Source organism: Streptomyces griseus, from assembly GCF_001715295.1.
In the GTDB taxonomy this organism is placed as follows: Bacteria; Actinomycetota; Actinomycetes; order Streptomycetales; family Streptomycetaceae; genus Streptomyces; species Streptomyces griseus_G.
This window is the reverse complement of sequence record NZ_MDKB01000003.1, coordinates 1127143-1184813: the sequence shown is the minus strand read 5'-3', so window position 1 is coordinate 1184813 and position 57671 is coordinate 1127143. Positions and strand designations below refer to the sequence as shown.

Sequence of the window (57671 nt, the reverse complement as noted above, 5' to 3'; positions counted from 1 at the left end):
TTCGGCGAGGAAGAGGCCCCGGCCGGGGCGGGCACCCCCACCCGGCTGAGGGTGGTGGCCTTCGGCGCCCGGCTCGAACTGGACGCGGACGAGCTCCGCCGCATCCGGCACAACGTCCTCGGCGGCACCGCGCCCGTCAACCTGCTGCGCCCCCGCGCCCGCAAGCTGCTCCTGGACGCCCTGTGGGGCAAGTCGTCGGGGCGTGGCCGGTACACCGACCCCGAACTCGTCGCGGAGCTGCGCTCCTCGTTCGACGAGGACGTCTCCACCGAGCCCGTGTTCCTGGAGTTCCTGAACGCCTGGTGGCCGGAGCTCACCCCGCGCCGGGTGCTGGCCGCCATGGCCGACGAGCGGCGGCTGGGCCGGTGGGCGCGCCGAATCCTCAACCAGGGCGAGGTGCGCCGCCTCGCCCGCTCGCTGAAGCGGCTGGACGAGGACGGCACGGGGGCCCTCTCCGTGCACGACGTGGCGCTCCTGGACGAACTGCAGACGCTGCTGGGTACCCCGCACCGTCCGAAGAAGAAGCGCGAGCTCGACCCGCTGGACCAGCTCACCGGCCTGGAGGAGCTGATGCCCCGGCGTGAGGAGACGCAGCGGGAGAGGGCGGAACGGCTGGCGGCGGAGCGCACCGAGTACGCGCACGTCATCGTCGACGAGGCACAGGACCTGACACCGATGCAGTGGCGGATGGTCGGCCGCCGGGGCCGGCACGCCACCTGGACGATCGTGGGTGACGCGGCCCAGTCCTCCTGGTCGGACCCGGACGAGGCGTCCGCCGCCCGTGACGAGGCGCTCGGCAGCCGGCCCCGGCGCCACTTCACCCTCACGGTCAACTACCGCAACCCGGCGGAGATCGCCGAGCTCGCGGCGAAGGTGCTGGCCCTGGCCATGCCGGGGATGGAGTCCCCGGCGGCGGTCCGCTCCACGGGGGTGGAGCCGCGCTTCGAGCCGGTGCGGGGCGGGGATCTCGCGGGGACCGTACGCGAGGAGGCGCGCCGGCTCCTCGCGGAGGTGGACGGCACCGTCGGCGTGGTCGTCGCGATGGACCGCCGCGCCGAGGCCCGCGGCTGGCTCGAGGAACTCGGTGAGCGGGTGGTGGCGCTGGGCAGCCTGGAGGCGAAGGGCCTGGAGTACGACGCCACGGTGGTCGTCTCGCCCGCGGAGATCGCGGACGAGTCCCCGGCGGGGCTGCGGGTGCTGTACGTGGCGCTCACCCGTGCGACGCAGCAGCTGACTGTGGTGTCCGGCGAGCGGGACCTGCCGGACGGGAACGGTGTCCCCGACCTGCTGAGGGACTGACGGGCGAGTGGTGGCGAGGGCCCGTCCGGGGGAGCGGCCGGAGGCTCGTCACCGACTCGACGCGTCGTACGGGAATCACTTTTCCGGGGTCTTTGTTAGCCTGGGGGAGGCACCGGCTCGATCCAAGCCCCCGGGCCCAACCTTCGTCGCTACGAGCGACCACTTGCCGCGAGGCGAGCATGGCGGGCCGGTGCTACCTGAGTGAGGAAGACAGACCCGCGTCACCCGAGGGTGGCGCGGGTCTGTTGCGTGGGGGGACACCTGTGGACGGGGTTCCCCGGAAGGGCCCCTTCTCGTATGGTGGAAGAAACTTTCCGAAAAACGGCAGCCATTACCGGCTACCGGCGGGTAGGTGCGACGATTCGGAACGCGCGTACGGGTGAGTCCCACTGCGCGCAGGCAATGAAGCTCAGGAAAGCGAAGGACTGGCCATGGCAACGGCGCCCAGCGTCTCGTACTCGATGACGGTCAGGCTGGAGGTGCCCGCGAGCGGCACAGCGGTCTCCCAGCTCACCACGGCCGTGGAGTCCTCCGGCGGCTCGGTCACCGGCCTCGACGTCACCGCTTCCGGCCACGAGAAGCTGCGGATCGACGTCACCATCGCGGCCTCGTCCACCTCGCACGCGGACGAGATCGTCGAGGGACTGCGCGGGATCGAGGGCGTCGTCCTCGGCAAGGTCTCCGACCGTACCTTCCTGATGCACCTCGGCGGCAAGATCGAGATGGCGTCCAAGCACCCCATCCGCAACCGTGACGACCTCTCGATGATCTACACCCCGGGTGTGGCCCGGGTCTGCATGGCGATCGCCGAGAACCCGGAGGACGCCCGCCGGCTCACCATCAAGCGCAACTCCGTGGCCGTGGTCACGGACGGGTCCGCGGTGCTCGGCCTCGGCAACATCGGCCCCAAGGCCGCCCTCCCCGTCATGGAGGGCAAGGCGGCCCTGTTCAAGCGCTTCGCCGGCATCGACGCCTGGCCGCTCTGCCTGGACACGCAGGACACCGACGCCATCGTCGAGATCGTCAAGGCGATCGCCCCCGGGTTCGCCGGTATCAACCTCGAGGACATCTCGGCCCCCCGCTGCTTCGAGATCGAGGCGCGGCTGCGCGAGGCCCTGGACATCCCCGTCTTCCACGACGACCAGCACGGTACGGCGATCGTGGTCCTGGCCGCGCTGACCAACGCGCTGCGCGTGGTCGGCAAGTCCGTCGGTGACGTGCGGGTCGTCATGTCCGGTGCCGGCGCGGCCGGTACGGCCATCCTGAAGCTCCTCATCGCCGCGGGCGTCAAGCACGCGGTGGTCGCCGACATCCACGGTGTGGTGCACGCGGGCCGCGAGGACCTCGTCTCCGCCGACCCCGACTCGCCGCTGCGCTGGATCGCCGACAACACCAACCCGGAGGGCGTCACCGGCACCCTCAAGGAGGCCGTCGTCGGCGCCGACGTCTTCATCGGTGTCTCCGCCCCCAACGTCCTGAACGGCGACGACGTCGCCGCGATGGCCGAGGGCGCGATCGTGTTCGCGCTCGCGAATCCGGACCCCGAGGTGGACCCGGCGATCGCCAGGGAGACGGCGGCCGTCGTGGCCACGGGCCGTTCCGACTTCCCGAACCAGATCAACAACGTGCTGGTCTTCCCCGGCGTCTTCCGCGGCCTGCTGGACGCCCAGTCCCGCACCGTCAACACGGAGATGATGCTCGCCGCCGCGCGTGCCCTCGCCGGTGTCGTCGCCGAGGACGAGGTCAACGCGAACTACATCATCCCGTCGGTCTTCAACGACAAGGTCGCCGGAGCGGTCGCCGGAGCGGTCCGCGAGGCCGCCAAGGCGGCCGGAGTGGCCGAGGCGGCCCCCGACCCGGCCTGACGTCCGTCACCCGCACTTGACGTCCGTCACGCGGCCTGACGCGCGGTCCGACGTCCGTCACGCGGCCTGACGTCCGTCCGGGGGTGGCCGGCGTCCGCGCACGTCCCCGGCGGGCGCGGACGGGCCTCTGAGGCCCGCCGCGCCGCAGGCGGGCGTTTCGGTGCGCGGCTCCCCGCGACGGTCCGCGAGCGGCGCAGTGGGCCGCTCCGCCCGGGGCGCGGCCGGCCGTGGCACGCCCGCGCAGCGGCCGGTCACGGCCTTCCGGGCCGGTGTCCTGCCTCACGTCCGGGTTCCGTACGGCGCGTCGCGGGTCGCGGCGTCCCAAACGCCCCTTTAGGGTGGGCGGGCAGCGAGCCCCACAGGCCCGGCATCCGCTGCGGACCGCTCCAAGGAGTCGACGGAACGTCACCATGGGCACTCGGTGGCGCTTTTCGTGGGACGTCCGGGGGTTCCGGATTGGCGTTAGCGCCGCAGGTGGGGGCAGGATGCGTATTCGGGCGCGAGGGTCTGACATCAGACCCGGGTCCGGGGACTGTCAGAGGGCCCTGGCAGCATCGGCTTCGATCTCACGCCTCACAGGCAAGAAGAACACGGGAGTAACAACATGAACCGCAGTGAGCTGGTGGCCGCCCTGGCCGACCGTGCCGAGGTGACCCGCAAGGACGCCGACGCCGTTCTGGCCGCCCTCGCCGAGACCGTCGGCGAGATCGTCGCCAAGGGCGACGAGAAGGTCACCATCCCCGGCTTCCTGACCTTCGAGCGCACCCACCGTGCCGCTCGCACCGCTCGTAACCCGCAGACCGGCGACCCGATCAACATCCCGGCCGGCTACAGCGTGAAGGTCTCCGCGGGCTCGAAGCTCAAGGAAGCCGCCAAGGGCAAGTAAGGCCCCCAGGCATCAGTAAGGGCGGCCGTCCTCACCGGACGGCCGCCCTTCGGCGTACCCGGGGGCGGCCGCAAGGGGCCGCACAGCGGCCGGGGCCGTGCGAGGGGGAGCGACGGCCGCCGGGGAGCAGTACCGGCCGCTGTGCGGGCGGTGCTGCGGGCCCGCGGGCGCCTCTGAGGTCCCGGAGCCGCGCACGGCCGTCTCCCGGGCGGGAGAGCCGCCGGACAGCCCGCTGCCCCGGTCCCATGGGCGGGGCCGGGGCAGCGGGCCGGTGCGGGGGCGCGCAATGCTGTGTGCGGCAGCACCGTGCGTACGCCGGAGCGTGTCCGGCGCGGGGTCAGACGAGTGATCCGCCGGGAAGCTCGACCTTGGCGCCGAGCTTCTCCAGTTTGTCCATGAAGTTCTCGTAGCCCCGGTTGATCAGGTCGATGCCGTGCACCCGGGAGGTGCCCTGGGCCGCCAGCGCGGCGATCAGGTACGAGAACCCGCCCCGGAGGTCCGGGATGACCAGGTCGGCGCCCTGGAGCTTCGTGGGCCCGGACACGACCGCGGAGTGCAGGAAGTTCCGCTGGCCGAAGCGGCAGTCGGAGCCCCCGAGGCACTCGCGGTAGAGCTGGATGTGGGCGCCCATCTGGTTGAGCGCCGAGGTGAAGCCGAGCCGGGACTCGTACACCGTCTCGTGGACGATGGAGAGGCCCGCGGCCTGCGTCAGGGCCACCACGAGCGGCTGCTGCCAGTCGGTCTGGAACCCGGGGTGGACGTCCGTCTCCAGGGCGATGGCGTTCAGCGCGCCGCCCGGGTGCCAGAAGCGGATGCCCTCGTCGTCGATCTCGAAGGCACCGCCGACCCGCCGGTAGGTGTTGAGGAAGGTCATCATGGAGCGCTGCTGGGCGCCGCGCACGTAGATGTTGCCCTCGGTCGCCAGCGCTGCGGACGCCCAGGAGGCGGCCTCCAGCCGGTCCGGGATCGCCCGGTGCGTGTACCCGTCGAGCTGGTCGACGCCGGTGATGCGGATGGTCCGGTCGGTGTCCATCGAGATGATCGCGCCCATCTTCTGCAGTACGCAGATGAGGTCCTCGATCTCCGGCTCGACGGCCGCGTTGGACAGCTCGGTGACGCCCTCGGCGAGGACGGCGGTCAGCAGCACCTGCTCGGTGGAGCCGACCGAGGGGTACGGCAGCCTGATCTTCGTACCGCGCAGGCGCTGCGGGGCCTCGAGGTACTGGCCGTCGGCCCGCTTCTCGATGACCGCGCCGAACTGGCGCAGCACCTCGAAGTGGAAGTCGATCGGCCGGCCGCCGATGTCGCAGCCGCCCAGCCCCGGGATGAAGGCGTGGCCCAGGCGGTGCAGCAGAGGGCCGCAGAAGAGGATCGGGATGCGCGACGAACCCGCGTGCGCGTCGATGTCGGCGACGTTCGCGCTCTCGACGTGCGACGGGTCGAGGATGAGTTCACCCGGCTCGTCCCCGGGGCGGACGGTCACGCCGTGCAGCTGCAGCAGTCCCCGCACCACCCGCACATCGCGGATGTCGGGCACGTTGCGGAGCCGGCTCGGCCCGCTGCCGAGCAGCGCGGCGACCATCGCCTTCGGCACCAGGTTCTTGGCGCCTCGGACGCGGATCTCGCCCTCCAGCGGGGTGCCGCCGTGGACAAGCAGGACATCGTCTGTGCCAGTCATGTATCTCGCGTTCCGAAGTGGTCGGGCAGGGGGCCTTCGAAGAGGGTAATGGGCCCCCGCCCCCTTGCCGTAAGTCACGGGGGGTGTACGGACGTCATGGATCCGCCACGACACGCTCTGCTCCGGCCCTCTTGCGGAGGGTCACCGTCCGCACGGCCGGCGCCGGCACACCCCTCCTCGCGCAATCCGTGCGCCCGAACGGCCGCACGGGGGTCCTGAGCTGCGTGCGGGCGCCGGCCGTGACCCGGTGGGCCGGCCCGGTTCCCGCGGAGGGCGGACATGCGGGATCATCTCTGCCATGACCGAGGTGTCCTCGCTCACAGGGCGGCTGCTCGTGGCCACACCCGCCCTGTCGGATCCGAACTTCGACCGTGCCGTGGTGCTGCTCCTCGACCATGACGAGGAGGGCTCGCTCGGCGTCGTCCTGAACCGGCCGACCCCGGTGGGCGTCGGTGACATCCTCGCGTCCTGGGCCGCTCTGACCGGCGAACCCGACGTGGTCTTCCAGGGCGGTCCGGTCTCGCTCGACGCGGCCCTGGGTGTCGCGGTCATCCCCGGGGGCGAGGGCCCTCCGGGGTGGCGCAGGGTGCACGGGGCGATCGGCCTGGTGGACTTGGACGCACCTCCGGAGCTGCTGGCCGCGGCGCTCGGCTCCCTGCGGATCTTCGCCGGTTACGCGGGCTGGGGGCCGGGGCAGCTGGAGACGGAGCTCAAGGACGGCGCCTGGTACGTCGTCGAGTCGGAACCCGGCGATGTGTCGTCGCCGCGCCCGGAGAACCTCTGGCGGGCCGTTCTGCGGCGCCAGCGCAGCGAACTGGCGATGATCGCGACGTATCCGGACGACCCTTCGCTGAACTGATGACCGGAGCTTTCAGTACGCTTGGCAGTTATGAGCACTCTTGAGCCCGAGCGCGGGGCAGGGACGGGCACCCTCGTAGAGCCGACGCCACAGGTGTCGAACGGCGACGGCGACCACGAGCGCTACGCCCATTACGTCCAGAAGGACAAGATCATGGCGAGTGCCCTCGAGGGCACTCCCGTGGTGGCACTGTGCGGCAAGGTCTGGGTCCCGGGGCGCGACCCCAAGAAGTACCCGGTCTGTCCCATGTGCAAGGAGATCTACGAGTCCATGGGCGCCGGAGGCGACAAGGACAAGGGCAAGGGCGGCAAGGACAGCGGCAAGAAGTAGCCGCCCCTGGTGGCACCGTCCGGTCCGTGACCCCCGGGACGCGCAGCGATGCGCGCCCCGGGGGTCTTCGCATGCCCGGGGGCGTCCCACGCTCCGGGCATGCGGACCGAGGGCGCGTGGCGTGCGGCCCGATCCGGGCGGCCGGGCGTTGCACGGGCTGCTCCGGGTGGTCACAGAGTGGTTGAGACCACTTGTCGGGGTGCGGGCGCGCGCTTACTCTCCTGCCAGTTGTGCAGAACGAAACGTGCGTTGCACAGAATGCAACGACTGACCGGTAGGGGTTCCGGATGAAGCTTTCTGCCCGAATTGCCGCCCCGGTGGCGGCTCTTGTGCTGGCCGGCCTCACCGCCACCGCCTGCGCGCCGCAGACCTCCGACACCGGCTCCGCGGCGGACGAGAAGAGTGGGACGCTCCGCGTCTGGCTCTTCCAGGAGGTCGGCAACAAGCCCAAGGAGAAGGTCGTCGACGCCGCGGTCGCCGGCTTCGAGAAGTCCCACAAGGGCGTGGAGGTCGAGGTCGAGTACATACCGGTCGACACCCGGGCCCAGCGCATCAAGGCCGCCTTCAACGACCCCAAGAGCGCCCCCGACCTCGTCGAGTACGGCAACACCGACACGGCCGGCTACGTGAAGGACGGCGGACTCGCCGACGTCGGCAAGGAGTTCGCCGCCTGGGACGAGGCCAAGGACATCGACCCCGCCGCCAAGCAGTCCGTGACGGTCGGCGGCCAGGTGTACGGGGCGCCCCTCTTCGTCGGCGTACGCGCGCTCTACTACCGCACCGACGTCTTCGAGGACCTCGGCATCCGGCCGCCCACGTCCCAGGCCGAACTGATCTCCACCGCCAAGAAGATCCACAAGGAGAAGCCCGGGCTGTACGGGCTCGCGGTCGGCGGCGCGTACACCTACGGCGCGATGCCCTTCATCTGGGCGCACGGCGGCGAACTGGCCGACGAGACCGGGGTGACCTACGAGTCGGCCATCAACAGCGAGAAGGCCCGCGCGGGCATCGAGGCCTACACCTCCCTCTTCGGCGACGACAACTGCCCCGCCGCCAAGTGCGCGGCCATGGGCGGCAACGCGACCGTCACCGCCTTCGCAGCCGGCAAGGCGGCCATGGCGATCGGTGGTGACTTCAGCCACGCGGCCGTCGAGGCGGGTGCCGTGAAGGGCAAGTACGCGGTCGTGCCGCTGCCCGGCGTCGAGAAGGGTTCCATCGCGCCGGCGTTCGCAGGAGGCAACAACATCGGCGTCCTCAGGAGCAGTTCGCACCGCACCCTCGCGGTCGACCTCATGAAGTCGCTGACCGGCAAGAAGACGCAGGCCGAGATGTTCGACGCCATGGGCTTCCTGCCCACCTACACGGACGTACGGGCCGCGGTCGCCGAGAAGGAGCCCTTCGTCGGGCCGTTCGTCGACACGCTCGGCGCGGGCGCCAAGTTCGTCCCGGCGTCCCCGGCCTGGGGTCAGATCGACGCCTCACTGGTCCTGCCCACGATGTTCCAGGAGATCGTCAGCGGCCGTAAGGACGTGGCAGCCGCCTCGGACGACGCGGCGAAGAAGATGGACGCGGCGTTCGCCGACGCGGGCTGACGATGACCGCGAACACGACAGTGCGCAAGGCCCCGGTGTCCGGGGCGGGCGGCGGCACGCAGGCCCGCCCGCCCCGGCGCCGGCCGGCCTCACCCGTACGGCGCTCCGGCTGGACACCCTGGCTCTACCTGCTGCCCGCCCTCGTGCTGCTCGGCGGGCTCCTGGTCTACCCGATCTACCAGCTCGGCCTGATCTCCTTCCTGGAGTACACCCAGGCCCAGGTCAGCGGCGGTGAACCCACCACCTTCCAGGGGTTCGGCAACTACGCGACCCTCTTCCGCGACAGCCAGTTCTGGCAGGTGCTCCTCGCGACCGTGCTGTTCGCCGCGGCCTGCGTGCTCGCCACCCTGTCCGTCGGCTGCGCCCTTGCCGTCCTGCTCACCCGGATCCGGGCCCTGCCCCGGCTCGCCCTCATGATGGCCGCGCTCGGGGCGTGGGCGACCCCGGCGATCACCGGGTCGACCGTCTGGGTCTTCCTCTTCGACCCGGACTTCGGGCCGGTCAACAAGGTGCTGGGCCTCGGGGACTTCTCCTGGACGTACGGGCGCTACAGTGCCTTCGCCCTGGTCCTCCTCGAAGTGCTGTGGTGCTCGTTCCCGTTCGTGATGGTGACCGTGTACGCGGGCATCCGCGCGATCCCCACCGAGGTGCTGGAGGCCGCCTCGCTGGACGGTGCCTCGCAGTGGCGGATCTGGCGGTCGGTCATGGCCCCGATGCTGCGGCCGATCCTGATCGTCGTCACCATCCAGTCGATCATCTGGGACTTCAAGGTCTTCACCCAGATCTACGTCATGACCAACGGCGGCGGCATCGCCGGCCAGAACCTGGTGCTCAACGTGTACGCGTACCAGAAGGCGTTCGCGTCCTCGCAGTACAGCCTCGGATCGGCGATCGGCGTCGTGATGCTGGTGATCCTGCTGGCCGTGACGCTGGTCTACCTGCGCCTGGTGAGGCGCCAGGGGGAGGAACTGTGAGCACGCCGACGACCCGCCCGCGCATCCGGCGGCCCGGACGGCTGGCGGCGGAGGCCGCGGCCTTCCTCATCGCCGCCGCGGTCGCCTTCCCGCTCTACTGGATGGTGCTCTCCGCGCTCAAGCCGGCGGGCGAGATCCAATCCACGCACGCCCGCCCCTGGACGCTGTCCCCGTCCCTCGACTCCTTCCGCCGGGTCTTCGAACAACAGGATTTCGGCCGCTACTTCCTCAACAGCCTGCTCGTCGCCGGGACAGTCGTCCTCGCCTCCGCGCTGATCGCCTTCCTCGCGGCCACGGCCGTCACCCGATTCCGCTTCAGATTCCGCACCACACTGCTGATCATGTTTCTCGTGGCGCAGATGGTGCCGGTCGAGGCGCTCACCATCCCGCTGTTCTTCCTCATGCGGGATTTCGGGCAGCTGAACAGCCTGGGCTCGCTGATCCTGCCCCACCTCGCCTTCTCGCTGCCGTTCGCGATCTGGATGCTGCGCGGATTCGTCAAGGCCGTACCCGAGGCACTGGAGGAGGCCGCCTACATCGACGGGGCGAGCCGCACCCGCTTCCTGTGGCAGATCCTCTTCCCGCTCGTCTTCCCGGGCCTCGTGGCGACCAGCGTGTTCTCCTTCATCTCGACCTGGAACGACTTCCTCTTCGCCAAGTCGTTCCTCATCAGCGACACGTCCCAGTCGACGCTTCCCATGGCCCTCCTGGTGTTCTTCAAACCCGACGAGAACGACTGGGGAGGGATCATGGCCGCCTCGACGGTGATGACCGTTCCCGTGCTCGTCTTCTTCGTACTCGTACAGCGCCGTCTGGTCTCGGGACTCGGCGGAGCGGTAAAGGACTGACATGCACCAGCTGATTCCGGCGCCCGTACGCGCCGAGACCACGGACCGGAGCGCGTTCCTCCTGGACGGGGCCACCACCCTCACGGCGCGGGCCGGTACCGAATCCACCGGGCGCTGGCTGCGCACCACTCTCGGGGCCGCCTTCGGCCTCCCGCTCGTCCCGGGGGGAGAGGGCACCGGCAACACCGTCGACCTGCGGATCGACCCCGCGAGGGAGCCCGAGGGTTACCGTCTGACCGTCACGCCCGGGGGAGGTGTCGAGATCTCCGGAGGGAGCGCCGCCGGCGTCTTCTGGGGAGCCCAGACGCTCCGTCAGCTCCTCGGCCCCGAGGCGTTCCGCCGCGCGCCCGTGGGCCCCGCCGGCCCGCGTGCCGTCCCCCTCCTGGACATCGAGGACGGCCCGCGCTTCGGCTGGCGCGGTCTGATGCTCGACGTGGCACGCCACTTCATGCCCACGGACGACGTCCTGCGCTACCTCGACCTGATGGCGGCCCACAAACTCAACGTCTTCCACTTCCACCTCACCGACGACCAGGGCTGGCGTATCGAGATCAAGCGCCATCCCCGCCTCACGGAGACCGGTGCCTGGCGTGCGCGCACCCGATACGGGCACCGCGCCTCCGATCTCTGGGACGAGACCCCGCACGGCGGTTACTACACCCAGGACGACATCCGCGAAATCGTCGCGTACGCCGCCGAGCGGCATATCCGGGTCGTCCCCGAGATCGACATCCCGGGCCACTCGCAGGCGGCGATCAGCGCATATCCGGAACTCGGCAACACCGACGTCATCGATACCTCCGCGCTTTCGGTCTGGGACACCTGGGGTGTCAATCCGAACGTACTCGCCCCCACCGACAACACCCTCCGGTTCTTCGAAGGCGTCTTCGAGGAGATCCTGGATCTCTTCCCCGCCGACACCTCGCCGTTCATCCATATCGGTGGCGACGAATGCCTCAAGGACCAGTGGAAGCAGTCGCCGGCCGCGCAGGCCCGGATGGCCGGACTCGGCCTCACCGGCGAGGACGAACTGCAGTCCTGGTTCATCCGGCACTTCGACGGCTGGCTCACCGCCCGGGGCCGCAGGCTCATCGGCTGGGACGAGATCCTCGAAGGCGGTCTCGCCGAGGGGGCCGCGGTGTCCTCGTGGCGCGGCTACGCGGGCGGCATCGCCGCCGCCGAGGCCGGACACGACGTCGTCATGTGCCCCGAACAGCAGGTCTATCTGGACCACCGTCAGGACGGCGGCCCGGACGAACCGATGCCCATCGGGTACGTACGCACCCTGGAGGACGTCTACCGCTTCGAACCCGTTCCCCCGGGCCTCTCCGAGGAGGCGGCCGCCCACATCCTCGGCACCCAGGCCAACGTCTGGACCGAGGTCATGCAGAACAGGGCCCGGGTGGACTACCAGGTCTTCCCGCGGCTCGCGGCCTTCGCCGAGGTCGCCTGGTCCCCCCTTCCGGCGCCCGCAGAACGGGACTTCGCCGCGTTCGAGCGCCGCATGGCCGCGCACTACGCCCGGCTCGACGCCCTGGGTGTCGGCTACCGGCCGCCGGGCGGCCCGCTGCCGTGGCAACGGCGGCCGGGCGTCCTGGGTCGCCCGATCGAGGGACCGCCTCCGCACGTCTGAGGAGCCTCCGGGCCCCGTGCCCGCCCACGGGGCCCGGCGCCCGGGCGCGTTCGGTCCGCGTCGGCCACCCCTCGCCCCGGGGGACACGCGAAACGAACAAGTCGTGCGAACGCGCAGAATGATCACAATACGCACACCGTGCGAAGGTGTGCGAAACGTGATGTACCCCCCGCCCAGGGACGGATGTGCCCTTCGTGGACCCTCGCGTCGGTCCGCCCGCAAGATGTGCCAGAGTTGCCACGTCCCGGCCGTGAGCACGTACCGTACGGCGGACAGGCGGGACTACCGGGACACCGGGAAGGGGCAGCTGGGTTGACCACGCACGCACCGCAGGCGATGCAGTCGGTGACGCTCCCGTCCTCGCTCGACGAGGCCGTGGCAGCTCTCGGCGCCATGCCTGCCGCCGTTCCTGTGGCGGGGGGCACCGACCTCATGGCGGCCGTCAACAAGGGCCTCCTGCGGCCCTCCGGGCTGGTCGGCCTGAGCCGGATCAGCGAACTGCGCGGCTGGCACTACCAGGACGGCCACGCGCTCCTCGGAGCCGGCCTCACCCACGCGCGCATGGGGCGGCCCGACTTCGCCGCCCTCATCCCCGCGCTGGCCGCCTCCGCACGCGCGGCCGGCCCACCCCAGATCCGTAACGCCGGGACGCTCGGCGGCAACATCGCCACCGCGGCGCCGACCGGCGACGCCCTGCCGGTGCTGGCGGCCCTGGAGGCCGAGCTGGTCATCGCGGGCCCCGGGGGTGCCCGGCGTGAGATCCCCGTCTCGCACCTGCTGGCCGGTCGCGAGATGCTCGAACCCGCCGAGCTCATCGGCTTCGTCCGCGTGCCGCTGCTGCACGCGCCGCAGGTCTTCCTCAAGGCCACCGGCCGCACCGGCCCCGGGCGCGCCACCGCCTCCGTCGCCATCGTCCTGGACCCGGCACGCCGCGGCGTACGCTGCGCCGTCGGCGCGATCGCCCCCATGCCGCTGCGGCCCCTGGAGGCCGAGCACTGGATCGCCTCCTTGATCGACTGGGACGGCGAACGCGGCCTGGCCCCCGACGCGCTGGCCGCCTTCGGCGAGTACGTCGCGGCGGCCTGCATCCCCGACCAGGCACCACCTGACGACGGGGGAGAAGCACCACCACTGTCTCCCGCCGTACTGCACCTGCGGCGCACGGTCGCCGCGCTCGCCCGACGCGCGCTGGGGAGGGCACTGTCGTGAGCAATGAGGAGAACCCCGGGCAGCAGCACGGGCAGCCCGATCCGTACGGCGGCTGGCGGCCGACCCCGCAGGGCGGCGAGTACGACGCCGAGGCCACCGCCTTCGTCCACCTGCCCCCGGAGGACCTGGCGAACCTCGGCGGTGACCCGCTGGCCGCCCCGGGCCACGGCTACGTCCCGCCGATGATCCTGCCGCTGACTCCGGCGGCAGGCCTGGACCCGGCGGCGACCGGCAGCTGGGTCGTGCAGACGCAGAGCCAGCAGGAGCGGGCCGGCCAGGCCGCGGGCCCGGAGGGCGCACCGGAGGCGGTGCACTGGCCCGACCCGAACAGCGCGCACGAGACGTACCAGCAGTACCGACCGGACACCTCGCAGTACGGGCAGACGTCGTCCACGACCGCCCAGTGGCACTTCCCCGAGGCCGAGGCACCTGCCCCGGCTCCCGAACCCGTACCCGAACCCCTCGGGCACACCGGGCAGTGGACGATCCCGGTCGCGGACGGCGAGCTCCCGGAGGAGTCCGGCGAGTACGCGGCCTCGGCGATGGCGTCGCAGTGGTACGCGGACACGCCCCCGGCCACGCTGCCGGGCGGCGCACCGGCCCCGTGGGCCACCCCTGAGCCGATGCCGGACACGGAACCGGCCGCCGCCCCGGAGCCGGCCGCCACGCCGGACGCTCCGTCGGCGGCTTCCGTCCCCGGACCCGCGAGCCCGCCGGAGCCGGAGGACCCGCAGACGGCCGGGGCCCCGGTGGGCGGCGTCCCCGCGGCCGGGGTACCCGTCGGCGGCGTTCCCGCCGCCGGCGAAGCCCCCGGAGAGGCGCACGACGGCACCCCGGGGCACGCTCCGGACGCCCCGGAGAGCCCGGAGCAGAGCGATGTCCGGGGCGCTCAGGACGCCGCTGCGCACGCCGACGCCGAGTACGCGGAACACGCCGGGTACGCCACGTACGCCGAGCACGCCACGCACGCCGAGCAGGAAGGGGCCGACGGCTCCGAGGAAACCCCGGAGCCACCGGAGGCCCCCGAGCCGCCCGGGGACGCAGAGACGCTCCCCGCGGGCACCGATCCCTTCGCGGACGCCGCTGACGCCGCCCTCCCCGGGGAGGACGGCCCGGACGCGGAGCACGCCACCGCTTCCGCCGACCCCGCCGTCGACGTAACGGACGCAACAGCCGCAGCGGACGCAATAGACCCGACGGACGCGACAGGCGCGACGGACGCGGCGTCCGGTCGGGCCCCCGCCGCGGAGCCGGAACCCGGGCACGCCCCGGCCCCCGTCCCCATGGACGGTCCGAGCGAGCACCCGGCGGCTTCGTACGTCCTGCACGTGAACGGCGTGGACCGCCCCGTCAGCGATGCCTGGATCGGCGAGTCGCTGCTCTACGTCCTCCGCGAGCGCCTGGGCCTCGCCGGGGCCAAGGACGGCTGCTCGCAGGGCGAGTGCGGGGCGTGCAACGTCCAGGTCGACGGCCGCCTCGTCGCCTCCTGCCTCGTCCCCGCGGCCACCACGGCGGGCAGCGAGGTCCGCACGGTCGAGGGCCTGGCGGTGGACGGGGAACCGTCGGACGTCCAGCGGGCCCTCGCCGGGTGCGGTGCCGTGCAGTGCGGCTTCTGCATCCCCGGGATGGCGATGACCGTCCACGACCTGCTGGAGGGCAACCACGCCCCCACCGAACTGGAGACGCGCCAGGCCCTGTGCGGCAACCTCTGCCGCTGCTCCGGCTACCGGGGCGTACTCGACGCCGTACGTGAGGTCGTCGCGGGCCGGGAGGCGACCGCGGAGGCGGCCGCCACGGCCGACGAGGAGCCGCGCATCCCGCACCAGGCGGCCCCCGGAGCGGGCGGCGTCCAGATCCACCCGCACGAGGGAGACGCCCGGTGAACACCGCGTCTCCCGCTTCACCGGTCACTCCCACCACCAGCCGCTGCCGCAGCGGGGCGAACGACAAGGAGGCGGCGTGACCAGCGACGCAGCCACCGCGACCAGCACCACCCGTACGTCACCGCGGCCCGAGGGCACGGGCCCGGGCCCCGACGTCGAGCCGCCCTCGCGCGGCCTGGGCGCTTCCCTCCCCCAGACCGACGCCCGCGCCAAGACCGAGGGCACGTTCCCGTACGCGGCCGACCTCTGGGCCGAGGGGCTGCTGTGGGCCGCGGTGCTCCGCTCCCCGCACGCGCACGCGCGCATCCTCTCGATCGACCCGTCGGCCGCCGCCGCGATGCCCGGCGTCCGCGCGGTCGTCACGCACCAGGACATCCCCGGCGACAGCATGTACGGCAGGAGTGTCGTCGACCGCCCCGTCTTCGCCTCCGACCTCGTCCGTCATCACGGCGAGGCGATCGCCGCCGTCGCCGCCGACCACCCCGACACCGCACGGCTGGCCGCCGCGGCGATCGCGGTGGAGTACGAGGTGCTCGAACCGGTCACCGATCCGGAGAAGGCCTTCGCCGCCGAGCCGCTGCACCCCGACGGCAACCTCATCCGCCACATCCCGCTGCGCTACGGCGACCCCGAGGCCGTGGGCGAGGTCATCGTGGAGGGCCTGTACCGCATCGGCCGTCAGGACCCCGCCCCCATCGGCGCCGAGGCCGGCCTCGCCGTGCCCCGCCCGGACGGCGGCGTCGAGCTGTACACGGCCTCCACGGACCCGCACACCGACCGGGACCTCGCGGCCGCCTGCTTCGGGCTGGACGCCGAGCGCGTCAAGGTCGTCGTGACCGGTGTCCCCGGGGCCACCGGCGACCGGGAGGACCCCGGCTTCCAGATCCCGCTCGGCCTGCTCGCCCTGCGCACCGGCTGCCCGGTGAAGCTGGCCGCCACGCGGGAGGAGTCCTTCCTCGGCCACGCACACCGCCACCCGACCCTGCTGCGCTACCGCCACCACGCGGACACCGAGGGCCGGCTGGTCAAGGTCGAGGCCCAGATCCTCCTCGACGCGGGCGCGTACGCCGACGCGTCCTCCGAGTCCCTCGCCGCCGCCGTGGCCTTCGCCTGCGGCCCCTACGTGGTCCCGCACGCCTTCATCGAGGGCTGGGTGGTCCGTACGAACAACCCCCCCTCCGGCCACGTCCGCGGAGAGGGCGCGATGCAGGTCTGCGCCGCCTACGAGGGCCAGATGGACAAGCTGGCGGCGAAGCTCGGCCTCGATCCGGCCGAACTCCGCCTCCGTAACGCCCTGTCCACGGGCGACATCCTCCCCACCAGTCAGACGGTGACCTGCCCGGCCCCGGTGGCGGAACTCCTCCAGGCCGTACGCGACGTCCCGCTGCCCGCCCTCCCGAAGGACGCCCCGGAGGACGACTGGCTGCTGCCGGGTGGCCCGGAGGGCGCGGGTGAGCCCGGAGCGGTACGCCGAGGCGTCGGTTACGCGCTCGGCATGGTCCACATGCTCGGCGCCGAGGGCGCGGACGAGGTCTCCACGGCCACGGTCCGGGTCCACGACGGCGTCGCCACGGTCATCTGCGCGGCCGTCGAGACCGGTCAGGGGTTCACCACGCTCGCCCGCCAGATCGTCCAGGAGACCCTGGGCATCGAGGAGGTCCACGTCGCGGCGGTGGACACCGACCAGCCTCCCGCGGGCCCGGCGACGCACGGCCGCCACACCTGGGTCTCCGGCGGCGCCGTCGAACGCGCCGCCAAGATGGTCCGCACCCAGCTTCTTCAGCCGCTGGCCCACAAGTTCGGCATGTCCACCGAGCTCCTCCAGATCGCCGACGGCAAGATCACGTCGTACGACGGGGTGCTCTCCACGACGGTCATGGAGGCCATGGACGGCAAGGAACTCTGGGCCACCGCCCAGTGCCGCCCCCACCCGACCGAACCCCTGGACGAATCGGGCCAGGGAGACGCCTTCGTGGGCCTGGCGTTCTGCGCGATCCGCGCGGTGGTCGACGTGGACATCGAGATCGGCTCGGTGCGGGTGGTCGACATGGCGGTCGCCCAGGACGTCGGCCGGGTCCTCAACCCGTCCCAGCTGGCGACCCGTATCGAAGCGGGCGTCACCCAGGGCATCGGTGCCGCCCTCACGGAGAACCTCCGCACGGCCCGCGGCCTGATCCGCCACCCCGACCTCACGGGGTACGCACTCCCGACGGCCCTGGACGCTCCGGACATCCGCATCGTCAAACTGGTCGAGGAACGCGACGTGGTCGCCCCCTTCGGCGCCAAGGCCGCCTCGGCGGTACCCGTGGTCACGTCCCCGGCAGCGGTGGCCGCAGCGGTCCGCGCGGCGACGGGCCGCCCGGTCAACCGCCTCCCGATCCGCCCGCAGGCGGCGGTGGCAACCCCCAGGCCCTGACGTGTGGTCCGCGTTGCACGTGCAAGCCGGGGATGCGGTGTGTCACCGGTGCTGACTACAGTGATGCCAGACGTTGTAGCCAGCCGGATACGGGGAGGGTGCTGTGCTGCCGAGTGAGGCCGGACTTGGGGTGGCGGCGTCGTTCGCGACCATGGGCGCCACGACTGCGGAACTCGCGACGGAACTGTCGTCGTTCACAGCGTTCCGTAACCACATCGACGAGATCCTGCGCGACCTGAAGACGTCACCGGCCGGCCCGGCCAAGCTGGGCGAGGACCCGCTGTCGCGGCCCCAGTTCGGTGGCGGTGAGATGCAGTGGGCGGAAGCGGCCAATCTCTTTCTCTCGTACCAGAAAGTGGTCACCGAGCTGGAGACGCTCTCCAAGTTGCTTTCGGAGTCCATCGAGGGAATGAGCATTGCGGTGCTCGCTTCCCACAAGGGGTACGAGAACCTGGACCTCGATATCCGGCAGCGCATGCTCGCCATCGCGGACAACGCGCAGGAGCACTACGGCGGTGAGTACGACCCGTCGCAGGGCGCGAAGGAGAGTGCTGACGCGCCTGGGGCGGACAAGCCGGCGAAGCCGGCGCCGGGGGCGAGTACCGGTTCGGCCTGAGGCGACGACGATCATCGGTATGACGCGGGGATAGACGGGGGTAGGGATGGATGTCAGGGAATCCGGGCAGGGCACACCGTTCGAGAGCATGAGCCACGAGGCCATGCTGGCGTGGCTGGACAAGGCCAACAGCGGTGCGGTCAAGGGCGCGTCGGATCGTCTGTCGAGTGCTGCCGCAGAGATCAGGAAGGTCGCTACGGAGCTGAGGGACCGTCCGCAGCGGGTTGAGTGGAAGGGCGAAGGGGCGAACGCGTTCCAGACGTGGAGCGCGGATCTGGCCAATGCGACGCTCCGGCTGGGCGACTTCAGTGCGGGCGTGTCCAAGTGGCTGGCGGAGGCGTCGAATGCGATCGCTACCGCTCAGGCATCGATCCCTCGCACACACGGGGATGCCCAGGCGAATCTCGAAGCTGCGCGCATTGCGAGGAACGATCCGGACGCGTCGGTGGTCGCGAGGAAGTCGGCCGAGACGCTGATCGCGACTCAGGAGGCCAACCGCCATGAGGCGGCGGCCCAGATGCGAAGACTGGCTCAGACGTACTCGTTCTCGGCCCAGAAGATGGACGGCCTGGAGAGGCCGGTGTTCCCGCCGCCTCCGGGGGCGATCGTGCCGGAGAGGGCTGACGCCAGGGACTCTTCCGAGCAGGAATACACCCGAGGAGGTGCCTCGGGAGAGGGCGGCAGTTACGCGGCATACAGTTCCTCGGCGAATGGGGCAAGACAGTCCAGCAGCGGTACGCACACGCCGCTTGAGCCAGCGAGCATTCCCTCGAATGTGAGCAGTGTGGTAGCGCGACCGGTGGACATGGAAATTGACGGTGTCGCCACACTTCCGGAGTCCCCGTCGATTCCCGCAGCCAATCCGCAAGGTGCGCCAGTCGTGCCGAGGGGCGACGGCACCCTTCCTCCGGTAGTGGGAGGCATGCCCCCCGGAGTGGGAGCGAACCGGGCACTGACGCCCTCTCTCGGTGGCCCCAAACAAGTAGGTATCGCGCGTCCGAACATGCCTCTTTCCGGGGGAGGACAACCGCCTGGTCAGGCCGTACGACCCCCTCGTGAGGGGATCACCGGGGGCCGTCCGATCGCACAGAACACGGGCCGGCCCACTGGAGGGCTCCCCCGTGGGAATGTCATTGGGAACGAAGGAACCCATGGCGGCCGTGCGTCCATGGGGCACGGCCCAGGTATGGGCGGTGGCGGTGGAGGTCAGAACGGCATCGTCGGGGGTCGTCGTTTGAGCGGTGAGACCGGCGGCGTGGTCGGGAGTCGCCCCCAGCCGCAGGGACGAGCAGGTGCTCGGCCTTTCACGCCAGGAGGGACGGGACTTGTCCGTGGTTCCGGGCCGAGCGAGGGCACCCGTGGCAGCGCTTCGGCCGGGCGTGCTGCGGCGCTTGGCTCGCCCAGGTCCGGCAGGCCTCCCCGTGATGAGAACGGTGAGCGACCGGATTACCTTGTCGAGGACGAGGAGACCTGGCAGCAGGGCAGTCGGCGTATCGTCCCGCCAGTCATCGACTGACCACGCTGCACCGGGCAAAGGAAACCAATGAGTATCAGCATGACGTTCGCCCGCAGTGGCACCGTTGCTTGCGCTGTCCTGGGGATGCTGTTGGTGGGTCAGGTGCCGACGCACGCCGATTCGGTGCGTTCTGACCAGTGGCACCTGGACGTGATGCAGGCCGAAGGCATGTGGACGCTCAGCACGGGGGCAGGGGTCACCGTTGCGGTTATCGACTCCGGCGTGGACGCGTCGAATCCGGATTTGCTCGGCCAGGTACGCAGCGGAGAGGACCTAGCGCCGGAGTCTCCCGGTGACGAGAGCGTTGACTATTCCGGCCATGGGACCGGCATGGCCGGAATCATCGCGGGAACAGGTGAGTCCGGTGGGGGTGACGGCGCTTTCGGTCTTGCTCCGGGGGCTAAAATCCTTCCGATCCGGTTGCGGAATGACACGGGTAAGGTGAATGGGGCTACAGGAAGTAAGAACTTTAATGACGACGTATCGGCCGGTATTCGTTTCGCTGTAGATCACGGCGCCAAGGTGATCAACATTTCCCAAGGGAAAAGTTCCGGTTCGGAGAGGCTGTCCGAGGCTGTCAGGTACGCTCTCAAAAAAGGTTCTCTGGTGTTTGCCGCTGTTGGGAACACTGGTGACGCTGGAAACGCCGTGGAATTCCCGGCTGGGACGCCCGGCGTCGTGGGCGTAGGGGCAGTCGATAGGAATCTGAAGAAGGCCGAATCCTCCCAATACGGAGCTCAGGTCGATCTTTCCGCTCCTGGAGTGGACATGGTTCATGCTTGCGGCGGGAAAACGGGACTCTGCACAACGAGCGGTACCAGCGACGCCTCGGCCGTCGCCTCGGCCTCCGCTGCCCTGATCTGGTCCAAGTATCCGGACTGGACAAACAACCAAGTCCTGCGTGTGCTGCTCAACACCGCTGGTGGCGCCATCAACGGTGAGGAGCGCACCGACTACATCGGTTACGGCATCGTCCGTCCCCGTATCGCGCTCAAGACCCCGGGTGACCCCGGCCCGGCTGACGTGTACCCGCTCCCCGACCTTGCCGCAGCCGAGGCCGCATCGCCGTCGCCGTCCGCCGGGCCGTCCAAGGCCGCCGGTGGAGCGGAGGCGTCGGGCGAGAGCGCGCAGCCGGGCGCCTCGTCGTCCGCGGCCGCTGACGACGGGAGCAGCGGCGCCGGCCTCTGGATCGGGCTGGGCATCGGCGCGGCAGTGCTCGCCGGGGCCGCGGCGGCGTTCGCGGTGGTTCGCTCTCGTCGCCGGAACGAGGCTGCCCCGGCGGCTCCCCCGTATCAGCCTCCCTACGCGACGCAGCAGCCACAGCCCCCGTACCCGCCGTACGCTCCGCCGGCCACGGGTCCCTCCACCGGCCCCGGGGCTACTCCGCCCTTCGATGGCCCGCCCCACCAGGGCGGCTCCGCCGGGTGAACCCGCGTCCTCGGGTGTGCGGGACGCGGTGAACCCGCGTCCTCGGGTGTGCGGGTCGGCGCGGAGCGCACGGTGACGGGGGCGGTGCCGCCGAAGACGCAGCCCCCACTCGGTCTCCCCGGGGGAACGGGTCACCACGGACGTCGACGGGGAGGGTATCCGGGAATCCCCCTGTTTATCCGAATGGTGTCGGAAAGTGGGCGGCTCCCGCGGTCCACAGGTGGAAACCGAACGGCTAGCGTGGGTGTCATTGAAAGCGGAGTCGATGGCTTCGGCGGTATCCGGGAACGAGTACGGGGGAATTCGTGACGTTCGACGCAGAATGGGCGGCTCTTCGGGCGGAATCGACCCAACGGGTCGATATGCGGCTCAACAGCATCCCGGCGGAGGGCGGTGGCGGCGGTACCGGGCCGGTGAACGCCGACCTCGCCGTCAACCAGGACAACCTGGGGGCCATCGGGCATGACGCCTACGCGCTGCGCACCCGGCTGTCGAAGGACGGGGACCATGCCCGGCCCTCCACCTTCGACGCGGCCATCGCGCTGACGAACGGCAACTTCTCCAGCGGTTCCGCACTGCTCAAGGTGCACGATCGCTGGAACACGCACATGAAGACCCTGCTCGACGCCTGCGCACAGATCTCGAATCACCTGGATTACAGCAAGGCGGCGCACGCCAAGGACGACGTGCAGATCGGTGGCGATCTGATATCCGTCTCCAAGCTCAACGAGTACCTGAAGTAGTTTCCGGGGGAGCACAGGAATGCTGACGTACGAGGACATAGTCGACGCCCCGATGGCCAAGCTGAAGACGGCGGCCGACGACTGGGCGACCATGGCGAAGAGCTTGGACCAGCTCGCCGACGACGCCGACGACGGCATGAAGGTCAAGGCGGACAAGGCCGAGTGGGAGGGCGCCAACGCGGGCGTCACCAGGGGCTTCATCGGCAAGACGGCCAAGGAGTTCAAGGACGCCGCCGCCGAGGCCAAGGGCGTCCAGCAGATCCTCGAGGAAGCCCACACGGCCATCAAGAAGGCCAAGGACGACCTGATCGACATCCGGGACCACGAGGGTCCGGCAGCCGGTATCCACGTGGACGCCAAGGGCAAGGTCACCGCGCTGCACCCGGTGGAGGACATCCCTGCGGCTCAGCGTGCGCACGACCCCGACTACCCGGAGATCGCGCGCCAGCAACGGGAGAACATCGCGGCCTGGCAGAAGAAGATCGACCAGATCGTGGAGACCTGCGGCGACACGGACGTCTCCTTCAGGAACTCCCTCGAGGCCAACGTCACCGAGGGCAAGGACTTCAGCGCGCCGAAGTACACGAAGATGGACCAGGAGGAGGCCGCCCGGGCCGCTGCCCTGGCCGCCAAGGGCCGCGACATCTCGCACACCGAACTCCAGGATCTCAACGAGCTGTTGAAGGACAACGGCAAGTCACCGGAGTTCGCGAAGAACTTCTACGAGAAGCTCGGCCCGGAGAAGTCGCTGGCGTTCTTCGGCCAGCTTTCCACGGATACGTACGACTACGGCAAGCTCGACAAGGAACGTCTGAAGGACGTCCAGGAGCTTCAGAAGAACCTGGGCCTCAACCTGGCCACCGCGTCGCACGACAAGGCGTTCGCCGCCGAGTGGGGCCCGGAGCTGCGCAAGCTCGGCACGGAACGGATTCCGCTGGCCAAGTACGATACCGGCGGGCCCTACGGCTACCAGCTGCTCGGCGGAATCATGCGGTACGGGAACTACGACGCGAAGTTCCTGAACCCCATCGCCGAGCATGTGGCGCAGCTGCACCAGAAGGACCCGTACATGTTCGCCGACAACAAGATGGTGAACAGCTCGTTCAAGAACCCGTTCAACCCCTCGGGCGTCAACGGCTCCGGCTACGACCCGACCGTCTCCATGCTGGAAGCCCTCGGCAACAGCCCGGACGCCGCGAAGCACTTCTTCGCCGACCCGCCGACCGCGTACAACGAGGACGGCACGGTCAACACGGGTGTGAAGGCAGACCTCGGCAAGGACAAGGACGGCCAGAAGGTCGAGAACTACCTGGACTTCTTCGGGGACGAGAAGTGGGAGAACTGGGGCGATGTCGACTCGCTCGACGAGAAGGAACTCAAGGCGTCGCTCGACTACATGCCGGACGCCCTCGGGCACGCCCTGGAGGCGGCGACCCTCGGCTATCCGGTCGGCCACCCCGACGCGGGTGTGGTGCGCGACGCCGACAACGCCGCGGTGATGCAGCAGGTCATGGAGAAGTACGGGGCGGACGCGGGGCTCCTCAAGAAGCAGGAGGCCATGGCGGACAGCCTCGGCACCATGGGTGCCGGCTACATCGACGACATCAACTGGGCCCTGGACAAGAACGAATCGAACAGCCCGTTCGCGCCGGGAAAGAATCCGGAAGGTCACCTGGACTTCGCCGACACCCAGGACAAGAACGGGCGGAGCGTCGCCCGGGGCTTCCTCAGCACCCTCGGTCAGCACCCGGATGCGTACGCGACGGTCTCGACGGCGGAGCAGGTCTACACCCGAAGCGTGCTCGAAGGCCAGGTGGGACCCGACGGGAAGATCGACACCGGAGCGGCCAGGAACACCGTCCACGTCGGCGCCGAGGTCCAGGGCATGCTCGACCAGTCCCGGGCCGACCAGGTCGAGGCGACGAACCTCAAGACCCACGAGGACTACGAGAAGGCAGTGGCCAAGCGGTCGGGTTGGATCGAGTTCGGGGCCGCGGCAGGGGTGGCGGCAGGCGTCGCCTTCCTGCCCGCGACGGCGGCTGTGGGCACGGCGGCGGTACTCATCCCGCTGGCGACGGACACCGCCAGCGGCGCTCTGGAACAGGTCATCGGACAAGTGGTCGGCGACATCTCCGACAACTCGGTGGACGAGCACAAGGAGAAGGTGGAAGAACTCACCCGTGAGGAGAAGACCAAGGTCTATTCCGCGGGTGAAAGCATGGCCGAATCGCCTATGGAGGAGTTCATGCGGCAGAACGGCGTGACATCGGACAGCGATTTCGGGCAGGACCTGAAGGAATCCATGAGGGTCGGCTACACGACGGGCAACCAGCGTGAGAACCAGCAGGGCAACGATCCGGAAACCGGCTGAGGCCGGGGACGGCCGATGACACAGAAGGATGCTGATGGTGATCAGTCGTAGAGGCGTACCGGGCGGGCTCCTCGGTGCGGCCGTGGCCGGTTCGCTGGTCTTCGGGGCCGCCGGCTGCTCGGACGACGAGAAGGACTACGCGGCAGAGGCCCGTGAACGGTCCGTGCCCGCCACGGAACTGTGCGGCGGGCACGCGGTCTCCGCCGCGGCGGGCAAGGGGCTGGAGACGATCACCGGCTCGCCCAGGTTCGAGGCGTCGGGCAAGGAGTACACGGTCGCCCGAGCGGCCCAGGCGTTGAGCGAGAGTTTCACGTCGTCCGCCGACGGGCGGGGGGACGTCTGCCGGATCTACACCCCGGTGGGAACAGCGGACTTCGAGCTGCGGATCACCTGGCGTCTGTCCGGCAGCGCTCCGGGAGGTGCCGCGGCTCCGAAGTTCACCGCCCTGAAGATGGGCGAGGGCGCCGGAACCGCGCCCGACGGCGCTTTCGTCGGCTTCGCCTGCAGCAGCCGGGAACTGACCGGTCCCACGCCTGCCCACATCGGCATCGAAGTCGAGCGCGGGGGGATGCCCGAGGAACCGGAGGGCGATACCGCGAGGTTGAAGGACGCCTACGCGACCGTCGCCCATTCCGTTTCCCTGGCCATGGCGAAGCAACTCGGCTGCGAGGACGACGGAGGGCTCGAGGCTCAGCCTTCTCTGGACCCCGCGTGACCCGCTGACCGGACACGCGTGCTGCCTGCGGTTCCGTAGCACGGGATAGGTACCACCGGAGACGGGATAGGTACCACCGGAGAAGCCCGCGGGCCGTCCCGACATTCCCGGAGGAGGCGCGACGACAGCTACGGCACCTCGCCGCATTGCGGAAACGTCCACATACATCCCGTACGTGGGCGCCCTGGGCCGCGCGAGGCACGGCGTCCGACGCCGCACGCCGATCAACCGGGAATTGCGGGACAACCCTCGCCGGCCCGGCGTTGCAGTCGACCGGGCCGTCGGCTGCGTGGTCGAGAAGCAGGACCTCTCGCGGGGTCCGGACGCAGGTCGCGGCGAAGAGCCGGCCACCGACGACGGGCGCGGGGCCGGAGGCGCAGTCGCCGCCGGGCTCGGCGTGACGCTGTACGTGGTACGCGCACGCCGGGCCTGGGGAGACGCGTGCTCGCACGGCAACGGCCGCCCCCATGCCGGGGACGGCCGTTGCCGCTCAGGGCCGCCGCTGACTCCGCATGGGCGACCGGGGACCGATGGAGGCCGTGACCGGATTCGAACCGGTGTCACTCGAGTTGCAGTCGAGCCCCTGACCACTCGGGCACACGGCCATGTGTGTCGTTCCCTCTGCCGACGACCGTACGGGCCCCGCGCCGCGCCGCTCAAGGGTGGCGGGCGTCCCGCAACACGACTGCCATGCGGCGTTCACGCCCGGGTCTGCGGGCCTACGACCAAGGCCCGATCCGGACTCCCTCCACCGACAGGGTCCACCTGCCCTTTCGGCCCTTACTCTGGGGTCCATGAGTGTCCTGGAACCGCGTGACGCAGAGGTCACGGCCCCTCTCGAAGACAGCGCAGCCGACATACCGCCCACCGAGGGCGTGCTGGGGCGTACGTACCGGGCGCTCAGCATCGGCATCGTCTCCGTCGTGCTGCTGATCGCCTTCGAGGCGACCGCCGTCGGGACGGCGATGCCCGTGGCGGCCCGCGAACTGCACGGCATCCCGCTCTACGCGTTCGCGTTCTCCGCGTACTTCACCACCAGCCTCTTCGCCATGGTGCTGTCCGGGCAGTGGGCCGACCGGCGCGGGCCGCTCGCTCCGCTCGCCACCGGGATCGGGGCCTTCGGGGCCGGGCTGCTCGTCTCCGGTACGGCGGGCAGCATGGTGATGTTCATCCTGGGACGGGCCGTCCAGGGCATCGGCGGGGGCCTCGTGATCGTGGCGCTGTACGTCGTCATCAGCAGGGCCTACCCGGAGCGGATCAGGCCCTCGATCATGGCCGCGTTCTCGGCGGCCTGGATCGTCCCGTCCGTCGTCGGACCGCTCGCCGCCGGAACGGTGACCGAGCACCTCGGGTGGCGCTGGGTCTTCGTGGGCATCCCGGCGCTCATCCTTCTGCCGCTCGGCCTCGCCCTGCCCGCGATCCGGCGGATGGCGGCCGGGCCGGCGGACGCGGTGGCGGGGACCAAGCCGTACGACCGGCGGCGCATCAGGCTGGCCCTGGGCATCTCGCTGGGCGCGGGGCTCCTGCAGTACGCCGGGCAGGAACTGCGCTGGCTCTCGCTGCTGCCCGCCCTGGTCGGCACGGCACTCCTCGTACCGGCCGTGCTCGGCCTGATGCCCCGGGGGACGGTGCGGGCCGCGCGCGGGCTGCCCGCGGTGATCCTGTTGCGCGGGATCTCGGCCGGTTCGTTCATCGCGGCCGAGTCGTTCGTCCCGCTGATGCTGGTGACCCAGCGGGGGCTGTCCCCCACGATGGCGGGGTTCTCGCTCGCGGCAGGCGGCCTGACGTGGGCGCTCGGTTCGTACGTGCTCGCCCGGCCGCGCCTGGAGCGGCATCGTGAGTCCCTCATGGTGGCGGGCATGGTGCTGGTGGCCGTGTCGATCGCCGCCGCACCCGCCGTGCTGGTCGAGGCGGTACCGGTGTGGACACTCGCCGCCGTGTGGGGTGTCGGCTGCTTCGGCATGGGGATGGTGATCGCCTCGACGAGCGTGCTGCTGCTGAAGCTGTCCGCGCCCGAGGAAGCGGGCGGCAACTCCGCGGCCCTCCAGATCTCGGACGGGCTGGCCAACGTCCTGCTGCTCACCGGTGGTGGTGCGGCGTTCGCCGCGCTCGGCGGGGGCGAGGTCGGCGCGGCCGTGCACGGGGCGGTGGGCGTCGGGACCGCCGGCGCGCACCCGGGGGCGTTCGCGGCCGTGTTCCTGCCGATGGCGGTGGTGGCCCTGGTGGGTGTGTGGGTGGCGACCAGAGTGCGGACCCCGTGAGGGAGTCTTCGGCGAGCAGCCGTAACCGGATCTGAGGGCCGGCGGCAGCCCACCCGCGGTCCACGGCGATCCACCGTCCGCTCCTCGACGGCGGCCGGGGACTGGCCGGCTGCCGTGCGTGACCTTCCCGGCGATACACGGGGCGGGCCCGCGCCCGGACAGCGACCGGCGTGGAAGGCCTGGTCGTCGCGGTGGCGACCGGGGAGGCGGACGAGGTGCACGCCGTTCCGCAGGTGCCCCGCGACCCGGTGACCGCCCCGGTGGCCGACCCGGTGTGACGGCTGTCGCAATCGAGCGGGCCGGGCCGTGGGGCGAGATGTCCTCGCCCCACCCGCCGGTAGGGTGGCCCGGTTGTCGTATCGCGTACGGGCCGGTCCCGGCCGGTACGGACAGCCGACCACGTACCCGAGTGCCCCGAACCGGAGACCGTGACTACTACCGCCTCCCACCACCTCTCACCCGCCTTTCCCGGCCGCGCCCCCTGGGGGACGGCCGGGAAGCTGCGCGCCTGGCAGCAGGGTGCCATGGAGAAGTACGTCCAGGAGCAGCCGCGCGACTTCCTCGCCGTGGCGACGCCCGGCGCCGGGAAGACCACCTTCGCGTTGACCCTCGCCTCATGGCTGCTGCACCACCACGTGGTGCAGCAGATCACCGTCGTGGCGCCCACCGAGCACCTCAAGAAGCAGTGGGCGGAGGCGGCGGCCCGCATAGGCATCAAGCTGGACCCGGACTACAGCGCCGGGCCCGTGAGCAAGGAGTACCACGGGGTCGCGATCACCTACGCGGGTGTCGGCGTCCGCCCGATGCTGCACCGCAACCGGTGCGAGCAGCGCAAGACGCTCGTGATCCTCGACGAGATCCACCACGCCGGTGACTCGAAGTCCTGGGGAGAGGCGTGCCAGGAGGCGTTCGACCCGGCGACCCGGCGGCTCGCCCTCACCGGCACGCCGTTCCGCTCGGACACCAACCCGATCCCCTTCGTGGCGTACGAGGAGGGCAACGACGGCATCCGGCGGTCCTCGGCCGACTACACGTACGGCTACGGCAACGCGCTCGCCGACGGTGTCGTCCGCCCCGTGATCTTCCTCAGTTACAGCGGGAACATGCGCTGGCGTACCAAGGCCGGGGACGAGATCGCCGCACGGCTCGGTGAGCCGATGAGCAAGGACGCCATCGGGCAGGCCTGGCGCACCGCACTCTCGCCCAACGGTGACTGGATCCCCAACGTCCTGGCGGCCGCCGACAAGCGGCTGACCGAGGTGCGCAAGGGCATCCCCGACGCGGGCGGTCTGGTCATCGCCACGGACCAGGAGTCGGCCCGTGAGTACGCCAAGCTCCTGAAGAAGATCACCGGCGACCGGCCCACCGTCGTCCTCTCCGACGAGAAGGCCGCCTCGAAGAAGATCGACCAGTTCAGCCAGGACGGTTCACGCTGGATGGTCGCGGTCAGGATGGTGTCCGAGGGTGTCGACGTACCGCGTCTCGCGGTCGGCGTGTACGCCACCACCATCTCCACGCCGCTCTTCTTCGCGCAGGCGGTCGGCCGTTTCGTCCGGTCGCGGCGGCGCGGCGAGACCGCCTCGGTCTTCCTGCCGACCATCCCTATGCTGCTGGACTTCGCGAACGAGATGGAGGTCGAGCGCGACCACGTGCTCGACAAGCCCAAGAAGGGGAGCGAGGAGGAGAACCCCTTCGCCGAGGAGGACCAGCTCCTCGCGGACGCGGAGAAGCTGGAGGACGAGGAGACCGAGGAGCAGCTGCCCTTCGAGGCGCTGGAGTCCGACGCGGTCTTCGACCGGGTGCTGTACGACGGTGCCGAGTTCGGCATGCAGGCGCACCCGGGCAGCGAGGAGGAGCAGGACTACCTGGGGATCCCGGGGCTGCTCGAACCCGACCAGGTGCAGCTGCTGCTCCAGAAGCGCCAGACCCGGCAGATCGCGCACAGCCGCCAGAAGCCGGCCTCGGAGGCCGATCTCCTGGAGAAGCCGGCCGAAGGCAGGCCCGTGGTCACCCACAAACAGCTGCTGGGTCTGCGCAAGCAACTCAACACGATGGTGTCGGCGTACACGCATCAGAGCGGCAAGCCGCACGGGGTGATCCACACCGAGTTGCGGCGGGTGTGCGGCGGTCCGCCGAGCGCGGAGGCGACGGCCGGCCAGATCCAGGACCGGATCAAGAAGGTGCAGGAGTGGGCCACCCGGATGCGGTGAGCGGGTCCCGCTGAGGAGGAAGGCGGGCCCGGTACGGCGAAGTACGCGCCGTGCCGGGCCCGTTGGCGTTTCCGTGCCCGGGCCGGAACGTTCCGGCCCGGTGGTGGTCCCCTGTACGGGACGGGCCTGGCCGGTGTCCCGGCGGGGCGTTCGGCGCTCCCCGGACGGACGTTCAGCGTTCCCGGACCGGGGGGCGCGCGGGCGCTCGCGGGGGCGTGCGGTGCCTGTGCGGCAGAAGTTTCTGCAACAATTATTCACGCTCGGTTAACAATCGTTCACATCGGTGTACGGAGCGTCGCGAGTGCGTCACCCGACATGAACGCGCGTAGATGTTCGCGTTCCGGACGGTTTCGCGTTGACCGGCGGTTATGCGGAGGCGTTACACGGGCGGACCGGATTCTGGACGAGGTCTTCCGCTGAGCGGACCCGCTCGCTAATGTCCCGGAAACATGAACGCGCCGTGGCGATGTTGCCGCGGAGCACAGCCGGTGCCATGGCCAGTCGGCGGCCTCTCGGCGCGCCGTCGACGGGACCGGCGTCGGCACTGCCGGAGAGAGAACCGCCCCGCTCACCAACGAGGGAGAGGGCGTCGTGACCGCGGAGACCTCGCAGACGCTCGACCGGGGACTGCGTGTCCTCAAACTGCTCGCCGATACCGATCACGGCCTGACCGTCACCGAGTTGTCGAACAAACTCGGCGTCAACCGCACCGTGGTCTACCGACTGCTCGCCACCTTGGAGCAACACGCCCTCGTCCGGCGCGACCTGGGCGGCAGGGCGAGGGTCGGCCTGGGTGTGCTGCGCCTGGGCCGCCAGGTGCACCCGCTCGTCAGGGAGGCGGCACTGCCCGCGCTGCGTTCCCTGGCCGAGGACATAGGGGCCACCGCCCACCTCACGCTGGTCGACGGGGCCGACGCGCTCGCGGTCGCCGTCGTCGAACCGACCTGGACCGATTACCACGTGGCCTACCGGGCCGGCTTCCGGCACGCCCTGGACAGGGGCGCCGCCGGCCGGGCCATCCTCACCGCACGGCAGAAGACGGTCGCCGACCACCCGGGCTACACCCTCACCCACGGTGAGCTCGAAGCCGGCGCCTGCGGGGCGGCGGCGCCACTGGTCGGGGTGTCCGGTGTGGAGGGCAGCGTGGGCGTGGTGATGCTCGCGGACGCGGTGCCGGAGCGGGTCGGGCCCCGGGTGCTCGACGCGGCCCGCGAGGTCGCGGACGCGCTGCGGTAACCCCGCCCCACCACGGCGTGGCGCGGAACCGGGCGGGCGGGGGACGGCCACACGCAGGCCCCGGCCCCGAGGCCCCGGGCTCCCGGTCCCGGAGCCCTGGCATCCGCACCGGTGGGTGGGGGACCGGCCGGTGGCGGATAGATTGGGCGGGTGGTCACTCGTCTCTCGCGCCCCCGCGTCCTCGCCCTCTGCGCGCTGCCCGTCCTCGCGCTGTTCGGCACGGCCGCCTTCGCACCGCTGCCGTTCACACTGGCGCAGCCCGGGACGACCGCGAACGTCCTGGGGGAGGACAAGGGCAGGCAGGTCATCACGATCGACGGCACGCCGACCCGCACCACCGAGGGTGAGCTGCTGATGACGACCATCCTCGCGACCGGCCCGAAGGCCGATGTCGGGATCGGGGACGTGGTCGACGGTTGGTTCAGGACGGACCGCGCGGTCCTGCCGCGGGACTCGGTGTATCCGACGGGCGGCTCCGAGAAGGAGATCGAGCAGCACAACCTCCAGGACATGAGGAAGTCGCAGAACGTCGCCGTCGACGCGGCCCTGAACTATCTCGGCAAGGCCCCCGGTTCGGTGGACATCACGCTGCACCTCGCCGACGTCGGCGGCCCCAGCGCAGGACTCTTCTTCTCGCTGGGCATCATCGACAAGCTGGCCGGGGACGGCTCCGGCGGTGATCTGACCGGCGGCCGCACCGTCGCCGGGACGGGCACGATCGAGGCCGACGGCACGGTCGGGGCGGTCGGAGGCGTCTCCCTGAAGACGCAGGCGGCCCGGCGCGACGGGGCGACCGTCTTCCTGGTGCCCGAGGCCGAGTGCAAGGAGGCCCGGGCGGAGAAGCCCGCCGGCCTGCGGCTGATCCCCGTCACGACGCTGAAGGGCGCCGTGTCGTCGCTGAAGGCCCTGGAACAGGGCGGGAAGACCCCGAGCTGCTGAGCGCGTCCCCCGGCCCGTGCAGCTTTGGCTCGTCCTTCTCCATGGTGCGCCAGGCGGGGAACACCAGGGGGCTCAGCGTCGCCAGCAGGTACACCCCGCCCATCACCGCCAGCGCGCCCCTCACCCCGACGGCCTCCACCAGCAGACCCGCTGCGAGCCCGCCCACGGGCATGGCGAGCTCGCAGCCCGCGGTGAGTGCCCCGGAGACGCGGCTGCGCAGTTCCTCGGGGACACGTTCGTACGTCACCGTCGTCAGGATCGGGTTGAGCATGCCGACCGCCACGCCGCTGAGCGCCATCGTGACGGCGAGCGGCAGTGTCGTGCCCGTCACCGCCGCGACCAGGAACCTCGGCGCCCCGCACAGCACCACGCACACGGTGAACACGGTGCGCCGTGGGAAGCGGTGCCCCACGGCCCCGTACAGCAGCGCGCCGGTCAGCCCGCCCGCCCCGAACACGGCGGTGAGCAGCCCCAGATCGGTGGCGCCGCCGAGTTCGCCCTCGGTGTGCACGGGCAGCAGGACGGCGTTCCAGCCCTGGTCGGTACCGTTCATGAACATGACCATGAGGACCACGTGGAGCAGGAGCCGGTGGCGCAGCAGGTAGGCATAGCCCTCGCGGAGTTCGCTGCCGTAGACGCCCGGTGAGACGGGGGCCGCGGTCCTGTCGGGCTCGGCCGCGTGTACCCCCCGTACGCCCGCCGCGACGAGCAGCGCGGACACGGCGAACGTGGCAGCGTCCAGGAGCAGGACGGTCTCCGCGCCGACCGCGGCGATGAGCACGCCGGCCAGGGCCGCGCCGACCATGCGGGCGCCCCGTGAGACGGCGTCGAAGAGGCTGGCGGCACGGGCCAGGGTGGTGCCGGCGTGCTCGGCCAGATCGGGTACGAGGACGTAGCGGGCCGTGTTGCCGGGGGTGTGGGCCAGCCCGTTCAGCGCCATCAGGGCGCACAGCATCCAGAAGTCGAGCACACCCGCGTGATGCAGGAGCGGGACGGCGGCGACGGCCGCGCCGCACACCGTGTCGGAGGCGACGGCCACCCGCCGCCGGCCGATCCGGTCGATGACCGGACCGCCGGCCAGCGCGGCGACCACGATGGGCAGCGTCGCGCAGAAGGCGACGACGCCGGCGCGCCCCGCGCTGCCCGTCGTCTCCAGGACGAACCACGGCACCCCGATGAGGGTGAGCGACGTGCCCGCCGTGGATACGGAGTGGGCGGTGAGGACGGCGGCGAGCGGGATGCGGTTCCAGGCCGCTGTCCCCCCGTCCATCGTCAGGCCGTCCGCGCCGAGCAGGCAGGGGCCGGGCGGGACTGGACCAGTCGCAGTCCGAGGTCGACCATCAGCCAGCCCGCACGGTGACGCAGTGCGGGACGCCGCGGCCGGAGACGGGCGGCCACGGCCATGAGTTCGGCGGTGCGGTGGCGGTGCAGCGTGTAGTGGATGTCGCAGTGCATGGCGGTGGTCCCCTCAGTCGGTCGGGCGCGGGAACATGTGCAGGTGGGTACGGACGACGCCCGAACCCTCGGCGTCCTCCGGTACGCGGTCCCGGTAGCTGTTCACCAACGCGTGCACCTTGTCCGAGAGCTCCAGGGCGAGTTCCGGGGTGAGGCGCAGCTTGAAGTCGCTGATGTCCATCGCGCGCTGCCATTCCTCGGGCCACTCGTGCATGGTGCCGAGCCAGGTGTTCAGCTCCTGGGCGTGGGTGGTCGCGACCTCGTGGAGCACCACCCCTATGGCGCCTCGCACCTCGGGGTCCGCGTGATGGGTGAAGGTGACCGCGGGCCCGAAGACGGTCCCGGTGTGAGCGGCCTTCCACCACCGCTCGCGTCCCTTGCCGCGCTCCGGGTCGTCCTCGACGAAGCCGTAGGCCGCGAGCTGGCGCAGGTGGTAGCTGGTGGCCCCGCTGGACTCGCCGAGGCGGTCGGCGAGCCCGGAGGCGGTGGCGGGGCCGAACTCCCGGAGGGCGTTCAGCAGCCGCATGCGCAGGGGGTGGGCGAGGCCGCGCAGGGTGCGGGCGTCGACCTGGTGCATCGCGGGGTCGTCGGCGTACGGGGACGGGCGGTGCTCGGGCTCGTTCGGCGGCATGGAGCAACCGTAAGGTTGCAAAGACTGCTTTGCAACGCTTTTTTTGCAGCGTTTCCTTTGTAAGTCTGCTCCGGAGGGGCCGGAGGCCCGTGCGGGGTGAGCCGTCCGCGCGGGCCCGCCCTGTTCAGCCGGCGTCCTCCGCCGCCTGCTCCACGAGCGGGATGACGCGCAGCGGTACGGGGTTCTCCATCACGATCGCCGTGGAGGCCCGCATGATCCCCTCGAAGCCGACGACGCGGTCGATCACCCGCTGCAGGTCCGCGTTGGAGCGGGCCACCAGCCGGCAGAGCATGTCGCCGTGCCCGGTCGTGGTGTGCATCTCCAGGACCTCGGGCACCCCCCGCAGATGGGCCCGCACGTCCGCACCCTGTCCCTGCTTGATCTCCAGGGTGGCGAAGGCGGTGACGGGGTAGCCGAGGGCCGCCGGGTCGACGTCCGGCCCGAAGCCGCGGATGACGCCGTTCGTCTGCAGGCGGTCCAGTCGTGCCTGCACGGTGCCGCGAGCCACGCCGAGCCGCCGGGAGGCCTCCAGCACCCCGATGCGGGGCTCGCGGGCCAGCAGCACGATGAGCCGGCCGTCCAGATGATCGATCGCCATGACACGTCTCCCGGTGGTCATCCTGTACAGATAGTCCGCCCATCCTGGCTATCCACTGGGCAGTCTGACCAATGATTTCGCTAACTGTTGCGCACCTTGCGAAGCGACGGGACCCTTCCCGTATGACTGAGACTCTGCACGCCGCCCCTGACACCGCCCGGCAGGCCGACCCCTTCCCGGTCAAGGGAATGGACGCGGTGGTCTTCGCCGTGGGGAACGCCAAGCAGGCGGCGCACTACTACTCGACCGCCTTCGGCATGAAGCTCGTCGCCTACTCCGGACCGGAGAACGGCAGCCGCGAGACCGCGAGTTACGTCCTGACCAACGGCTCGGCCCGGTTCGTCCTGACCTCCGTCATCAAGCCGTCCACCGAGTGGGGCACCTTCCTGTCCGACCACGTGCACGCCCACGGCGACGGTGTGGTCGACCTCGCCATCGAGGTCCCCGACGCCCGGGCGGCGTACGCGTACGCGGTCGAGCACGGCGCGAAGGGCATCACCGCGCCCTACGAGGTCGAGGACGAGCACGGCACGGTCGTCCTGGCCGCCATCGCCACGTACGGGAAGACCCGCCACACCCTGGTCGAGCGCGGCGCCTACGACGGCCCGTACCTGCCCGGCTACCAGGCCGCCGAGCCCCTCGTGGAGCCGGCCCCCAAGCGCACCTTCCAGGCCGTCGACCACTGTGTCGGCAACGTCGAACTCGGCCGGATGAACGAGTGGGTGTCCTTCTACAACAAGGTCATGGGCTTCACCAACATGAAGGAGTTCGTGGGTGACGACATCGCCACCGAGTACTCCGCCCTCATGTCGAAGGTCGTCGCCGACGGCACCCTGAAGGTGAAGTTCCCGATCAACGAGCCGGCGATCGCGAAGAAGAAGTCGCAGATCGACGAGTACCTGGAGTTCTACGGCGGCGCGGGAGTCCAGCACATCGCGCTCGCCACCAACGACATCGTCGCCTCCGTGAAGGCGATGCGGGCGGCCGGCGTGCAGTTCCTCGACACTCCGGACTCGTACTACGACACGCTCGGCGAGTGGGCGGGCGAGACCCGCGTGCCCGTGGAGACCCTGCGCGAGCTGAAGATCCTGGTCGACCGCGACGAGGACGGCTACCTGCTGCAGATCTTCACCAAGCCGGTCCAGGACCGGCCGACGGTCTTCTTCGAGATGATCGAGCGGCACGGCTCGATGGGCTTCGGGAAGGGCAACTTCAAGGCCCTGTTCGAGGCGATCGAGCGCGAGCAGGAGAAGCGCGGCAACCTGTAGGACACCGCGGCTCGTGCCCGGAACAGGCCCTCCCGTCGTGGAGGTCCCGTTCCGGGCGCCGTCGTCACGAGGCCGCCGAAGGGGCCGGCCGCTTCGGCTCGCCACCCCCACCGGAGCCCGCCCCCCGTTCCGGGGCCGGCCCGGTCCCCGGCGCCGCGGAGGGCGAGGAGGAAGCCGACGGAACCGGCTCCGGCTCCGGTTCCGGTTCGCTCAGCTCCGCCGGGCCGCCGGGCGCCGGTTCGCCCAGCTCCTCCAGGGCCTCCCGGGCCAGGGGGGCGGCCAGCGGGGAGAACTCCGGGTTGGTCCGGAGCGCCTCCTCCAGATGCCCGCGGGCCGGCCCGTCCTGCCCGAGGCTGCTCTCGATCACTCCCAGGTGATACGCGTACGAGGCGTTCCGTTCCCCGGTCTCCACCGCCCGCTCCGCGTACTGCACGGCCTCCTCGGACCGGCCCGCCCGGTGCAGTGCCCAGCCCAGCGCGTCCGAGACCGCCGAACTGCGGCGCAGCGAGGACCACTCCGTGCGCATCAGCTCCACCGCCGCCTCCGGGTCGCCGTGGTCGGCCTCGTAACGGGCCTCCAGCACGGACTCGTTCACCCCGGCCGACCTCGCCCTGTCGAGGAGCCGGCGCAGGTGCGCGTACTGGGTGCGGGCGTCGCCGTCCAGGTCCATGGACTCGTACAGCTCACCCAGTTCCAGGACGTACTCCGGCAGGGGCAGCTTCACGGTGACCGTCCGGTAGTCGGCCAGTGCCTCGTCCGTGCGGTCCAGTGCGGCCAGGGCGCGGGCCCTCCCGGCCCGGGAGGCGAGGTGGCCCCGGTCGGTGCGCAGGGCGGCCTCGTACTGGGCGAGGGCCTCCGCGGGTTCGCCGCGCTCCCAGGCCAGGTCACCCAGCCGGTGCAGCGCCGCCGCCTTCTCGGCAGGGCCCGTGGCGCGGTCCGCCGCCTCCTGGGCAGTGGCCAGGGCGTCCTCGCGCCAGCCCTGGTTGCGGTACATGTCGGACGTCCTGGCCAGCGAGGGAGCACCCTTGCGTAGCGCCCCGAACCTCTCGGTGGCCTTCCCCGCGGACTCGTACTCGCCGAGGCCGTTGTACGCGTCGATCAGGACCGGGTAGGCCGTCCAGTCCTTCGGCTGCCGGGCGCGCACCGTCTCGCCCCACTTCTTCGCCGCGAGGTAGTCGTGCCGGGCGTTGGCGAGCGCGCCCAGCCCCACCCACGCCTGCGTGTTGCCGCGCTCACCGGGCTGCGCGGCCAGCGAGCGCTGCAGTGCCCGCTCCGCCCGTGTGTAGTACGCCGCGTCCGCGGAGCGGCGGCCCCACTCCACATACGCCGTACCGAGCACCGCCCAGGAGGGGGCGTCGGACGGATGCGTCTCGACCCACTTCTGCCGGTCGCCGATCAGCGCGGTGAGGTCGGACAGGGAGGCCGGGGAGCCGGCCGCCGCCGCGGCCTCGGCGCGCGCCACCGGCCCCGGCGCGGGCGGTGCCGTCCTCACCTCCTCGTCCGGCACGGCGACGACCGCGCCGGCCACGAGGACGGCGCCCGCGACGGCACCGAACGCCGCCCTGCGCAGCGTGGTGCGCAGGGCCGGGGGAGGAGGTGGGACGGACGTCGCGCCCTCCGGCGGCAGGGTGGAGGAGAGCGGCTCCGGATTCTGCTGCGGCTTGGCATCCATGGCCATCACTCTGCGTCAGTATGAAGAGCACATCGCGCTCTGCGCCCATCGGCGTAGACGGGTTCACACCATTGGCCCCGGGTGTCAGGCTTGGATCATGGACTCACTCCTCGAACAACTGCGGGCAGGTCTTCCGGCCGAGGCGCTCATCACCGACGCGGACATCACCGCCTCGTACGCCCACGACATGGCGAGCTTCTGCGATGCCGGTGCCCCCGCCGTCGTGGTGCTCCCGCGCACGGTCGAGGAGGTCCAGCACGTCATGCGGACCGCCACCGCCCTGCGGGTTCCCGTGGTGCCCCAGGGGGCCCGGACGGGTCTGTCCGGCGGCGCGAACGCCACCGACGGCTGCATCGTGCTCTCCCTGGTGAAGATGGACCGGATCCTGGAGATCAGCCCGGTCGACCGGATCGCGGTCGTCGAACCGGGTGTCGTCAACGCCACGCTGTCGCGCGCCGTCGGCGAGCACGGGCTGTACTACCCGCCGGACCCGTCCAGCTGGGAGATGTGCACCATCGGCGGCAACATCGGGACCGCGGCCGGCGGCCTGTGCTGTGTGAAGTACGGCGTCACCGCCGAGTACGTCCTCGGCCTGGAGGTCGTCCTGGCCGACGGCCGGCTGCTCAGTACCGGCCGGCGCACCGCCAAGGGCGTCGCCGGATACGACCTCACCCGGCTCTTCGTGGGGTCGGAAGGCAGTCTCGGCATCGTCGTCCAGGCGGTCCTCGCCCTGCGGCCGCAGCCTCCGCAACAGCTCGTGCTCGCGGCCGAGTTCCCCTCCGCATCAGCGGCCTGCGACGCCGTGTGCGGGATCATGGAGCAGGGACACACCCCGTCGCTCCTCGAACTGATGGACCGTACGACCGTGCGCGCCGTCAACGCGATGGCCGCCATGGGCCTGCCCGAGTCCACCGAGGCACTGCTGCTCTGCGCCTTCGACACGCCCGACCCGGCGGCCGACCTCGCCGCCGTCGGGGAGCTGTGCGTCGCCATGGGCGCCACCGAGGTGGTACCCGCCGACGACGTGGCCGAGTCCGAACTCCTGCTCCAGGCCCGTCGGCTGTCGCTGCCGGCCATGGAGAGGGTCAAGTCCGCCACGATGATCGACGATGTGTGCGTACCGCGGTCGAAGTTGGGCGCGATGCTGGAGGGCACCGCCGCCATCGCCGAGAAGTTCGACCTGACGATCGGGGTCTGCGCCCACGCGGGCGACGGGAACACCCACCCCGTCGTCTGCTTCGACCACACCGACGCGGACGAGTCCCGCCGGGCCCGGGCGTCCTTCGACGCGATCATGGCGCTGGGTCTCGAGCTCGGCGGCACCATCACCGGCGAACACGGGGTCGGCGTGCTGAAGAAGGAGTGGCTCGACCGCGAACTGGGTCCGGTGGGACTGGAGTTGCAGCGCGCCATCAAGGCGGCCTTCGACCCGCTCGGCCTCCTCAACCCCGGCAAGCTGTTCTGAGCGCGACGCTCCACCCCGCCGCGGTGTGCGCCCTGGCCGATGCGACGCGGTCCTGCCGACGCCCGGGACGCGGGACCGGTACCGGATGCCGGGCAGGCCCGGCCGGGGCCGGGCCTGCCCGGTTTCGGTGCGGCCGGGGGACGGGCCGCCTTCCGGCGGAGGCCGCGGAACCCTCGCCGGACGCGGGCCGGCGCCGTTCCCACTCCCGCATCCCGGCGGGCGCACGGCGGCTACGGCACCCCGCCGGGTTGCCGGAGCGTCCCCGCACATCCCGTACGCGGACGTCCCTCCGCCGTGCGACACCCCGCGTCCGGCGCCGCGCGCCGATCCTCCGGGACGTGCGGGACACCCCTCAGCTCGTCGACAGGGCCTCGATGGGGGACAGGCGGGCGGCGCGGACGGACGGGTAGACGCCGGCGAGCATGCCGATCACGACCGCGCCGACCAGCCCGGCGATCGCCGAACCGAGGGGGACGACCGGCTGCCAGCCCTCGTGGGCGGCGTAGCCGACGGTGGCCAGAGCGCCGAGCACGGTGCCGACCAGACCTCCGAGCCCCGACAGGACGACGGATTCGGTGAGGAACTGACCGCGTATCTGGCCGCGGCTGGCACCCAGGGCACGGCGTAGCCCGATCTCGCGGCGGCGTTCCAGGACGGAGATGACCATGGTGTTGGCCACTCCGATACCGCCGACGAGGAGGGCGACCCCGGCGAGTCCGAGGAAGAGCGAGGAGAAGGTGCTCTCGGTGGCGCGTTTCGCCGCCAGTGCGTCGGACGGGCGGCTGATCTGCACCACCCCGGGAAGTGCGGGGTTGATGGTCGCGGGGAGCACGGCGCGTACGGCCTCCATCTCGGATTCCGTGGCCTTGAGGTAGATGACGGTGGGGTGGCCGTCGAACTTCAGCAGGGTGCCGGCGGCGCTCCAGCCGACCAGGACCGAGCGGTCGATGTCCGGCGACAGCGGGGTCTTCTCCAGGACACCGATCACCGTGAACCACTGGCGGTCGATGTAGATCTGTGGAGCGGACCCGCCGGGGGTGACCTTCGGGATGCCGAGGTGGGTGGCAGCGGCCGAGCCGAGGACGGCGGTGGGGAACCTCTCGTTGTCCGCGCTGAGGAACCGACCCGACCGCATCGTGCCGTTGATCGCCTGAAGCAGATTGTTCTTGCTCGCCAGGACGGTTATGCCCATGTAGTCGTCGGCGCCGGCCAGGTCGTTGCGATAGACCTCGGCATGGGTGTTGGCCACCCCGCTGGCCACCGAGACCGGACCGATCCGGGCGGCCATGTCCACCGATTCCGGCGGCAGCAGCACAGGTGGGTCCTGGCGGGCCGGCACGGCTTGGAGCATGTTGGTGCCCATGGCGGACAGCTCGGCCATCAGGGCCTTCTGGCTGGACGCCGGAATGCCGGTGACCACGATCAGGGTGGCGATGCCGATCGAGATGCCGAGAGCGGACAGGACCGCCCTCATCTTCCTGGTCCGGACGCCCAGGAGGCCCAGGCCCAGGATGTCCAGCGGCGACAACCGCACCGGGCTGCTGTCGGCGACACCGTCGGCGCTGCTCCGGCCGGCGGTCCACGTAGGTGCGACGGTCATGAGGGGTGCTCCGTACGGGTGTACGTGTGGGTATCCGAGAGAATGCGGCCGTCACGGACCTCGACGCAGCGCGGCAGTTGGGCGGCGATGTCCCGGTCGTGGGTGATGACCACGATGGTGGTCCCCTCACGGTTCAGCGAGGTCAGCAGATCGAGCACCGCGATGCTGTTGGCGGTGTCCAGTGCGCCCGTCGGCTCGTCCGCGAGGACCAGGACCGGCCGGTTGACGAGCGCACGGGCGATGGCCACCCGCTGCCGCTCACCGCCGGACAGCTGGTGCGGCAGGTGCCGTGCGCGGCGTCCCAGCCCCACCCGCTCCAGCGCCTTCAAGGCCAGGGGGCGGCGCTGGTTGCGCGGTACCCCGGCGTACAGCAGACCGGTGGCGACGTTCTCGGCAGCGGTCAGCCCCTCCGTGAGGTGGAACTGCTGGAAGACGAAACCGAGCTGCCGGCCCCGCAGTGCGGACAGTCTGCGGTCGGAGAGTCCCGCGACGTTCTGGCCGGCGATCTCCACGGTGCCGCCGGTCGGCCGGTCCAGCGTGCCCATGATGTTCAGCAGCGTCGACTTCCCGGAACCGGACGGGCCGACGATCCCGAGCAGTTCGCCCTGCTCGACGATGAGCGAGACGTCGTCGAGCGCCGTGACCCCGCCGGGATACACCATGCTCGCTCCACGGACCGCAAGCACCGGATCGGCACTCATGAGGTCGTCACCACCTTGGTGCCCTCACCGATGCCTTCACCGCTGACCTCCACCATGCCCTTGGAGAACATCCCGGTCTTCACCGCGACCAGTTCGCCGTCCGGCAACTGGACCGAGTAGCCACCCTCGCTCAGCGCCAGCAGCGCGCCGACGGGTACGGTCAGTACTCCCTTGCGGGTCTCCGAGGTGAACCGCACATCCACCGGGGCGGAGTTCAGGGCACGGACCGCTGCGGTGTCGCGCAGCGAGATACTGACGTTCAGCTGAGGCTCGCCGGGGCCGCCGCCGCTGCCGTCGCCGGCTCCTCCCTCGCTGAGTTGGACGTTGGCGCTGATGGCGTCGATGGTGCCCTCGGCCGTCGAGCTGTCGGGCAGGTCCACCGTCACCCGGTCGCCCCGCTTCATCGAGCCCACCTGGGTCGGATCCACGGCGACGGTCACCGACTTCTTGGTGGAGGTGACCGCCATCAGGGTCCCGTCGGCCGGGTCGGCGAGCTGGGCCTGTACGCCGCTGATCCGTACGGCACCGGACAGAACCGAGACGTCGCCGACACGCAGCACGCCGGTGGAAGGCATACCGGCCGAGGTCTGCCAGCGCTTGATCGCGGCGATGAGGCTGCTGGTCAGGACCCCGTCGCCGCTCTTGACCTGGACGGGCGCCGGGGTGGAGGGAGCGTCATCGGCCGAGGGGCCCTGACCGGTACCGGTGTCCGGCCCTCCGGTCGGCGCGCCGGCGCGGTCGGTCGGACCGTCGGTCGTCGTGCCGGTTCCGCCCGGCGGGGCGTCGGCCCCCTGCCCGGCATCCCTCTCGTCCGCTGTGACGGGTTGTGGGGTGACCCACGTTCCCACCGGGGGCTGGGAGCCCGTGTCGTAGCCGAGTTCGCGAAGGTTGTCGGCCACCGTCTTCACGTCCGGCCCGGTGGTCCCTCGGGCCGACAGGGTCCGGTAGAGCGGCGTGTCGCCGTAGAAGACGGGCACCGGAACGTTGTCGACCCGGTACAGCGGCTTGCCCCGCTTCACCGTGGTCCCCGTGGACGGGAGCCAGGTGATCAGGCCGGCCTTGCCGCCTTTCAGCGTCGTCGTCCGGCTGTACCCCAGGGTGCCCTTCAGCGTCTGGGTGTTGGACAGGTCGGCTCGGGTCACGGTGGCGATCGAGCTCTGCGTGTCGCTGCGCGCCGTCTCCGGGCTCTCCGCGTGGTTCTGCCACGCGGCCACGCCCATCGCGCCGGCCGTGACGACCGTCAGTGCCACGACCCCGATGACCACACGCCGTCCGCGCCGCGGACGGGACTTCCCGGAGTCCTCCGCGCGCCGTCGCCGCGGTGGCCGGGGGGCGTCGGTGCCGTCACTTGCCACCGAAGGCCTCCGTCTGGCAGTCCGTCTTGAACGTTTCGTAGCCGGGCTTGTTCATCGAGGCCCCGTCTTTCAGACCCCAGCCCTCGTCCACGAGCACGCTCTCGAATCCGTGCTTGTTCATGCACTGCACCATGGCCCGTGAGTCGTCCATGAAGTCCGGATTCCGGGCCGGGTCCAGTTCGGCCGGCTGGAGGGGTTCCTTGCCCTGGCACTTCACGACCCAGGGAGAGTCCGGCTTGTCCTCCCCCTTGTTGCGCATCCCGTTCTTCTTCATACAGGCGATCCAGGCGTCGTACATGCGGCCCATCTCTTCGGAAGTGGTGTCCAGCCGGATCTGAGGGCGGCCCGCGTCGGAACCGTCACCGCTCCTCGGCGCCGCACCGCCGCCGTCCGCCGACGGTCTGGAGATCGAGGCGACACGGCCGTCGTCCTTCGCCTCATCGGCGCCCCCGCCGCAGGCGGCCAGGACCAGTGTGGCCGCGCAGGCCGAGGTGAGGACGGCGGCCCGGGGGACAGGGCCCCGGGCCGGCCGTGCGGCAGAGGATGTCTTCCGGCGGTGTCGCGACCACGCTCGATTGAAGAAGTTCGACATGCCCCTGAGCATGGAGTGCAGTTATGACGATCCTGTCAGAACGCGATCAGAGACTCGTCCGCCTTCATATCGGCGCCTAATCTGACCTTCATGAGAGCACGTGTCCTGGTGGCCGAGGACGACATCAAGCAGGCCGAGGCGATCCGCCTCTATCTGGAACGTGAGGGTTACATCGCCCAGCTCGTCCATGACGGGCGTGCCGCGCTCGACGAGGTGCGCCGCCGCCGGCCCGACCTGCTGGTCCTCGACGTGATGATGCCCGTCGTCGACGGTCTGGACGTGTGCCGCGTCCTGCGGCGCGAAAGTGACGTGCCGGTGCTCATGCTGACGGCCCGCAGCACCGAGGAGGACCTGCTGCTCGGCTTGGACCTCGGTGCCGACGACTACCTGACCAAGCCGTACAGCCCTCGCGAGCTCATGGCCCGGATCCGCACCCTGCTCCGGCGGACGCGGGCAGCCGCCGGCACGCCGGACGACCCGGTGCTGCGGATCGGTGCCCTCGCCCTCGATCCCGTCCGCCGCACCGTGGAGATCGAGGGACGGCGGGTGGCCTGCACACCGGGTGAGTTCGAGGTCCTCGCCACGATGGCCGCCGACCCGGAAAGGGTCTTCACCCGGCGCCAGCTACTGGCCCGGACGCGGGGGGACAACCGGTACATCACCGAGCGCACCATCGACGTACACATCCTGAACCTCCGTAAGAAGATCGAGGCCGTTCCCCGGGAGCCGGTCTACCTGCGGACGGTCTACGGAGTCGGCTACTGCCTCACCGACGGCACCCGTGCGCGCTGAGACCGAGGCGCGTACAGCGCGAGGGGCGCGAAGGGCGCGGTCCGTGGCCGAGCCGGAGACAGCGGGTGGACGCAGGACACCGCTGCACCGAAGCCTGCTGGTCCGACTGCTCGCGGCGTCGATCACGATCGCCGTCTGCTCGGTCGCGGCCACCGCGTGGCTGGCCACGCGCACGGCCACCAGCGCGCTGAAGCAGGAGCAGGGACAGGTTCTCGCCCACGACGCCCTGATCTACGACACGCTCGTCGGCTACGCCGCCGGCCACACGGACTGGTCGGAGGTGAAGCCGACCCTGCACCGACTGGCCGAGCGGACCGGACGCCGTATCACCCTGACCACGCAGGACCGCCGGCCCCTCGCCGCGTCCGGCTCCGCCGCCCCCCTCCCCACCACGGCCTCGGCACTGGTCGACCCCCTGCGGGCCGACCCGGCGCTGCTGCCCGGCACCAGGACGAACGGAATCGACCCTCGAGCCGTCGGCCCGTACAGGCTGCCGAGGTCCGAACGCCAGAAACTGCGGCGTCGCGTGGAAACCATCCAAGCGTGCCTGCGCAACAACACCAAGGGTTCCTCGGCCTCCGTCGTCGAGGCGCCCAGCGGCCGGCCCTCCGTCGTCCTCACCGGTACCACCTCGGGCCGGGAGGAGATCGGCGCCATGTGCGGGCTGTACGTGCTCGACTTCCCCACGCGGACCGAGACACGAGCGCTCAAGCAGCTCAACGACCGGATCAACGAGTGCGTGCGGCGTCAGAACCTGGACCCCGTGACGGTCGATCTCAGCTTCTCACCCTACGGAGGCGGAGCCGGGGGCGAGGCCGTACAAGGGTGCGTCGACACCGCCCGCCGCGATCAGCTCGCCCCTTACGTCGCACCGCCCGTACTGTTGTTCGTCACCACACGGAGCGGATCGGCCGCCCCCGGCTTCGCTCTCTCCCCGGCCAACACGGTCCGGATCGCCGGCGTGGCCGCCCTCGTACTCCTCCTCACCGTGGCCGTCACCGTCGCCGTCGGCACCAGGCTCGTCAGACCGCTGCGGACGCTGACGGACGTCGTCCACCGCCTGCCGCAACAGCAGCAGTTGCGGGTGCCGGTGACCACCAACGACGAGATCGGTCATCTGGCCGCCGCCTTCAACGATCTCTCGGAGCGCCGCGAACGCCTGGAAGGCCAACGCAAGGCCATGGTCAGCGATGTCGCCCATGAACTGCGTACCCCGCTCAGCACGATCCGCATCTGGCTCGAAGCGGCACAGGACGGTCTCGCCGCCTCCGACAAGGCGTTCGTCACCTCCTTGCTGGAGGAAGCCCTGTTGCTCCAGCACATCGTCGACGACCTCCAGCACCTGGCGCAGGCAGACGCGGACCAGTTCCGGCTGCACCCCGAACCCCTGCGCCTGCGGGAACTTCTCGACCAGGTAGCCGCCGCCCACCTGGGCCGGGCCGACACCGCCGGAGTCACGCTCACGACCAGCACCGAGGGCAGTCCGACGCTCTGCGCGGACCCCGTGCGCCTACGGCAGGCCGTCGGCAACCTGCTGTCCAACGCCATCCGGCACACCCCTCCCGGCGGGAGCGTGGCGCTGCACTGCCGCGACACCGCCGACCAGGTCGTGGTCGAGGTGTCCGACACCGGCACCGGCATCGACGCCGCGGACCTGCCCCACGTCTTCGACCGCTTCTGGCGCGCCGACAAGTCGCGCAGCCGCCGGACGGGCGGCAGCGGGCTGGGCCTGTCCATCGTCCGCCAGCTCGTCGAAGCCCACGGCGGCACGGTGTCGGTGACCAGCGTCCTGCACGAGGGAACGGTCTTCACCCTGACTCTGCCTCGTCGGACTCCAGGTACTCGGCCTCAGACCGGAACATGAGGCATCCACGCGCCCGGCCCATGCGGGGATCCCGATGCTGAGGGCAGGCCGACGGCGGTGCGGGGCGAACGCGAGGGGGGCGATGTCCTGATCTCCGGCCGCGATCCGGTGGAGAACCCACCGCACCGTGCCGACAGCCTCCGCCCTGCCTGACCGCCCGACCACCGCACCGGCCAGGCTCGTTCGGGTCCTTCGGGTCCTTCGGGTCGCCCGGTCCGCGGTGCGGGCCCGGCCCGCGCCCGTCACGGCTCACCGTCCTGGGAGTCCTCGGCGGCCCACGGATCGGTCAGCCAGGCGTCGTCGGCCGGCAGGGGGGTGAGCAGCTCGGCGAGCGCCGCGTCCAGGCCCAGCAGGGCGTTCTCCGTGCCCGGCGGCACGATCACGAGCGTGCGCTCCACCCAGGCGGAGACGGCGGCCGACGGCATCTCCAGGAGGGCGCTGCCGTCCGGCGAGGCCAGCGCGACGCAGATGACGCCCCGGCCGTCGACCCGGGTCGGCCAGATGCGTACGTCCCCGTTCCCGCACGGCCTGAACACGCCCTCCACGAGCAGCTCACGGGCGAACGTCCAGTGCACCGGTGACTCCGAGCCGATGTGGAAGGCGATGTGCACCGCGTACGGGTCGTCGGTGAGGTAGGAGAGCCGGGCGGGCACGGGAACGGACCGCTCGGGTGACAGGACGAGCATCATTTCCAGCTCGCGTTCCACGACGTCTCGCATGGCACGTACCTTCCGTTGGTCGTAGAGGCCGGTCCTCCGACCGGGCCGCACAAGGAGAGAGAGCCCTGCTGTCCGCCCATGACGCGACTTCCCGGAAAATCTTCCGACGATCCTGAAAGTGGTCCAAACGTCAGGACGGGCCCGGGGGTACGCGCCGGTCTGATAGATGTGGACCCTTGTATTGAGGCCTCGAAGAGATACGGGACCACGGTGATGAGCGCCCCAACCCCGGCACCCGGTGACGAAAGCCCCCGCGAGGGGTACTACCCCGACCCGTCCATTCCCGGATACGTCCGGTACTGGAACGGGGCGTCATGGGTCCCCGGTACGAGCCGGCCCGCGCCCCAGGGCGACGGGACGGCGGCCGCCCAGCAGCAGGGCGGTACGGCAGCCGCACGGGCGGCGGACGCCGCCCCCCGACAGGCGGACCGGCAGCCGGACCGACGGCCGGCGCAGCAGCCGGCCCCGGTGGACGAGACCGGACCGATGTTCCTCGACGAGGTCGAGGAGGCGGGGGACTTCGGCGGTGGGGACGGGGGGACGGGCACGGCCGGCAGCCGCCCCGAACCGGCGTCCGCCTGGCAGGCCGACACCGCCCGGCAGACGGGCTTCGGGGGAGAGCACGACCACCGCGTCTCCTGGGGCGGCCCCGCCCCCCGCACGGCCGGCGCCCCGCACTCCTCGACGACCCGGCCGGACGCGGCTCCCCCGGACACCGCGCCCGCGGGCGACGCCGCGGCCCGCCGGCTTCCGGCCGACCCCCGCGTGCCCGGCTCCGATCCGGCTCGGGGCGCCCTGCCCGGGATGAGGGACGGAGCGGGTGACGTGCCCGACGGGACCGCAGCCGTCCGTGCCGACCGGACGGGAGGTCCGGGGGAGGGGAGCCGCCCGCCGTCCGAGGGCACACTCACCATCCGCGCGCTCGACCCGGGCGGAGCCCGCACCCCGCGCCCCCGCGCGTCCGGGCCCGCGCCCGCCGACGGCACGATGGCGATGCGGGCGCTGCCGCCCGCGGCCACCCCGCAGCCGGCCACCCCGCAGGCGCCCACCCCTTCCCCCGCACCTCCGCAGGTGGCCACGCCTTCCCCCGCACCGCCGCGGGTACCCACCCCTTCTCCCGCACCGCCGCAGGCCCGGACCCCGGCGCCCGTACCGCACACGCCTCTGACGCCCGGCCCCGGTGGCGGGTCCGCCTCCTGGGCGCAGCAGGTCCACCAGCTCGCGCAGCCAGGACAGACGGCCCGTCCGCAGCCGCAGCCGGTACCCGCGCAGCAGCAGGGTGCCGGGCCGGGGCAGCAGCCCGTGGTGCCCTGGAAGCCCCCGGTCGACGACCCCTTCCAGCAGCTGGCCCGCTCCCAGGCGTCCGCCAGGCCCGCCGGTCTCGGCAAGCGGCTGGCGGCACGGCTCCTCGACACGGTAGTGCTCGGCGCACTGGCCGGTGCCGTCGGATTCCCGCTGGTCACCCGGGCCGTGGAGCACATCGACGGGAAGATCGAAGCGGCGAAGCAGTCCGGCGAGACCGTCACCGTGTGGCTGCTGGACTCCACCACGGCCGGACTGTTCGGTGCGGTGATCGGCGCGTTCCTCGTGCTGGGCTGCGTACTGGAGGCCCTGCCCACCGCCCGGTGGGGCCGCACGCTCGGCAAGAAGCTGTGCGGCATCGAGGTGCGCGACATCGAGTCCCACGAGGCGCCCACGCTCGGGGCCGCCCTGCGCCGCTGGCTGGTGTACGGGGTGCTGGGCCTGCTGGTCGTCGGCGTGGTCAACGTGCTGTGGTGTCTGGTCGACCGGCCGTGGCGCCAGTGCTGGCACGACAAGGCGGCCCGGACCTTCGTCGCGGGCTGAGGCACGGGCCGGGTCGCGTTCCCCGGGGCGGCACCAGGGGCGTTTCCTGGACCGGGCGGGGACGCAGACCGTCCGGCGTCTTCCGCCGCCTGACGCCCGGCCACCTGACACGCAGGCAGGTACGCGCCGGCCGTGCCGGCACCCCCGCCCTGCCGCCCCGTACGCCCGTGTGCTGACGCCCCGTCCCCCGAAAGCACCTCAGCCGTTGCGGGCCCGCACGGGCCGCGGTGCACTGCCCCCATGAGCAACGAGCCACCGCCGCCGCCACCCGGTCAGCCGCCTGGGGACGATCCCTTTTCCAAGCGGCCGCCCTACGGTCCGCCCCCGCCGCCGGGCGGCCCGCCTCCGCCCCCGTACGACCCCGGCCCGTTCGGCGGGGGCGGACCGTACGGCGGCGCCGATCCGCTGGCCGGTATGCCGCCGCTCGCCGAGCCGGGCAAGCGGATCCTGGCGCGGCTGATCGACTTCCTCATCATCTCGATCCCGCTGTACCTGATCTCGCTGCCCTGGGGTGGCGCGCTCGATTACAACGGGGACAACGGGAACGGCAACTTCGGCAACGCCGTCGGCAGCGCCTACAGCGGCCACCAGCTGGTCTGGTCGCTCATCGCCCTGGTGGCCTACGTCGCCTACGACACGTACTTCACGCACAAGGACGGCCGGACGCCGGGCAAGCGGCTGCTGAAGATGCGCGTGGCGATGCTCAACGACGGTTCGGTGCCGGACACGAGCTCCGCGTTGATGCGGGCCGTCGTGCTGTGGCTGCCGGCGCTGCTGTGCTGCCCGTGCCTGTGGTGGCTGATCAACATCATCCTGATGTTCACCGACAAGCCCTACCGGCAGGGCCTGCAGGACAAGGCGGGCAAGACGGTGGTGGTCGTCGTCCGGTGAGGCGGCGCAGTGGCGCCGGACGCGGCGTCAGCGGTGCAGCGAGTGCTCCCCGACACGCTCGTCCCTGCGTACGGAACCCGTCCCGGCGCCGTCGGGCACGCGCCGGGTGCGGGCAGGTGACGGGGCCGTCTCCTGACGGGCCGGACCCGGCCGCCCGGGCAGCGGGACGGTCACGGCCACCAGCACGCCGATGACCAGTGCGGCGACACAGATGACGGCCACGCCGACGCCAGACTCCGTACGGGACAGCAGCAGCATGGCGAGGGCCGAGACGACGACGGTGACCGAACCGTAGGAGATCTGTGCGGCAGTCGGACGAGTCATGGCGTTGTCCGTCCTCAGGGTGTCGGATAGGGGTCTCTCAACACGTTCGCACTGTCGATCGACTCTACGACGGTGGATGCCCCCGGGGAACGGGTAGTAAGCGGGACCTGACCCGTGGTGCCGGTGCACAGGGGGCGCACTGGGTCACACGGTCGCCGACCGGGGTACGGGTCGCGCCGGTCGGTCCGCCGGGCTCCCGGGTGAACGTCCGGATAACGGAATGATGCTCCCGCATAGTGCACTTGGCCTGTGCAAGTCAAGATCTGTCTTTTCTCTCGTAACTCCGATCAAATGTCGTCACTTGTGACGCGTCAACGCGCGCGGCCCTGCTTCACCCTTCCTGGCCGCGGACGCGAACGCCGGGGAGGACTGCATCAAGTGACCACTACACGACGCGCGCTGCGAGCCACCGCAGTAGCCGTGGCCCTGGCCGCCACGGCCGCGACGGCATCCGCCTTCGCCACCGCGCAGGCCGACGACAGGACGTCGGGATCAGGCGCTTCCCTCGTGGACCGCCGCGATCCCGCGCCGGCCAAGGCGCACGAGCACGACCTGGACGGCCCCTTCAGTAAGGAGCACGACGCCCAGCGTCAGGCCGCGCTGGAGCAGGTGCTGTCCGGCGACAAGAAGGTGACCACCCGGGGTGGTTCCAAGGTCGTCAAGCTCGGCAAGAGCAAGTACGTCGAGCTCGGCCGTGAGAAGACCGACAAGATCTTCACCATCCTCGTGGAGTTCGGCGACAAGGTCGACGACACCACGATGTTCGACCCCGACGGGGACGGCCCGAAGCCGCCCGTCAAGAAGTACGGCGGCACGCCCGGCCCCCTGCACAACCGGATAGCCGAGCCCGACCCCGAGAAGGACAACAGCACCGCCTGGCAGGCCGACTACAGCCAGGCGCACTTCCAGGAGCTGTACTTCGGGCAGGGTGAGGGCAAGGACTCGCTCAAGACGTACTACGAGAAGACGTCCTCCGGGCGCTACTCGGTCGACGGCGAGGTCTCCGACTGGGTGAAGGTGCCCTACAACGAGGCGCGTTACGGGTCGAACTACTGCGGCTCGACCAACTGCGCCAACGTCTGGGACACCGTCCGCGACGGCGTCAACGCCTGGGTCGCCGACCAGAAGGCCAAGGGCCGGACGCTCGACCAGATCAAGGCGGACCTCGCCCAGTACGACCAGTGGGACCGGTACGACTTCGACGGCGACGGCAACTTCAACGAGCCCGACGGCTACATCGACCACTTCCAGCTGGTCCACGCCGGCGAGGACGAGTCCGCGGGCGGCGGCGCCGAGGGCACCAACGCCATCTGGGCGCACCGCTGGTACGCCTACGGCACCAACGCCGGCGCGACCGGCCCGGCCGGCAACAAGGCCGGTGGCACCGAGATCGGCGACACGGGCATCTGGGTCGGCGACTACACCGCGCAGCCCGAGAACGGCGGCCTGGGCGTCTTCGCCCACGAGTACGCCCACGACCTCGGCCTGCCGGACCTGTACGACACCTCCGGCGGCGGCGAGAACTCCGTCGGCTTCTGGTCCCTGATGTCGGCGGGCTCGTGGCTCGGCACCGGCCAGGGGGAGATCGGCAACCTGCCGGGCGACATGACCGCCTGGGACAAGCTCCAGCTCGGCTGGCTCGACTACGCGACGGCCAAGGCCGCCACGAAGTCGACCCACAAGCTCGGTGTGTCGGAGTACAACACCAAGAACAAGCAGGCGCTCCTCGTCGAGCTGCCCGAGAAGGCCGTGACCACGAGCGTCGTGAAGCCCGCCGAGGGCTCCAAGCAGTGGTGGAGCGACATGGGTGACGACCTGTCGAACACCCTGACCCGCTCGGTCGACCTGACCGGCAGGACGTCCGCCTCGCTGGACCTGTCCGGCTGGTACGACATCGAGGCCGACTACGACTACCTCTACACCGAGGTCTCGGACAACGGCGGCGCCTCCTGGACCGCGCTCGACGGCACCGCCGACGGCAAGGCCATCCCGCGCGACGCCAGCGACAAGCCGGCCCTGACCGACGTCTCCGGCGCGTACAAGAAGCTCTCGTACCCGCTGGACGCCTACGCGGGCAAGAAGATCGACCTCCGCTTCCGCTACCAGACGGACGGCGGAGCGGGCGGCAAGGGCTTCGCGGCCGACGCCATCACCGTCACCGCCGACGGCACCGCGCTCTTCGCGGACGGCGCCGAGGGCGACGACAACGGCTGGACCGCCAAGGGCTTCTCCCGCATCGGAGAGTCGTTCACCAACGACTACCCGCAGTACTACATCGCGGAGAACCGCCAGTACGTCTCGTACGACAAGACCCTCGAGGTCGGCCCGTACAACTTCGGCTTCTCCACCACCCGCCCCGACTGGGTCGAGCACTACGCCTACCAGAACGGCCTGATGGTGTGGCTCTGGGACACCTCCCAGAAGGACAACAACACCTCGGTCCACCCCGGCCACGGCCTGATCCTCCCGGTGGACTCCCACGCCAAGCCGCTCAAGTGGACCAACGGCTCGCTCCTGCGCAACAAGATCCAGCCGTTCGACGCGCCGTTCAGCTGGTACCCGAACAAGGGATTCACGCTGCACAACGCGGACGTGGCGCTGAAGATCAAGTCGTCGCCGGGCGTCCCGGTCTTCGACGACCGCAAGGGCACGTACTGGTACGAGGAGAATCCGACCGGAAGTGTCCAGGTCACTGACACCAACACCCGGATCACGATCGTCGACGAGCCGCTCAGCGGCTCCACGATGACCGTGAAGGTCGGCCCCTCGGGCAAGTAGTCCGAAAACCAGCAGGTCAGAACATGATCGGCCGTCGCCCTCTAGCGGGCGGCGGCCGATCGTGTTTAGGTGCGTCCTACCGAATCCTTATTGACACGATGTCTCACGGGGGGAGCGCCACGCATGGCAGGCGGAGGTTTCTGCAGACTGCCCAACGGAACGGTGGTGGTGGCAGTCGCACTGAACCGGCCGGCCGGAGGAACGGGGCCCGCGGGCCCCGTACGCGTACTGGTCCACGCGGCCAACCGGGCGCGCGCCCTGACCCGGCTGCGCAACCTCGGCCTGCGCGCCGTCTACCTCAGGGGCAACACCCAGCCGCCCACTCCCGACGAGGTCACCGCGGTGCTGCACCACCCGGACGGGCTGCTGTGGCGGACGGCGCCCCCGACCGGCCAGGAGCCGCGCCACCAGGAGCTCTGGCACCCGATACGGGCCCTGCTGGGCCCCGCCGGATACGCAGGCCCGGCCCGTCCGGCCGCCTGAACCCGCCGGGGACGGTTCAGAGCCTGCCGGGTGACCTTCGACCGAGCGGCAACGCCCCGGCACACACGCTTCCCGTGTCGTCGAAAAGCCCTCGTAGCTCCGTTACGCGAACGTTCCAGGGCCTTGGAACCGCATGCACCGGACCGCGTCCGCCTTTCGATCGCAGGTCACCCGGCAGGCTCTCAGACGACGGGCTTGCCGGACAGCTGCACACCCGCCGTACGCATCTCCTCCAGGGCCCGGTCCGTCGTCCCCTCGGCCACCCCGGCGGTCAGATCCAGCAGTACGCGCGTCGCGAAACCCTCTCGGGCCGCGTCCAGGGCCGTCGCCCGCACGCAGTGGTCCGTGGCGATGCCGACGACGTCCACCTCGGTGACGGACCTCTCGCGGAGCCACCGGGCGAGTCCGGTCCCGTTCTCGTCCACCCCCTCGAAGCCGCTGTACGCGGCGGCGTACGCCCCCTTGTCGAAGACGGTGTCGATCGCCCCGGAGGCGACGGCAGGGGCGAAGTTCGGGTGGAAGCCCACGCCCTCGGTACCGGCGACGCAGTGCGCGGGCCAGGAACGCTCGAAGTCGGGCGTCGCGGAGAAGTGGTCACCCGGGTCGATGTGGTGGTCGCGGGTGGCCACCACATGGCTGTAACCCGGCTGGGCCTGGCCGATCAGGTCGGTGATGGCGGCGGCGACGTCGGCACCGCCCGCCACCGCGAGGCTGCCGCCCTCGCAGAAGTCGTTCTGAACGTCGACGACGATCAATGCGCGATGCATGGCGGGTGTCCTTCGATGGGGGTTCGAATCGGGCGTTCGGCGGGGGTCGGGCGGCGGTCGCTCGGACGGCGGGGATACCGCAGAGCCTAAGAGCTGTCCCGCGATTCACGGCGGGCTCGGGACGACGGCCACGGCACCTCGCCGCGTCGTCGGCACGTCCCCGTACACCAAGTATGCGGACGTCCTCCGCCGTGCGGGGCCCCGCATCCGGCGCCGCGCGCCGATCCACCGGGAATCGCGGGACACCCCGGCCCTCGGAGACTCGGCGGAGCCGGCGGGAAGGGGCACACCGCCCGGGTCTGCCCTCCCGGCCCACTCACACGTACTCGGTGGGGATCACCGGCTCGCCGCGCGACAACTGCATCGCCGACAGCGGCAGCCCCGCCCGCGCGGCGACGTGCCGCTCCCGGGCCGCCTCGAGCGGCTCCCGGGCGACCACCTCGCCCCCCTTGACCAGCTCCACCTGGAGCTCCCGGAGTGCCGGATCCGCCACGAACTTCCCGGTGCCGACCACCTCGGCCTCGGCCACTCCGTCCCCGTCCAGCCGGCGTGCCGCCCACTTGCGGCCGCCCCGCGACGACTTCGCACCCAGCGACTTCTTCACCACCGGCACCAGCGGGTCGGCGGGATCGGCCGACCCCGCGCGCGCGACCAGCTTGTAGACCATCGAGCACGTCGGGTGCCCGCTCCCGGTCACCAGCTGCGTACCCACCCCGTAGGAGTCGACCGGCGCGGCGGCCAGCGAGGCGATCGCGTACTCGTCCAGGTCCGAGGTCACCACGATCTTCGTCTCCGTGGCCCCCAGTTCGTCCAGCTGCTGCCGCACCCGGTGCGCGACCAGCAGCAGATCGCCCGAGTCGATCCGTACGGCACCGAGCTCCGGCCCGGCAACCTCCACCGCCGTACGGACGGCCTCGGCCACGTCGTACGTGTCCACCAGCAGCGACGTTCCCCGCCCCTGCGACTCCACCTGCGCCCGGAACGCGTCCCGCTCGCTGTCGTGCAGCAGCGTGAAGGCGTGCGCGCTCGTCCCCACGGTCGGGATGTTGTACCGGAAGCCCGCCGCCAGGTCCGACGTGGTGTGGAAACCGCCGACGTACGCGGCACGGGCCGAGGCCACCGCCGACAGCTCGTGGGTGCGCCGCGCCCCCATCTCGATCAGCCTGCGCCCGCCCGCCGCCGCCGACATCCGGGACGCCGCGGCGGCGATCGCGGAGTCGTGGTTGAGGATCGACAGGATCACCGTCTCCAGCAGCACGCACTCGGCGAAGGAGCCCTCGACCCGCAGGAGCGGCGATCCGGGGAAGTACACCTCGCCCTCCGGGTAACCCCAGATGTCCCCGCCGAAGCGGTAGCCGGCCAGCCAGTCGGCCGTGGCGTCGTCCACGACCCGCCGGTCACGCAGGAAGGCGAGCATCTCGTCGTCGAAGTGGAAGTTCTCCACCGCGTCCAGCACCCGTCCGGTCCCCGCGACGACGCCGTAGCGGCGCCCCTCCGGCAGCCGCCGGGTGAAGACCTCGAAGACGGAGCGCCGGTCCGCCGTGCCGGCCTTCAGTGCGGCCTGCACCATCGTGAGCTCGTACTGGTCGGTGAAGAGCGCGGTCGACGGCACACCGACCCGTCGCCCAAGGTCCGCTGAGTTCATGAAGGGGATGCTACTCCCTATTCGTCAAACTGACGAGATGGGGCCTCCGTTTGTGCGCCGACCCCCTCCTGGTGGCAGCATGGGGCATGTGAGCGTTGCTGCCCCCGTAGAGATCGAACGTCCCGAATCGGCCGAGGAGACCTTCGCCGTCCCCGAGCCCGATGTCCCCTGGGTGACGCTGGTGCACAACGATCCGGTCAACCTGATGAGCTATGTGACGTATGTCTTCCAGGCCTACTTCGGCTACTCCAAGGACAAGGCGCACAAGCTGATGCTCGACGTCCATCAGAAGGGCCGTGCCGTCGTGTCCAGCGGAAGCCGGGAGGAGATGGAGCGCGACGTCCAGGCCATGCACGGCTACGGCCTCTGGGCCACGCTGACCCAGGACCGCAACTGACCCACCGCTGCCCCTCCGTCCGACCCACCATCGGAGAATTCATGGCCGGCCACTTCGAGGCCACCCCCGGCGGCGGCGCGGCCGTCGCGCTCGACGAGGTCGAGATCGCCATCCTGCGCTCCCTCGCCGTCCAGCTGCTCGAACTCATCGGCCCCGGCGACGAGCCCGCCGAGGGCGAGGACCCCCTCGCCGCCCTCTTCGCCGAGGGGCCGAGCGAACCGCCCACCGACCCCGCCCTGGCCAGGCTCTTCCCCGAGGCCTACGGGGACGACGACAAGGAGCTGCGCGAGGCGTCGGCGGAGTTCCGCCGTTTCACGGAGAACGACCTGCGCACCCGCAAGCGTGAGGACGCCCTCGCCGTCGTGCGGACCCTGGACGCGCTGGGACCCGTCGGGGACGACGGCGCGGTCCTCAGCCTCACCGCCGACCAGTGCCGCAACTGGCTGGGTTCCCTCAACGACCTCCGCCTCACCATCGGCACCCGCCTGGAGGTGTCCGACGAGGACGAGGGCCAGGACGGCTCCCTCTACCGCCTCCCCGACAGCGATCCCCGCAAACCGATGGTGATGGCCTACCTCTGGCTCGGCGCCCTTCAGGAAACGCTCGTGGAAACGCTGATGCCGTAAGGGCTGCCCCGCAATTCCCGGCGGGCGCCCGCCGACGGCTACGGCACCTCGCCGCGTCGTCCACGGGTAATCCGGTAGGCAGACGTCCTCCGTCGTGCGCCGCGCCGCGGACGACGCCGCGCGCAGGCGTACCGGGAATGCGGGACGGCCCTCGGCGGCCCGCGCGGACCGGGCGGGCGCCGTCCGCCGACGGCTCAACGGCGGCTCAAATCGGAATAACGATCCCGTCACCTGAACGGCCTTTTTTGCAGCGGCTGGAAACCCTTGTCCGCTTTTTCCTGTGACCTGCGCCACATGATGTCCGGTGGATCTTCCGGGTACACGTGATAGATCTTCACGACCGCCCGGGGACGCCACCCCTGTCCCCGGGGGCGTCAAGAGCCGGCCGAACGCCGGTGGCACTCCATCCATATCCGGGGGGATCAGGACCTGATCCGAGTCTGCGACGGCGCGGATCAGCGTGGAGAAAGGCGCACCACCATGACATCGGCGCAGGTCGACAACGGACAGGCCGGCGGCCCCGAGGCCGCCGAAACCACAGCGGGCGAGGGCTACCAGCGCGGTCTGGGAGCCCGGCAGATCCAGATGATCGCCATCGGCGGCGCCATCGGCACCGGCCTCTTCCTCGGCGCGGGCAAAGCCATCGACCGGGCCGGACCCAGCCTCATCCTGGCGTACGCCATCGCCGGCCTGGTCATCTTCTTCATTATGCGCGCCCTGGGCGAACTCCTCATGTACCGCCCCGTGTCGGGCTCCTTCTCGGAGTACGCACGCGAATTCCTCGGCCCCTTCTTCGGATTCGTGACCGGCTGGACCTACTGGCTCTTCTGGGTCGTCACCGGAATCACCGAAGTGACCGCCGCAGCCACCTATATGACGTACTGGTGGGATATCCCGCAATGGCTGTCCGCACTGGTCTTCACCTTCATCCTGTACGGCGCCAACCTGATCTCGGTCAAGGTCTTCGGTGAACTCGAATTCTGGTTCTCGATGGTCAAGGTCACCGCGATCGTCGGCATGATCCTCATCTGCGCCGGCGTACTCACCGTCGGCTTCTCCGACGCCGGGGACACCGCGACCGTCGCCAATCTCTGGAACGACGGGGGCTTCTTCCCCGAGGGCATCAGCGGCACCCTGATGACCCTCCAGATCGTGATGTTCGCGTTCCTCGCCGTCGAACTCGTCGGCGTCACCGCCGGTGAGTCCAAGGACCCCGAGACGGTTCTGCCCAAGGCCATCAACACCGTGCCGTGGCGCATCGCCGTCTTCTACGTCGGCGCGCTCATCATGATCCTCTCCGTGGTGCCCTGGAGCACGTTCAAGCCCGGTGTCTCGCCCTTCGTCGCCGCGTTCGAGCAGATGGGCCTCGGCATCGGCGCCGCGATCGTCAACTTCGTCGTCCTCACCGCAGCGCTCTCCTCCTGCAACTCCGGCATGTACTCCACCGGCCGCATGCTGCGCGACCTCGCACTCAACGGGCAGGGGCCGAAGGCGTTCACCCGGCTCACGAAGAACGGCCTGCCGCTGACCGGCACCACCTTCTCCGCAGCTCTGATGCTCGTCGGCGTGTGGATCAACTACCAGTGGCCCGGCGACGCCTTCACCTACGTCGTCTCCTTCGCCACCATCTCCGGCATGTGGGCCTGGATCATGATCCTCGTCTGCCAGATCCGCTACCGCGCCAGGTCCGACCGCG

46 protein-coding genes and 1 tRNA gene (2 of these 47 only partly in view) are annotated in these 57671 nt (G+C 70.9%); 32 read left to right on the top strand and 15 right to left on the bottom strand.

The annotated features are described in order from the left end of the window. The 3 genes from BA175_RS21365 to BA175_RS21355 all read left to right on the top strand — a co-directional run. Window positions 1-1299, top strand: the 3' portion of a protein-coding gene (locus BA175_RS21365) for a HelD family protein (RefSeq protein ID WP_069173025.1). Its footprint begins 1077 nt before the window's first position; 1299 of the gene's 2376 nt are visible here — the last part of the coding sequence; its start codon lies beyond the left edge, outside the window; its stop codon occupies window positions 1297-1299. Window positions 1300-1730: 431 nt separating this feature from the next. Continuing rightward, window positions 1731-3164: an NAD-dependent malic enzyme gene (locus tag BA175_RS21360; protein WP_069173024.1), complete on the top strand. Its 1434-nt coding sequence runs from the start codon at window positions 1731-1733 to the stop codon at window positions 3162-3164. A 604-nt stretch (window positions 3165-3768) separates the two neighbouring features. Then, on the top strand, window positions 3769-4050 hold the full coding sequence (locus BA175_RS21355; RefSeq protein WP_003968811.1) for an HU family DNA-binding protein: 282 nt from the start codon (window positions 3769-3771) through the stop codon (window positions 4048-4050). 337 nt (window positions 4051-4387) lie between these two features. On the opposite strand, the gene murA is transcribed toward BA175_RS21355, so the two are convergent. Then, window positions 4388-5728 carry a UDP-N-acetylglucosamine 1-carboxyvinyltransferase gene (murA, locus tag BA175_RS21350; RefSeq protein WP_069173023.1) on the bottom strand — a complete coding sequence of 447 codons (1341 nt, stop codon included), beginning with the start codon at window positions 5726-5728 and terminating at the stop codon, window positions 4388-4390. Window positions 5729-6026: 298 nt separating this feature from the next. Here murA and BA175_RS21345 point away from each other — a divergent pair, with 298 nt between their 5' ends. The 14 genes from BA175_RS21345 (at window position 6027) to BA175_RS21280 (ending at window position 24861) form a co-directional block, all read left to right on the top strand. Next, a complete protein-coding gene (locus BA175_RS21345; RefSeq protein ID WP_069173022.1) occupies window positions 6027-6587 on the top strand; it encodes a YqgE/AlgH family protein in 561 nt (186 codons plus the stop codon). 30 nt (window positions 6588-6617) lie between these two features. Then, window positions 6618-6917: a DUF3039 domain-containing protein gene (locus BA175_RS21340; protein WP_014155978.1), complete on the top strand. Its 300-nt coding sequence runs from the start codon at window positions 6618-6620 to the stop codon at window positions 6915-6917. 287 nt (window positions 6918-7204) lie between these two features. After that, on the top strand, window positions 7205-8509 hold the full coding sequence (locus BA175_RS21335) for an extracellular solute-binding protein (protein ID WP_069173021.1): 1305 nt from the start codon (window positions 7205-7207) through the stop codon (window positions 8507-8509). 2 nt (window positions 8510-8511) lie between these two features. Continuing rightward, entirely contained in the window at window positions 8512-9483 is a 972-nt protein-coding gene (locus BA175_RS21330; protein ID WP_069173020.1) for a carbohydrate ABC transporter permease, read from the top strand. After that, window positions 9480-10331, top strand: a complete 852-nt coding sequence (locus BA175_RS21325) for a carbohydrate ABC transporter permease (protein WP_069173019.1) — start codon at window positions 9480-9482, stop codon at window positions 10329-10331. Before BA175_RS21330 ends, BA175_RS21325 begins: the two co-directional genes overlap by 4 nt. Before the next feature lies 1 nt (window position 10332). Further along, window positions 10333-11964 carry a beta-N-acetylhexosaminidase gene (locus BA175_RS21320; RefSeq protein ID WP_069173018.1) on the top strand — a complete coding sequence of 544 codons (1632 nt, stop codon included), beginning with the start codon at window positions 10333-10335 and terminating at the stop codon, window positions 11962-11964. Between the two features lie 312 nt (window positions 11965-12276). Continuing rightward, window positions 12277-13173: an FAD binding domain-containing protein gene (locus BA175_RS21315; RefSeq protein WP_069173017.1), complete on the top strand. Its 897-nt coding sequence runs from the start codon at window positions 12277-12279 to the stop codon at window positions 13171-13173. Next, window positions 13170-15056 (top strand): 2Fe-2S iron-sulfur cluster-binding protein, encoded by a 1887-nt coding sequence (locus tag BA175_RS21310; protein ID WP_069173016.1) that lies wholly within the window; start codon window positions 13170-13172, stop codon window positions 15054-15056. Before BA175_RS21315 ends, BA175_RS21310 begins: the two co-directional genes overlap by 4 nt. A 76-nt stretch (window positions 15057-15132) precedes the next feature. Then, a complete protein-coding gene (locus tag BA175_RS21305; protein WP_069173015.1) occupies window positions 15133-17472 on the top strand; it encodes a xanthine dehydrogenase family protein molybdopterin-binding subunit in 2340 nt (779 codons plus the stop codon). Between the two features lie 103 nt (window positions 17473-17575). Further along, entirely contained in the window at window positions 17576-18088 is a 513-nt protein-coding gene (locus BA175_RS21300; RefSeq protein ID WP_254667928.1) for a hypothetical protein, read from the top strand. Window positions 18089-19631: 1543 nt separating this feature from the next. Further along, a complete protein-coding gene (gene mycP, locus BA175_RS21295; protein ID WP_069173014.1) occupies window positions 19632-21032 on the top strand; it encodes a type VII secretion-associated serine protease mycosin in 1401 nt (466 codons plus the stop codon). Window positions 21033-21337: 305 nt separating this feature from the next. Then, on the top strand, window positions 21338-21775 hold the full coding sequence (locus BA175_RS21290) for a hypothetical protein (protein WP_069173013.1): 438 nt from the start codon (window positions 21338-21340) through the stop codon (window positions 21773-21775). A 19-nt stretch (window positions 21776-21794) separates the two neighbouring features. Beyond that, complete coding sequence (locus tag BA175_RS21285) at window positions 21795-24146, top strand: hypothetical protein (protein WP_069173012.1); 2352 nt, start codon at window positions 21795-21797, stop codon at window positions 24144-24146. Between the two features lie 34 nt (window positions 24147-24180). Further along, entirely contained in the window at window positions 24181-24861 is a 681-nt protein-coding gene (locus BA175_RS21280; RefSeq protein ID WP_368073322.1) for a hypothetical protein, read from the top strand. A 531-nt stretch (window positions 24862-25392) separates the two neighbouring features. On the opposite strand, the gene BA175_RS21275 is transcribed toward BA175_RS21280, so the two are convergent. Next, window positions 25393-25466: transfer RNA gene (locus BA175_RS21275), tRNA-Cys, on the bottom strand. Window positions 25467-25655: 189 nt separating this feature from the next. Here BA175_RS21275 and BA175_RS21270 point away from each other — a divergent pair. The 4 genes from BA175_RS21270 (at window position 25656) to BA175_RS21255 (ending at window position 31507) form a co-directional block, all read left to right on the top strand. Continuing rightward, window positions 25656-27122, top strand: coding sequence for an MFS transporter (locus BA175_RS21270; RefSeq protein ID WP_069173010.1), 1467 nt, complete (start codon window positions 25656-25658; stop codon window positions 27120-27122). A 428-nt stretch (window positions 27123-27550) separates the two neighbouring features. Further along, window positions 27551-29332 carry a DEAD/DEAH box helicase gene (locus BA175_RS21265; protein WP_069173009.1) on the top strand — a complete coding sequence of 594 codons (1782 nt, stop codon included), beginning with the start codon at window positions 27551-27553 and terminating at the stop codon, window positions 29330-29332. 591 nt (window positions 29333-29923) lie between these two features. Next, window positions 29924-30568 carry an IclR family transcriptional regulator gene (locus BA175_RS21260; RefSeq protein ID WP_069173008.1) on the top strand — a complete coding sequence of 215 codons (645 nt, stop codon included), beginning with the start codon at window positions 29924-29926 and terminating at the stop codon, window positions 30566-30568. A gap of 150 nt (window positions 30569-30718) precedes the next feature. Continuing rightward, a complete protein-coding gene (locus tag BA175_RS21255) occupies window positions 30719-31507 on the top strand; it encodes a S16 family serine protease (protein ID WP_069173007.1) in 789 nt (262 codons plus the stop codon). Here the strand turns inward: BA175_RS21255 and BA175_RS21250 are convergent. The 4 genes from BA175_RS21250 to BA175_RS21235 form a co-directional block, all read right to left on the bottom strand. After that, on the bottom strand, window positions 31437-32777 hold the full coding sequence (locus BA175_RS21250) for an MFS transporter (RefSeq protein WP_069173006.1): 1341 nt from the start codon (window positions 32775-32777) through the stop codon (window positions 31437-31439). The two genes, BA175_RS21255 and BA175_RS21250, sit on opposite strands and share 71 nt — an antisense overlap. A gap of 2 nt (window positions 32778-32779) precedes the next feature. Next, complete coding sequence (locus BA175_RS21245) at window positions 32780-32962, bottom strand: hypothetical protein (RefSeq protein WP_069173005.1); 183 nt, start codon at window positions 32960-32962, stop codon at window positions 32780-32782. Between the two features lie 13 nt (window positions 32963-32975). After that, the gene (locus BA175_RS21240) at window positions 32976-33593 is read right to left on the bottom strand and encodes an ArsR/SmtB family transcription factor (RefSeq protein ID WP_069173004.1); all 618 of its coding nucleotides are present in this window, start codon (window positions 33591-33593) and stop codon (window positions 32976-32978) included. A 124-nt stretch (window positions 33594-33717) separates the two neighbouring features. Continuing rightward, entirely contained in the window at window positions 33718-34191 is a 474-nt protein-coding gene (locus BA175_RS21235) for an Lrp/AsnC family transcriptional regulator (RefSeq protein ID WP_069173003.1), read from the bottom strand. Window positions 34192-34313: 122 nt separating this feature from the next. On the opposite strand from BA175_RS21235, the gene hppD reads away from it, so the two are divergent. Further along, window positions 34314-35459 carry a 4-hydroxyphenylpyruvate dioxygenase gene (gene hppD / locus BA175_RS21230; RefSeq protein WP_069173002.1) on the top strand — a complete coding sequence of 382 codons (1146 nt, stop codon included), beginning with the start codon at window positions 34314-34316 and terminating at the stop codon, window positions 35457-35459. A 64-nt stretch (window positions 35460-35523) separates the two neighbouring features. On the opposite strand, the gene BA175_RS21225 is transcribed toward hppD, so the two are convergent. Then, on the bottom strand, window positions 35524-37131 hold the full coding sequence (locus BA175_RS21225; protein ID WP_069173158.1) for a tetratricopeptide repeat protein: 1608 nt from the start codon (window positions 37129-37131) through the stop codon (window positions 35524-35526). A gap of 97 nt (window positions 37132-37228) precedes the next feature. Here BA175_RS21225 and BA175_RS21220 point away from each other — a divergent pair, with 97 nt between their 5' ends. Further along, a complete protein-coding gene (locus BA175_RS21220; RefSeq protein ID WP_069173001.1) occupies window positions 37229-38596 on the top strand; it encodes an FAD-binding oxidoreductase in 1368 nt (455 codons plus the stop codon). Window positions 38597-38948: 352 nt separating this feature from the next. Here the strand turns inward: BA175_RS21220 and BA175_RS21215 are convergent, their stop codons facing one another. The 4 genes from BA175_RS21215 to BA175_RS21200 form a co-directional block, all read right to left on the bottom strand. Then, entirely contained in the window at window positions 38949-40196 is a 1248-nt protein-coding gene (locus BA175_RS21215) for an ABC transporter permease (protein WP_069173000.1), read from the bottom strand. Beyond that, window positions 40193-40897, bottom strand: a complete 705-nt coding sequence (locus BA175_RS21210; RefSeq protein WP_069172999.1) for an ABC transporter ATP-binding protein — start codon at window positions 40895-40897, stop codon at window positions 40193-40195. The genes BA175_RS21215 and BA175_RS21210 overlap by 4 nt, the downstream gene beginning before the upstream one ends. Beyond that, window positions 40894-42162, bottom strand: coding sequence for a hypothetical protein (locus BA175_RS21205; RefSeq protein WP_069172998.1), 1269 nt, complete (start codon window positions 42160-42162; stop codon window positions 40894-40896). Before BA175_RS21205 ends, BA175_RS21210 begins: the two co-directional genes overlap by 4 nt. Window positions 42163-42241: 79 nt before the next feature. Next, on the bottom strand, window positions 42242-42844 hold the full coding sequence (locus BA175_RS21200; RefSeq protein ID WP_069172997.1) for a hypothetical protein: 603 nt from the start codon (window positions 42842-42844) through the stop codon (window positions 42242-42244). A gap of 90 nt (window positions 42845-42934) precedes the next feature. On the opposite strand from BA175_RS21200, the gene BA175_RS21195 reads away from it, so the two are divergent. Together BA175_RS21195 and BA175_RS21190 are read left to right on the top strand one after the other, a co-directional pair. Next, the gene (locus BA175_RS21195) at window positions 42935-43636 is read left to right on the top strand and encodes a response regulator transcription factor (RefSeq protein ID WP_069172996.1); all 702 of its coding nucleotides are present in this window, start codon (window positions 42935-42937) and stop codon (window positions 43634-43636) included. 43 nt (window positions 43637-43679) lie between these two features. Beyond that, entirely contained in the window at window positions 43680-45500 is a 1821-nt protein-coding gene (locus BA175_RS21190; protein WP_254667927.1) for a sensor histidine kinase, read from the top strand. Window positions 45501-45742: 242 nt separating this feature from the next. Here the strand turns inward: BA175_RS21190 and BA175_RS21185 are convergent, their stop codons facing one another. Beyond that, window positions 45743-46219 carry an SsgA family sporulation/cell division regulator gene (locus tag BA175_RS21185; RefSeq protein WP_069172995.1) on the bottom strand — a complete coding sequence of 159 codons (477 nt, stop codon included), beginning with the start codon at window positions 46217-46219 and terminating at the stop codon, window positions 45743-45745. Window positions 46220-46432: 213 nt separating this feature from the next. On the opposite strand from BA175_RS21185, the gene BA175_RS21180 reads away from it, so the two are divergent. Together BA175_RS21180 and BA175_RS21175 are read left to right on the top strand one after the other, a co-directional pair. Further along, window positions 46433-48064 (top strand): RDD family protein, encoded by a 1632-nt coding sequence (locus tag BA175_RS21180; RefSeq protein ID WP_069172994.1) that lies wholly within the window; start codon window positions 46433-46435, stop codon window positions 48062-48064. Window positions 48065-48304: 240 nt separating this feature from the next. Continuing rightward, the gene (locus BA175_RS21175) at window positions 48305-48955 is read left to right on the top strand and encodes an RDD family protein (protein WP_069172993.1); all 651 of its coding nucleotides are present in this window, start codon (window positions 48305-48307) and stop codon (window positions 48953-48955) included. A gap of 27 nt (window positions 48956-48982) precedes the next feature. On the opposite strand, the gene BA175_RS21170 is transcribed toward BA175_RS21175, so the two are convergent. After that, window positions 48983-49279, bottom strand: a complete 297-nt coding sequence (locus BA175_RS21170; RefSeq protein WP_069172992.1) for a hypothetical protein — start codon at window positions 49277-49279, stop codon at window positions 48983-48985. Between the two features lie 378 nt (window positions 49280-49657). On the opposite strand from BA175_RS21170, the gene BA175_RS21165 reads away from it, so the two are divergent. Continuing rightward, entirely contained in the window at window positions 49658-52057 is a 2400-nt protein-coding gene (locus tag BA175_RS21165) for an immune inhibitor A domain-containing protein (RefSeq protein ID WP_069172991.1), read from the top strand. Window positions 52058-52180: 123 nt separating this feature from the next. Continuing rightward, complete coding sequence (locus tag BA175_RS21160) at window positions 52181-52540, top strand: hypothetical protein (protein ID WP_069172990.1); 360 nt, start codon at window positions 52181-52183, stop codon at window positions 52538-52540. A 182-nt stretch (window positions 52541-52722) separates the two neighbouring features. On the opposite strand, the gene BA175_RS21155 is transcribed toward BA175_RS21160, so the two are convergent. Further along, window positions 52723-53307: an isochorismatase family protein gene (locus tag BA175_RS21155; protein WP_069172989.1), complete on the bottom strand. Its 585-nt coding sequence runs from the start codon at window positions 53305-53307 to the stop codon at window positions 52723-52725. 316 nt (window positions 53308-53623) lie between these two features. Beyond that, the gene (locus BA175_RS21150; protein WP_069172988.1) at window positions 53624-54952 is read right to left on the bottom strand and encodes a nicotinate phosphoribosyltransferase; all 1329 of its coding nucleotides are present in this window, start codon (window positions 54950-54952) and stop codon (window positions 53624-53626) included. A gap of 79 nt (window positions 54953-55031) precedes the next feature. Here BA175_RS21150 and clpS point away from each other — a divergent pair, with 79 nt between their 5' ends. The 3 genes from clpS to BA175_RS21135 all read left to right on the top strand — a co-directional run. Further along, window positions 55032-55349: an ATP-dependent Clp protease adapter ClpS gene (gene clpS, locus BA175_RS21145; protein ID WP_069172987.1), complete on the top strand. Its 318-nt coding sequence runs from the start codon at window positions 55032-55034 to the stop codon at window positions 55347-55349. A 41-nt stretch (window positions 55350-55390) separates the two neighbouring features. Beyond that, entirely contained in the window at window positions 55391-55975 is a 585-nt protein-coding gene (locus tag BA175_RS21140) for a DUF2017 domain-containing protein (RefSeq protein WP_069172986.1), read from the top strand. Window positions 55976-56455: 480 nt separating this feature from the next. After that, window positions 56456-57671, top strand: partial view of an amino acid permease gene (locus tag BA175_RS21135; protein ID WP_069172985.1) — the 5' portion only. It continues 215 nt past the right edge of the window; the window shows 1216 of its 1431 coding nt (coding positions 1-1216); it begins with the start codon at window positions 56456-56458; its stop codon lies beyond the right edge, outside the window.

Coding starts and splice junctions, on each gene's coding strand:
- BA175_RS21360 (WP_069173024.1), top strand. CDS start 1,731: ATGGCAACGGCGCCCAGCGTCTCGTACTCGATGACGGTCAGGCTGGAG.
- BA175_RS21355 (WP_003968811.1), top strand. CDS start 3,769: ATGAACCGCAGTGAGCTGGTGGCCGCCCTGGCCGACCGTGCCGAGGTG.
- murA (WP_069173023.1), bottom strand. CDS start 5,728: ATGACTGGCACAGACGATGTCCTGCTTGTCCACGGCGGCACCCCGCTG.
- BA175_RS21345 (WP_069173022.1), top strand. CDS start 6,027: ATGACCGAGGTGTCCTCGCTCACAGGGCGGCTGCTCGTGGCCACACCC.
- BA175_RS21340 (WP_014155978.1), top strand. CDS start 6,618: ATGAGCACTCTTGAGCCCGAGCGCGGGGCAGGGACGGGCACCCTCGTA.
- BA175_RS21335 (WP_069173021.1), top strand. CDS start 7,205: ATGAAGCTTTCTGCCCGAATTGCCGCCCCGGTGGCGGCTCTTGTGCTG.
- BA175_RS21330 (WP_069173020.1), top strand. CDS start 8,512: ATGACCGCGAACACGACAGTGCGCAAGGCCCCGGTGTCCGGGGCGGGC.
- BA175_RS21320 (WP_069173018.1), top strand. CDS start 10,333: ATGCACCAGCTGATTCCGGCGCCCGTACGCGCCGAGACCACGGACCGG.
- mycP (WP_069173014.1), top strand. CDS start 19,632: ATGAGTATCAGCATGACGTTCGCCCGCAGTGGCACCGTTGCTTGCGCT.
- BA175_RS21285 (WP_069173012.1), top strand. CDS start 21,795: ATGCTGACGTACGAGGACATAGTCGACGCCCCGATGGCCAAGCTGAAG.
- BA175_RS21280 (WP_368073322.1), top strand. CDS start 24,181: ATGGTGATCAGTCGTAGAGGCGTACCGGGCGGGCTCCTCGGTGCGGCC.
- BA175_RS21270 (WP_069173010.1), top strand. CDS start 25,656: ATGAGTGTCCTGGAACCGCGTGACGCAGAGGTCACGGCCCCTCTCGAA.
- BA175_RS21250 (WP_069173006.1), bottom strand. CDS start 32,777: ATGGACGGGGGGACAGCGGCCTGGAACCGCATCCCGCTCGCCGCCGTC.
- BA175_RS21245 (WP_069173005.1), bottom strand. CDS start 32,962: ATGCACTGCGACATCCACTACACGCTGCACCGCCACCGCACCGCCGAA.
- BA175_RS21240 (WP_069173004.1), bottom strand. CDS start 33,593: ATGCCGCCGAACGAGCCCGAGCACCGCCCGTCCCCGTACGCCGACGAC.
- BA175_RS21235 (WP_069173003.1), bottom strand. CDS start 34,191: ATGGCGATCGATCATCTGGACGGCCGGCTCATCGTGCTGCTGGCCCGC.
- hppD (WP_069173002.1), top strand. CDS start 34,314: ATGACTGAGACTCTGCACGCCGCCCCTGACACCGCCCGGCAGGCCGAC.
- BA175_RS21225 (WP_069173158.1), bottom strand. CDS start 37,131: ATGGATGCCAAGCCGCAGCAGAATCCGGAGCCGCTCTCCTCCACCCTG.
- BA175_RS21220 (WP_069173001.1), top strand. CDS start 37,229: ATGGACTCACTCCTCGAACAACTGCGGGCAGGTCTTCCGGCCGAGGCG.
- BA175_RS21215 (WP_069173000.1), bottom strand. CDS start 40,196: ATGACCGTCGCACCTACGTGGACCGCCGGCCGGAGCAGCGCCGACGGT.
- BA175_RS21210 (WP_069172999.1), bottom strand. CDS start 40,897: ATGAGTGCCGATCCGGTGCTTGCGGTCCGTGGAGCGAGCATGGTGTAT.
- BA175_RS21200 (WP_069172997.1), bottom strand. CDS start 42,844: ATGTCGAACTTCTTCAATCGAGCGTGGTCGCGACACCGCCGGAAGACA.
- BA175_RS21195 (WP_069172996.1), top strand. CDS start 42,935: ATGAGAGCACGTGTCCTGGTGGCCGAGGACGACATCAAGCAGGCCGAG.
- BA175_RS21185 (WP_069172995.1), bottom strand. CDS start 46,219: ATGCGAGACGTCGTGGAACGCGAGCTGGAAATGATGCTCGTCCTGTCA.
- BA175_RS21180 (WP_069172994.1), top strand. CDS start 46,433: ATGAGCGCCCCAACCCCGGCACCCGGTGACGAAAGCCCCCGCGAGGGG.
- BA175_RS21175 (WP_069172993.1), top strand. CDS start 48,305: ATGAGCAACGAGCCACCGCCGCCGCCACCCGGTCAGCCGCCTGGGGAC.
- BA175_RS21170 (WP_069172992.1), bottom strand. CDS start 49,279: ATGACTCGTCCGACTGCCGCACAGATCTCCTACGGTTCGGTCACCGTC.
- BA175_RS21160 (WP_069172990.1), top strand. CDS start 52,181: ATGGCAGGCGGAGGTTTCTGCAGACTGCCCAACGGAACGGTGGTGGTG.
- BA175_RS21155 (WP_069172989.1), bottom strand. CDS start 53,307: ATGCATCGCGCATTGATCGTCGTCGACGTTCAGAACGACTTCTGCGAG.
- BA175_RS21150 (WP_069172988.1), bottom strand. CDS start 54,952: ATGAACTCAGCGGACCTTGGGCGACGGGTCGGTGTGCCGTCGACCGCG.
- clpS (WP_069172987.1), top strand. CDS start 55,032: ATGGGGCATGTGAGCGTTGCTGCCCCCGTAGAGATCGAACGTCCCGAA.
- BA175_RS21140 (WP_069172986.1), top strand. CDS start 55,391: ATGGCCGGCCACTTCGAGGCCACCCCCGGCGGCGGCGCGGCCGTCGCG.